47 protein-coding genes and 1 riboswitch (1 of these 48 running past the window's edge) are annotated in these 57671 nt (G+C 50.0%); of the genes, 35 read left to right on the top strand and 12 right to left on the bottom strand.

Features of this window, described 5'->3' with window-relative positions:
- Positions 1-1620 carry the 5' portion of an alpha-L-arabinofuranosidase family protein gene (locus LK536_RS51000; RefSeq protein WP_227795619.1) on the bottom strand. 861 nt of this gene lie to the left of the window's left edge, so 1620 of the gene's 2481 nt are visible here — the first part of the coding sequence; its start codon is at positions 1618-1620; its stop codon lies beyond the left edge, outside the window.
- A 370-nt stretch (positions 1621-1990) separates the two neighbouring features.
- Between LK536_RS51000 and LK536_RS50995 the strand changes: the two genes are divergently transcribed.
- From LK536_RS50995 to LK536_RS50965, 7 genes are all read left to right on the top strand, one after another.
- Complete coding sequence (locus LK536_RS50995; protein WP_227795620.1) at positions 1991-2602, top strand: YesL family protein; 612 nt, start codon at positions 1991-1993, stop codon at positions 2600-2602.
- Complete coding sequence (locus tag LK536_RS50990) at positions 2599-4527, top strand: sigma 54-interacting transcriptional regulator (RefSeq protein ID WP_227795621.1); 1929 nt, start codon at positions 2599-2601, stop codon at positions 4525-4527. The genes LK536_RS50995 and LK536_RS50990 overlap by 4 nt, the downstream gene beginning before the upstream one ends.
- Before the next feature lie 228 nt (positions 4528-4755).
- Entirely contained in the window at positions 4756-6114 is a 1359-nt protein-coding gene (locus LK536_RS50985) for an ABC transporter substrate-binding protein (protein WP_227795622.1), read from the top strand.
- Between the two features lie 137 nt (positions 6115-6251).
- Positions 6252-7166, top strand: a complete 915-nt coding sequence (locus LK536_RS50980) for a carbohydrate ABC transporter permease (protein ID WP_040380456.1) — start codon at positions 6252-6254, stop codon at positions 7164-7166.
- A complete protein-coding gene (locus LK536_RS50975; RefSeq protein ID WP_207302018.1) occupies positions 7163-8005 on the top strand; it encodes a carbohydrate ABC transporter permease in 843 nt (280 codons plus the stop codon). The genes LK536_RS50980 and LK536_RS50975 overlap by 4 nt, the downstream gene beginning before the upstream one ends.
- Before the next feature lie 93 nt (positions 8006-8098).
- Positions 8099-9595 (top strand): alpha-N-arabinofuranosidase, encoded by a 1497-nt coding sequence (locus LK536_RS50970; protein WP_227795623.1) that lies wholly within the window; start codon positions 8099-8101, stop codon positions 9593-9595.
- Positions 9596-9608: 13 nt separating this feature from the next.
- A complete protein-coding gene (locus tag LK536_RS50965; protein WP_227795624.1) occupies positions 9609-9869 on the top strand; it encodes a DUF6171 family protein in 261 nt (86 codons plus the stop codon).
- 201 nt (positions 9870-10070) lie between these two features.
- Here LK536_RS50965 and LK536_RS50960 read toward each other — a convergent pair whose 3' ends face one another.
- From LK536_RS50960 to asnS, 3 genes are all read right to left on the bottom strand, one after another.
- Positions 10071-11933, bottom strand: a complete 1863-nt coding sequence (locus LK536_RS50960; protein WP_227795625.1) for an ATP-binding protein — start codon at positions 11931-11933, stop codon at positions 10071-10073.
- A gap of 3 nt (positions 11934-11936) precedes the next feature.
- Positions 11937-13007 carry a metallophosphoesterase family protein gene (locus LK536_RS50955; RefSeq protein WP_227795626.1) on the bottom strand — a complete coding sequence of 357 codons (1071 nt, stop codon included), beginning with the start codon at positions 13005-13007 and terminating at the stop codon, positions 11937-11939.
- Positions 13008-13106: 99 nt separating this feature from the next.
- Positions 13107-14498 (bottom strand): asparagine--tRNA ligase, encoded by a 1392-nt coding sequence (gene asnS / locus LK536_RS50950; protein ID WP_227795627.1) that lies wholly within the window; start codon positions 14496-14498, stop codon positions 13107-13109.
- A gap of 445 nt (positions 14499-14943) precedes the next feature.
- Between asnS and LK536_RS50945 the strand changes: the two genes are divergently transcribed.
- The 3 genes from LK536_RS50945 to spoVG all read left to right on the top strand — a co-directional run bounded on the left by LK536_RS50945 (position 14944) and on the right by spoVG (position 17702).
- The gene (locus LK536_RS50945) at positions 14944-16218 is read left to right on the top strand and encodes a glucose-1-phosphate adenylyltransferase (protein ID WP_008720663.1); all 1275 of its coding nucleotides are present in this window, start codon (positions 14944-14946) and stop codon (positions 16216-16218) included.
- On the top strand, positions 16215-17336 hold the full coding sequence (glgD, locus tag LK536_RS50940; protein ID WP_008720661.1) for a glucose-1-phosphate adenylyltransferase subunit GlgD: 1122 nt from the start codon (positions 16215-16217) through the stop codon (positions 17334-17336). The genes LK536_RS50945 and glgD overlap by 4 nt, the downstream gene beginning before the upstream one ends.
- 78 nt (positions 17337-17414) lie before the next feature.
- Positions 17415-17702 (top strand): septation regulator SpoVG, encoded by a 288-nt coding sequence (spoVG, locus tag LK536_RS50935; protein WP_002566320.1) that lies wholly within the window; start codon positions 17415-17417, stop codon positions 17700-17702.
- 154 nt (positions 17703-17856) lie between these two features.
- Here the strand turns inward: spoVG and LK536_RS50930 are convergent, their stop codons facing one another.
- From LK536_RS50930 to LK536_RS50910, 5 genes are all read right to left on the bottom strand, one after another.
- A complete protein-coding gene (locus LK536_RS50930) occupies positions 17857-18615 on the bottom strand; it encodes a GntR family transcriptional regulator (protein ID WP_008720646.1) in 759 nt (252 codons plus the stop codon).
- A complete protein-coding gene (locus LK536_RS50925; protein WP_227795628.1) occupies positions 18605-19093 on the bottom strand; it encodes a hypothetical protein in 489 nt (162 codons plus the stop codon). Before LK536_RS50925 ends, LK536_RS50930 begins: the two co-directional genes overlap by 11 nt.
- Before the next feature lie 189 nt (positions 19094-19282).
- Positions 19283-21415 carry a hydantoinase/oxoprolinase family protein gene (locus LK536_RS50920; RefSeq protein ID WP_331472124.1) on the bottom strand — a complete coding sequence of 711 codons (2133 nt, stop codon included), beginning with the start codon at positions 21413-21415 and terminating at the stop codon, positions 19283-19285.
- Between the two features lie 16 nt (positions 21416-21431).
- On the bottom strand, positions 21432-22709 hold the full coding sequence (locus tag LK536_RS50915) for a hypothetical protein (RefSeq protein ID WP_008720641.1): 1278 nt from the start codon (positions 22707-22709) through the stop codon (positions 21432-21434).
- Positions 22710-23124: 415 nt separating this feature from the next.
- Complete coding sequence (locus LK536_RS50910; protein WP_008720639.1) at positions 23125-24534, bottom strand: NAD(P)/FAD-dependent oxidoreductase; 1410 nt, start codon at positions 24532-24534, stop codon at positions 23125-23127.
- 71 nt (positions 24535-24605) lie between these two features.
- Positions 24606-24701, bottom strand: a riboswitch (purine riboswitch).
- Positions 24702-24923: 222 nt separating this feature from the next.
- Here LK536_RS50910 and LK536_RS50905 point away from each other — a divergent pair.
- From LK536_RS50905 to LK536_RS50785, 25 genes are all read left to right on the top strand, one after another.
- Complete coding sequence (locus tag LK536_RS50905) at positions 24924-25901, top strand: nucleoside hydrolase (RefSeq protein ID WP_227795629.1); 978 nt, start codon at positions 24924-24926, stop codon at positions 25899-25901.
- A 41-nt stretch (positions 25902-25942) separates the two neighbouring features.
- Positions 25943-27406 carry an amidohydrolase family protein gene (locus LK536_RS50900; protein ID WP_227795630.1) on the top strand — a complete coding sequence of 488 codons (1464 nt, stop codon included), beginning with the start codon at positions 25943-25945 and terminating at the stop codon, positions 27404-27406.
- 78 nt (positions 27407-27484) lie between these two features.
- Positions 27485-28249, top strand: a complete 765-nt coding sequence (locus LK536_RS50895) for a nucleoside phosphorylase (protein WP_008720635.1) — start codon at positions 27485-27487, stop codon at positions 28247-28249.
- 3 nt (positions 28250-28252) lie between these two features.
- On the top strand, positions 28253-28987 hold the full coding sequence (locus tag LK536_RS50890; RefSeq protein ID WP_050927308.1) for a GntR family transcriptional regulator: 735 nt from the start codon (positions 28253-28255) through the stop codon (positions 28985-28987).
- Positions 28988-29067: 80 nt separating this feature from the next.
- Entirely contained in the window at positions 29068-30258 is a 1191-nt protein-coding gene (locus LK536_RS50885; protein ID WP_040380450.1) for a BMP family lipoprotein, read from the top strand.
- A gap of 129 nt (positions 30259-30387) precedes the next feature.
- Positions 30388-31944 carry an ABC transporter ATP-binding protein gene (locus LK536_RS50880; protein ID WP_227795631.1) on the top strand — a complete coding sequence of 519 codons (1557 nt, stop codon included), beginning with the start codon at positions 30388-30390 and terminating at the stop codon, positions 31942-31944.
- A complete protein-coding gene (locus tag LK536_RS50875) occupies positions 31934-33013 on the top strand; it encodes an ABC transporter permease (RefSeq protein ID WP_227795632.1) in 1080 nt (359 codons plus the stop codon). Before LK536_RS50880 ends, LK536_RS50875 begins: the two co-directional genes overlap by 11 nt.
- Positions 33010-33951 (top strand): ABC transporter permease, encoded by a 942-nt coding sequence (locus LK536_RS50870; protein WP_025485080.1) that lies wholly within the window; start codon positions 33010-33012, stop codon positions 33949-33951. Before LK536_RS50875 ends, LK536_RS50870 begins: the two co-directional genes overlap by 4 nt.
- Positions 33951-34733 (top strand): nucleoside phosphorylase, encoded by a 783-nt coding sequence (locus tag LK536_RS50865; protein WP_050927284.1) that lies wholly within the window; start codon positions 33951-33953, stop codon positions 34731-34733. Before LK536_RS50870 ends, LK536_RS50865 begins: the two co-directional genes overlap by 1 nt.
- A gap of 97 nt (positions 34734-34830) precedes the next feature.
- Positions 34831-35604, top strand: a complete 774-nt coding sequence (locus LK536_RS50860; protein WP_008720628.1) for a nucleoside phosphorylase — start codon at positions 34831-34833, stop codon at positions 35602-35604.
- Between the two features lie 227 nt (positions 35605-35831).
- Positions 35832-38129: a hypothetical protein gene (locus LK536_RS50855; RefSeq protein ID WP_227795633.1), complete on the top strand. Its 2298-nt coding sequence runs from the start codon at positions 35832-35834 to the stop codon at positions 38127-38129.
- A gap of 217 nt (positions 38130-38346) precedes the next feature.
- The gene (locus tag LK536_RS50850; RefSeq protein WP_227795634.1) at positions 38347-39060 is read left to right on the top strand and encodes a biosynthetic peptidoglycan transglycosylase; all 714 of its coding nucleotides are present in this window, start codon (positions 38347-38349) and stop codon (positions 39058-39060) included.
- Between the two features lie 158 nt (positions 39061-39218).
- Positions 39219-40346: a CdaR family transcriptional regulator gene (locus LK536_RS50845; RefSeq protein ID WP_025485084.1), complete on the top strand. Its 1128-nt coding sequence runs from the start codon at positions 39219-39221 to the stop codon at positions 40344-40346.
- Between the two features lie 413 nt (positions 40347-40759).
- On the top strand, positions 40760-42037 hold the full coding sequence (gene larA / locus LK536_RS50840) for a nickel-dependent lactate racemase (protein ID WP_227795635.1): 1278 nt from the start codon (positions 40760-40762) through the stop codon (positions 42035-42037).
- A gap of 46 nt (positions 42038-42083) precedes the next feature.
- Positions 42084-43943: a dienelactone hydrolase family protein gene (locus LK536_RS50835; RefSeq protein WP_227795636.1), complete on the top strand. Its 1860-nt coding sequence runs from the start codon at positions 42084-42086 to the stop codon at positions 43941-43943.
- Between the two features lie 354 nt (positions 43944-44297).
- The gene (pth, locus tag LK536_RS50830) at positions 44298-44867 is read left to right on the top strand and encodes an aminoacyl-tRNA hydrolase (protein ID WP_227795729.1); all 570 of its coding nucleotides are present in this window, start codon (positions 44298-44300) and stop codon (positions 44865-44867) included.
- Between the two features lie 18 nt (positions 44868-44885).
- Positions 44886-48461 (top strand): transcription-repair coupling factor, encoded by a 3576-nt coding sequence (gene mfd / locus LK536_RS50825; protein ID WP_120058587.1) that lies wholly within the window; start codon positions 44886-44888, stop codon positions 48459-48461.
- A gap of 110 nt (positions 48462-48571) precedes the next feature.
- Positions 48572-49789, top strand: coding sequence for an MFS transporter (locus LK536_RS50820; protein WP_227795637.1), 1218 nt, complete (start codon positions 48572-48574; stop codon positions 49787-49789).
- A gap of 371 nt (positions 49790-50160) precedes the next feature.
- Entirely contained in the window at positions 50161-50865 is a 705-nt protein-coding gene (locus tag LK536_RS50815; RefSeq protein ID WP_227795638.1) for a GntR family transcriptional regulator, read from the top strand.
- A gap of 22 nt (positions 50866-50887) precedes the next feature.
- Positions 50888-51319, top strand: a complete 432-nt coding sequence (locus LK536_RS50810) for a PTS sugar transporter subunit IIA (RefSeq protein ID WP_227795639.1) — start codon at positions 50888-50890, stop codon at positions 51317-51319.
- 45 nt (positions 51320-51364) lie between these two features.
- On the top strand, positions 51365-52153 hold the full coding sequence (locus tag LK536_RS50805) for a PTS mannose/fructose/sorbose/N-acetylgalactosamine transporter subunit IIC (protein ID WP_227795640.1): 789 nt from the start codon (positions 51365-51367) through the stop codon (positions 52151-52153).
- Positions 52146-52943: a PTS system mannose/fructose/sorbose family transporter subunit IID gene (locus tag LK536_RS50800; RefSeq protein ID WP_227795641.1), complete on the top strand. Its 798-nt coding sequence runs from the start codon at positions 52146-52148 to the stop codon at positions 52941-52943. The genes LK536_RS50805 and LK536_RS50800 overlap by 8 nt, the downstream gene beginning before the upstream one ends.
- An 11-nt stretch (positions 52944-52954) precedes the next feature.
- The gene (locus LK536_RS50795; RefSeq protein ID WP_227795642.1) at positions 52955-53431 is read left to right on the top strand and encodes a PTS sugar transporter subunit IIB; all 477 of its coding nucleotides are present in this window, start codon (positions 52955-52957) and stop codon (positions 53429-53431) included.
- A gap of 148 nt (positions 53432-53579) precedes the next feature.
- Entirely contained in the window at positions 53580-54692 is a 1113-nt protein-coding gene (locus tag LK536_RS50790) for a glycoside hydrolase family 88 protein (RefSeq protein ID WP_227795643.1), read from the top strand.
- A gap of 16 nt (positions 54693-54708) precedes the next feature.
- Positions 54709-56481 (top strand): glycoside hydrolase family 35 protein, encoded by a 1773-nt coding sequence (locus LK536_RS50785; protein ID WP_227795644.1) that lies wholly within the window; start codon positions 54709-54711, stop codon positions 56479-56481.
- Between the two features lie 30 nt (positions 56482-56511).
- Here LK536_RS50785 and LK536_RS50780 read toward each other — a convergent pair whose 3' ends face one another.
- The 3 genes from LK536_RS50780 to LK536_RS50770 form a co-directional block, all read right to left on the bottom strand.
- A complete protein-coding gene (locus LK536_RS50780) occupies positions 56512-56832 on the bottom strand; it encodes a DUF1622 domain-containing protein (RefSeq protein ID WP_120058585.1) in 321 nt (106 codons plus the stop codon).
- Between the two features lie 36 nt (positions 56833-56868).
- On the bottom strand, positions 56869-57120 hold the full coding sequence (locus tag LK536_RS50775) for a TM1266 family iron-only hydrogenase system putative regulator (RefSeq protein WP_008720612.1): 252 nt from the start codon (positions 57118-57120) through the stop codon (positions 56869-56871).
- A 77-nt stretch (positions 57121-57197) separates the two neighbouring features.
- On the bottom strand, positions 57198-57671 hold a 474-nt coding region (locus LK536_RS50770), incomplete at its 5' end, for a hypothetical protein (protein WP_506092207.1).

Genomic DNA, 57671 nt, shown 5'->3' with positions numbered 1-57671 from the left:
CCCTTCCGGCTCCGGATATCCGGACCTGAAGTCAGCTTCAGTCCTTAACAATGATTTACCATGATTCCTGGCCAGCATGGACAGGGCGTGATAAAAGGGGATGCCAAAGCATGTATGGTTGTTAAATGCAATCAGGTTGGGATACCATGCAGTATAATCCACGTTCTGGAATAAGGGCGCGTAGGCTGTCAGCCGTACAATGTCCTGGTTTTTTTCCGCCTCCATGAGATACATGGTCTCAGCCAGGGCTGATTTGAGATTGCCGATATCCAGTCCGCTGGTTACTGCATACTCCCCGATGAATATCCGGGGTCCTTTCCTGTCATAATTACGGTACTTATTAGAAGCGGTCACGAAAGTGTCGGCGGTGCTGTAGAGGTGTTCATCTACAATCTGGGTGGGAAGCCCCCGGTTTTCCGTATGGGTGTTGGATATCAGCTTTATCTGGGGATATCTCTTATGTATTGCATGATAGAATTTTTCATACCGGGAAAAATATACGTCCTTATCATTTTCATTCCCTATTTCCAGATAGGTCAGTTTAAACGGCTCCGGGTGGCCTGCCTGTGCCCGCAGGCGGCCCCATCTGCTGTCAGCAGGGGCAGTGGCGTAGTCGATGGCGTCAAAGGCTTCCTGAATCCACTGTTCCAGTTCATCCCCCTCAAACAGTTCCGGCTTTCTTCCCTGACAGGTGATGCCGCAGTTGATGACATACATGGGTTCCAGGCCCAGGTCCTCGCAGATCTGCAGATATTCATGGTAGCCCAGGCCGTTGGTTGTACGGTAATGCCACATCAGGTTATGGCTGGGCCGTTCCCAGACAGGCCCTATCATGTGTGGAAACCGGACAGCGGTTTCACGGGTAAATCCCTCCACGATACATCCGCCTGGGAAACGCAGGAATCTGGAACCGGTATTCTGAAGCATTTCCATTAAATCCTTTCTCATTCCGTGGCCTTTATATGTATCCCTGGGCATCAGGGAGGTAAAACCAAGGTTCAGGCTTCCGCCCGAACTGGACTTTAGTGTGAACCGTGCATCCGGATCCGTGTGGTCCGGGCACAGGGTCAAATCGAAACGTTGGTAGTCTGTCCCGGCGATATTCAGGGATTTGCTGGCATAGACATGGTGGTCCTTGGACTCCAGGCTGACTGTCAGGGATACGCTGCCCCGGGCAAACATATAGAACTCATAATACTGGCCCTGAATCAGGGAAAGTCCACGAAAGCCGATATTGGTCACATAACCGCCCGGTTCAAATTCTATGTTTAGGGAAGCCAGTCTGTTTTTGTTTAACGTATCATTGAAATCCAGGTCCATCCTGGCATTCCTGGCATACCAGGCCGGTATGGGCGTTTCATCCACCCCATCCATCCAGCGTTTTAGCCCCTCTCCGTTGTTAAACTGGTCACGCCACCCTTGGGGTGTCACGAATCCATAGGTGCCGTCCAGAGGCTTACAGCGTTCCGGAAGGATGGAATCCTCGAAGGCCCGGTTCCGGAGCATTTCCGGGTAAAGGCCTCCGTCTCCAGCGCGGTTTATATCCTCGAAAAAAAGACCATAGAAATCCGGTGCTGTCTCAAATAGTGCCTGTTCTGTGATTATCCTGATTGAACTCATTACCATTCCTCCCATTATTGTGTTTTTTTACTGTCTGGAAATCAACATCCGGTTACGTATATGAATATAAGCAAAATTAATGCCAGGATATTGCAGTCCTGGTATCAGACGCATTTATACAGAAGGGTTCTTCCATAATCCTGCAATGAGGTGTTACATGGCCTGCTCAGAGTGTTCATGCGCTGCAACGGTCTGAACGCTTTACAGCCATTTTTTATCTCCCCATAGGCGGTTGGGACGATAATTGCGTGTCAGGCCAGGCGCTTTGAAAGAGATTGAACATTGGCATGATATTTGCGAGAATATAGTAGTAAAAAACGATTGCTATATTGCCTGCCAGGCCAGCCGGCATCACATAGGGAGGTCAGATATGAAACAATTTTTCAACGCGGACAACATTATTTTCAGAGGTATAAGTAAGTGGATGGATTACATATATGTAAGCCTTCTGTGGTTTGTATTTTCCATACCGCTCATAACCATGGGAGCTGCTTCCTCGGCCTTGTATCATACATCCGGGCAGTGTCTCAGATATGACAGGGGGTATATATTCAGGTCTTTCTGGAATAGCTTCAGAAACAGCTTCAGGCAGTCTGCGGTGCTGACAGTCATACTGGCGGTATTATTTGGCGCAATCCATCTGGACATGAACCTTATCAGTGGACAGGACGGGATGATAATCCTCCAGGTCCTGTTTGTGGCGGCCAGGCTTCTTATAATCATGGTTGGCGTGTATGTATTCCCGTATATTTCCAGATATAAGTCAGGACTGCCACAGGTGGTTAAAAACTGCGTCTGTCTGAGCGTGTTGAACTTTCCGTGGACCATCCTTCTTACCATTTTATTGACGGCTGCCTTATGCCTGGTGTCCATACTGCCTGGGGCGGTCCTGATCATACCGTCCTGTGCGGGCGTTTTCTTTCATCTGGTACTGGAACGTATTTTTGATGATTATATGGATAATGGAGGGACAGGAGAATGAGGAAAATCACGTATTTTGTTCCATATCCGGAACTGGCGCCTGTTGTCAGGCGTCTTATGGACCAGCCATGCTATAAAGGGGTATTCGCCAATGCATCCATCAAGTACTTTCCGCGTATGTATGATCTGGAGGTAGAGGATGGATGTGACCTGGTAATTGCCAGGGGTTATTCCATACACGTAATCAGGGAACGGTTTAATGGAGCCATTGTGGAAATACCCATAACCGGCAGTGACATCGTCAATGCCATTGCCCAGTGCGGGGAACATACGGATTGTCAGAAAATAGGGCTGATTGGGGATTATTCAAACATGAAGGATATCCAGTCCATGAGCTCTCTTTTTAACATAAATTTTGTGGTTTATGTGATTGACAATCCGGACCAGATTGAAGACATGGTAAAACGTGCCATAGAAGAGGGCTGTGATGCCCTCATAAGCGGCAGCCATGCAAATAAATGTGTGATAAAGAATGGATTCAAGGTTTATTCCGGTATTATAGAAAACAGTGAAGAGGCCATCGGAAGGGCGCTGAACTCAGCTGCCAGTCTTTTAAAAAACATGGAGTATGAAGCCAACCAGATGGAGTTTTTAAGACTGTTGGCTGAAAATGTGACAGACGGCCTTATATTTGTGGATGACAGGGAACGCATCGGGATAGCCAATGCCAATGTGGGGAGGATATTCCCCAACAGAAGACCGGTTGCCGGAAAGGGGTTCCAGGAATCCTTCCCGTTTATGGCCAAAAACTATCTGAAGGCATGCAGGGAGAAACAGCATCTGGACAATGAGATATACAGAACCCGGGACATGAATATCGCGGTTGACTTCACGCCAGTGATGATTGGCGGTGAATATAAGGGCATGATAATCACCATCCACGATATCGGACGGCTGCAGCAGAGGGAGGCCCAGATCCGCTCTAAGCTGAATGAAATGGGACTTTATGCAAAATATCAGTTTTCTGATATCATCCATCAAAGTCCCGTGATGGAGCATGTGATTGAGCGGGCGGAAAAGTTTGCTGCTGTTACCTCCAATGTGCTTATATATGGGGAGACAGGAACCGGTAAAGAGCTGGTAGCGCAAAGTATACATAATGCAAGCAAGCGGAAGAGCGGGCCTTTTGTGGCCATTAACTGCGCGTCATTCCCGGAAAACCTTTTGGAAAGCGAACTGTTCGGATATGAAGAGGGGGCGTTTACCGGTGCGGTTAAGGGAGGGAAGCCCGGCCTGTTTGAACAGGCGCACGGCGGCACCCTGTTTTTGGACGAGGTATCGGAACTGCCTGTCAGCTTCCAGGGTAAGCTCCTGCGTGTGCTGCAGGAGCGGGAAGTGCGTCGTGTGGGAGGTAAGAAGGTGGTTAAGATTGATGTCAGGATCATTGCCGCAACCAATAAGAACCTGAAGCAGATGACCCTTGATGGACTCTTCAGGGAAGACCTTCTGTACCGGCTGGATGTCCTGAACCTGCCCCTTCCCCCGCTCCGGAAGAGAAGGGAGGATATCCGGCTTCTGGCAGAACACTATCTTATGGAATATAAGGAGCAGTTTGAGACATGTGCGGACCATTTTACAGAGGATGCCATGACACTGCTTAGCAGTTATCCTTTCATGGGGAACATACGTGAGCTGCGCAATATTGTGGAACGTATCAGCGTCACTGCCCAGGATACGGCAGTACAGGTTTTGGATGTGGAGGAATCCCTGGGACTGGGGGAATACGACCGGCAGATACAGACAGCCGGACAGGTACGGCGGATCCAGGATCAGGCGGCAGCACCGGCATATATAAGGAACATTCAGAAGGAGGAAATTGAAAGACTCTTAAAGGAATGCGGCTATAATAAGAGCGAGGTTGCAAGGCGCCTGGGATTGAACCGCACAACCCTATGGAGGAAAATGGGGAAGATGGGACTGTTATGATTCTGTGTTCACCCAAGGAAAGCAACGTTCACGGCAACAGTGCAGGCAACACTTGAAAAGGGTGGGAGAACAGATGAAACGGTTCTCTCATTTTTTTGTCTCCTTAAAATTGTTGATTAATCCTGGGCTTTTGGGACATTTGTCATGAAAACAGGCAGGGACCGTGGTATTGGCATATTATTTGCTTTTTAATATGTCGTAACAGACAATCAAAAGGAGGTATTTCTTATGAAAAAATTATTGGCATCGACACTGGCAATGACAATGGCCTTATCGCTGGCAGCATGCGGCGGTGGTTCCTCTGAGAACTCTGGGGGAGGAAATGCAGGAGGGACACAGGCGGCGCAGACAGAGGCTGCGGGAGGCCAGTCAGGCTCCGGGGAGGGAAACGTAATAACAATCTGGACCTCCAATGAGCTGCATAACCAGATGTTTGAATTTGGGGAAAAGGTTTATAACGAAAAACATGCAGACAGCCCTGTGGAGCTGAAGATAGAGGTTTATCCCAATGCGGAGATGGCCAACAAACTGCTGATAGCCCTGCAGTCCGGCGTGGGCGCCCCTGATATAGCGGATATCAATATCAACTATTTTTCTAATTTCCTGAAAGGGGATGTCCAGCTGGTACCACTGAACGACATTGTTGAGAAAGAACTTGCATCCTGTGTCCAGTCCAGGTTTGACCTTTATAAAAAGGACAGCAGTTATTATGGAATCCCCACACACGTGGGGGCGTCCGTGGTCTATTACAACATGGAAATCATTGAAAAAGCAGGATTCACCATTGAAGATGTAGACGCCATAGAAACCTGGGACCAGTACCGGGAAATGGGACTTCAGGTATTTGAAAAGACCGGTATCCCCATGACGGTATATGAAGTATCCAACCAGCGTCCGTTCTGGCCCATGATCGTACAGCAGGGAGGGGATTACCTGAATGCAGACGGAACCGTTGCGATGGACAGCGATTCCAATATCAAGGTCCTTGAGTGGATGAAGGATTTCTGGGATACAGGGGCAGTGGTAGCAGCTCCGGGCGGCTCCACGTCCGTGGAGGAATTCTGGACCTGGATGAATCAGGGCGGATGCGCATCCCTCACCATGCCCTCCTGGTTCATGTCACGGTTTACAAACTATATGCCTGACCTGGAAGGCAAGATTGCAATCCGTCCCATGCCGGTGTTTGAGGAAGGACAGCCAAGGACCGTGGGTATAGGAGGTACCGGTACGGCAATTACTACCCAGTGTAAGAACGTTGAACTGGCAAAAGAAGTATTGTATGAGTCAAAGCTTACATATGAGGCGAATGTAAATATCTGGGAGTGCCTGCAGTTCGACCCGGTGAGGACCGATGTATGGACGGATGACAGGCTGACAGCCCCCATGGCGTATTTCTACAACGAATCATTCTTTAAAATCATGGGCGGATATGTGGATGGATGTCCGTCACCAGTCAATGCGGACCTTTCTGTTGCGGCCCAGGACCTGGTTAACAACTCGGTCATGTATAACGTATTTGTGGATGGGTCACAGACCCCGGCAGAGGCGCTAAAGGCAGCGGCGGAGGAACTCAGGGCACAGCAGTAGGGACATTGGGGATGCCTTAAGGAACGAGGGAACGCAGCACAGAACAATATATCCCTGGGACGTAGTCTATATACGTCCCAGGCATCCCGCACAACCCAGGGGAAATGCCTTCGTTGGCATGAGGAGGTAAGGCATTGATGAATCAGAACAAGGAGATAAGGGGTTTTCGTAAAATTTTATACAGTAAAAAGGCAGCGCCGTATCTGTTCTGCCTTCCATTCATTATTTCATTTTTAATTTTTTTCCTCTATCCGACCGTGAATACGATACTCATGAGTTTCCAGAAGATAGAGGGCTTCAACAATGTGAGATGGATTGGGCTCGGAAACTATAAACGTCTGTTTAATATCCATTTTTATAACGCATTAAAATCTAGCACCATATACATGATATGCATGGTCAGCATCATGCTGATCCTTCCAATTACAATCGCCACCTTTTTAAATTCGAAAATACTGAAGTTTAAGAACTTCTTCCGGTCAGCCATATTTGTCCCGACCCTCACGTCAGTCATTGTGGCAGGCATTGCATTCAGGCTGATGTTCGGGGAAACAGAAGCCGGTCTGTTCAACTCCATTATACTGAAGCTTGGGGGAGAAATCATTGCATGGAAAACCGGATATGTGACCGGAATGATCATGATGGTCACACTGGCGGCATGGCGGGAGCTGGGAATCAACATGGTATACTGCCTGTCCGCACTGCAGAGCATTCCGGAAGAGCTTTATGAAGCTGCTGATATCGACGGCGCCAATGCATTCCAGAAATTTTTATTTGTAACCATCCCTCAGGTCAGGCCCATCATCATCTATATCCTGACACTGACCATACTCAACGGCTACCGGATGTTCACGGAAGGGTATGTTTACTGGAATGAGACAAATCCCGGGGACATCGGCCTTACCATTGTCCGTTACATTTACCAGCAGGCATTTCAAAGGAATGATTTTGGCATGGGCTCTGCCATAGGCGTGGTGCTTCTGGTAATCGTGCTTACGGTCAATATGTTCCAGCTGAATTTCTTTGGCCTGTTTAAAAAGGAGGATGCATGATGAAAGCACGGAGAAGAATGGCGTCCGTATTGGTTTTTGTCCTATTCCTGCTGGTGTCCCTGATCATGCTGTTCCCGGTGTACTACCTTATCATAGGGTCGCTGCAGGACGGACAGGAGATATTCCGGGCAGGCATGAAGTTCTTCCTTAATCCGGGAGACATGAAATGGTCGAATTATCCTAACCTATTTACATACAACAACGGCATCTATACCAGGTGGTTCAGCAACAGCGTTTTTTATGCGGTGGCCTTTACCGTCTGCGCCCTGGCGTTTTCGTCCCTTGTGGGGTATGGACTCGGGGCATATGATTTTAAGGGTAAGAATGCAATCTTTGTATTGGTACTGGCTGTCATGATGATTCCTCTGGAAATCCTCATGCTCCCCCTTTACAAGCTGATTGTAAAGATAAAGCTGATTAACACGGTTGGAGGTATTATTTTTCCTTTCATGGTTGCGCCTGTGGCCATCTTCTTTTTCCGTCAGTTTGTATCAGGAATATCCCGGGAATTCATGGAGTCGGCCAGGATTGACGGATGTACGGAGTTTGGGATTTTCTACCGGATTATGGTACCGCTGATGAAACCGGCTTTTGGGGCAATGACCATACTCCTGGCCATGCAGAACTGGAACAGCTTCGTATGGCCCCTGATCGTTCTGAGGGACAGTGATAAATTTACATTGACCATAGGCATTGCATCCTTGATTAACCCGTACAGTGCGAATTATGATGTCATGATAGCAGGCTCTGTTGTTGCGATACTGCCCATCTTGATTCTTTTCTTATTGAACCAGAGATTCTTCATCGCAGGACTTACAAGCGGCGGTGTTAAAGGATGATAAAAGTAAATTACAAAACCTATTTAGGAGGACGGCAGTATGGCAAACCAGATTATTGTCAATGCAAAGGCTGAGAAGTAGACAATCAGCAGAATGATTTACGGACATTTCGCAGAACATTTGGGAAGATGCATATATGATGGTTTTTATGTTGGAAAAGATTCCAAAATCCCCAATATAAACGGTATGCGCACCGATATCATCGAAGCGCTTAAAAGGATTAAGATACCCTGCCTGCGCTGGCCGGGGGGATGCTTTGCGGACGAATACCACTGGCGCGACGGCATCGGGCCGCAGGAGTCAAGGCCTTCCATGGTCAACACCCATTGGGGCGGCGTGGTGGAGAACAACCACTTCGGCACCCATGAATTCTTTGAACTGTGTGAAATGCTGGAAACGGAACCTTATATATGCGGCAATGTGGGAAGCGGGACCATTCAGGAAATGTCGGAATGGATTGAATATATGACCTTTGATGGCCAGTCACCCATGGCCGATCTGAGGAAACAGAATGGCAGGGAAAAACCATGGAGATTAAAATACTTTGGAATCGGCAATGAAAACTGGGGATGCGGCGGCCGTATGCGGGCCGAATATTATGCAGACGAGGTAACCCGTTACAATCTGTATGCCCGGGATTACGGGGACAATAAGCTCTACCGCATCGGCGCAGGTCCCAGGGGAGCGAATTATAAATGGACAGAGGTAATGATGAAGGATGCATCCATGTTCCTGGATGCAATTGCCCTTCACTACTACACAAGGGTGGGCGACCAGGTAATCATTGAACACCTTCCTGACGGAAATGAACGCTACCTCAGGGATAATTCAAAATCCCGCAAGTCAGCCACTGATTTTGATGAGGGCCAGTGGTTCGGCATCATGAAGGCAGCCCTTTTTACGGATGAACTTGTATCCAGGCATATTGCCATTATGGATCAGTATGACCCTGATAAGAAGGTGGCGCTGATTGTAGATGAATGGGGAACCTGGTTTGACAATGAGCCTGGGACCAATCCGGGGTTCCTGTACCAGCAGAATACACTGAGGGACGCGGTTTCAGCGGGAACAAGCCTGAATATATTCAATAACCATGCGGACCGCATCCACATGACCAACATTGCCCAGACCGTCAATGTGCTTCAGGCCATGGTCCTCACGGAAGGGGAAAAAATGATACTTACCCCTACCTATCATATATATGACATGTACAAGGTACATCAGGATGCAAAGCTGCTTGATTTTGCAATACTTTCAGATGACTACGAATGTGACTATGAATGCGGGACGGAAAAACTCAAGCAGATTAACGCCTCCATATCCAAAGACGCAAAGGGCAATATCAATGCCACCCTGGTCAATGTAAATCCAAACCAGATGGCGGAGGTTACATTCCACATAGGAGACTTTGGCATGATTTCCCAGGTGTGCGGAACCGTCCTTACATCAGACGCCATGAACACCATGAACACATTTGAACACCCAAACCAGATCCATCCCAGGGAATTCACGGATTTTGTGATTGAAGGGAATACAATCTACATCAAAATGCCCTCCAAGTCCGTTATCCTGCTTACAATAAAACGATAGGAGGGATAATAAAATGGCGGCTTCCGGGGGACCCTGCATCCCATGCCAAAGAACGGGTCTGTCAGACAGGGAATATGAGGTGGTTCTTAAAAACTATCTGGAAAACATGGATGAGGACATGAAGACCCCGGAACCAGCGTATAGGGAAAGGATGTCCTCCTGCAGCCGGTGTGAATTTTTAAGAAATGGGATATGCAGGCTCTGCGGCTGCTTTGCAGCCCTGCGCGCGGCAAAGACGCATAACCGCTGTGCCGACACCCCATCCAGATGGTAGTCTGATGGTAATCCATTGGACAACAGACAGATAACAGATGCGTGCAAAGCAATGAGCGCGCAGCAAATACGCATATAACAGATAAACAGACAAAAACAAACAGGAAGCATGGCCCCATCCCAACTCAATGGTTGGAAGCGCCATGCTTCCTGTCCGCATTTTAATTCGCGGCAGTTCAGGAAAGCCTTAAAACACTTCCCTCTAAATCGTCACCAGATGATACTGTATCTGGTTCGCCGTCAATAACTGTGCCTCCCTCTGATGGCACGTGAATATGATGATCTGGCTGTCATAAGCCTTCACCAGCCATTTAAGCGCTGTCTTCAGCCGCTCGTCATCATACAGCACAAAGCTGTCGTCAAAGATAAGGGGCATGGAGTCGCGGCCGTTCTGGATCAGTTTGGCCGCCGCCAGGCGGACCGCCAGATAAATCTGGTCCATGGTGCCGCTGCTGACCTGTTCGATGGGCACCAGCTTGCCGGGGGTGTTCATGAATACGTCCATGTTTTCGTTGATGCTCATGCTGGTGTAGATGCCTCCCGTAATGCCTGAAATCAGGTCTGAGGCTGTCTTGTTCAGATACAGGCCAAAGGAGTCCCGGATGGTGGTGGAAAGGGCGGTCATTGTGTCCTGGGCCAGGTCGATGGCGTTCAGCTCATCCTGGGCACGTTCATTTTCAGCCAGTATCTGCTTTAACCCCTCAGCCCTGGTCCGGCAGTCAGCCAGGTGCTCCAGCTTCTGTTCCAGCTCCCACTGGATGCGCTGCTGCTGTTCGATTTCCCCGGAGAATACTTCCTCGTTGGCCTGCAGGCTGCTGATTTCTTCCGACAGCTGGCTTAAGGTCTGCTCCGACTGCTCCACGGCCTTGCTCAGGCGGAGGAACTCAGCCATCTTGGCCTCCAGGGCGTTCATGGCATCCGGCGATATGGATGAATCCCCCAGGTGGCGTGCGAATATCTCCTGAAGCAGCCTTGTATTGGTCTCCAGCTCCTTTTTGAAGCGCCGGTTCTTGTTCAGCTGCAGGATGGCAGTCACAAGGGCAGCCGCCGCAATCCCGCCTGTAATCCCAGCCGCCGCAGCCATGTGGATTGGCAGCCTGACGGCATCATGGATTATCTGAGGCGCGCCAAGACATAGGCCGGCAAAACCGCCGCAGGCCAGGGTCACCATGAATAACAGGACTGCCCAGACCGTCCTGGATTTCCTGTTGCAGGCCGCCCTGGTCACCTCATATTCACTGTAAAGCTTCTTGGTGTCGTCCATATAGACCTGGACAGAATCCCGGTCCGTGAACTGACTGCCAAGAAGAATCTGGCGTCCCTTGGCTGTCTTTTCCAGCAGCCCTTCCTTTTCCTTCTGAAGGTTGTCCAGCTGCTGCCGGATTTCCATTTTCCTGGTGCGGCAGGCAATCAGCTGGTTGGCATATTCGGGCGCGGATATCTCCTGTTCAATCTTGCGGATTTCCCCTAACAGGGCTGCATAGCTCCTTGCTGCTTCCGGTACCATCTGGTTTTCCAGCTCGCGGCGCTGGGCCTTTAAGTAGGCGGTTGCCTTGGTTATGTTAAGGGCAATGCTCCCCGAGGTGTTCAGGTTGGCAATGTAATTCCTCAGTTCGGAAACCATCCCTCCGTCCGTGGCGCATTTGAGCTGGCCAATGCTGATGGTGTTGTCGTAAGCGGTTTCGGAAAGGCCGCAGCGCAGCTGGTCTAAAAGCGCCTTGGTGGGTTCCAGTTCCCTGCCAAGGGTTTCATTGACAATGGTCAGTTCCCTGCCCCGCTTGTGGAACCTGCGCTGGATGCGGTAAACCTGTCCTTCGCTTTCCAGGCGGAGCCATCCTTCATAGGTGCCGCTTCCCTGCCATGGTTCGTATCTGCTGTAGGTATCGTTCCTGGCGGCCCGTCCCCTTTGACGTTCCAGGCCGAACAGCATGCCCTTTATAAATGTGTGCAGCGTGGATTTGCCGGCTTCATTCTTTCCATAGACCACATTCATCCCGTCCTGAAAGGAGATGTCCTGGTCGTGAAGCTTGCCGAAGCCGTCAATGTGCAGACTCAGTATCTTCATGGTTCAGCTCCTTTCATCCGTGGTCCGAAGCAGTGCGTTGACCCCGTAATACAACGCCTTCTTTTCCACAGGACTCATGTCTTCTTTTTGGAGGGCCTGGATAAAAAATCCTATCATGTCGCTGGAATGCTCTGCAAACAGGGCTGAAAAGTCATACTGGGGCTCAGAATCATCCAGGATCTCGGCTATCCTGAAGCGTGAGGAAAGCTGTTCCAGGTCGAACTCAATGTCAGGATCCCTCATGCCCTTTAACCGGAACCGGTAGATATTCTGTTCGCCCCGGTTCTCAATCTCCCTGGCAATCCGGTCGGACAGTTCCCCATTGGTGGTGTCCTTGGATACATTCACCGCCAGGGGGATGTACTGAAGGCTTGCCGCCGGGATGAACTGCAGGCTTACAAGCTTTCTTGTGAGGGAATGCACCTCTCCCGCATAGTATCCATGGGCGCCTGTTTCCGTCAAATCCAGCGGCTCGGGGGAACCGCAGTAAGCCATCTTTCCCTCGCCCACGATGTGCGGCTTGTGGATATGTCCAAGGGCTATGTAGGAAAATGGGGACAGCTCCAGGCTGTTAAAGTTGATGGGCAGATGGGACGCATCGCCGCCATGGGCCATGAGGATCTGGATCCTGCTGTTTAAGGGGACCTGGATGTCATCCAGAAGCGGCTCCTTAATCTCGGTGCGGTGGTAGCTGAAGCCGTGCACTTCCGTGTTGATATCCTCAAAGTAAACAGAAGTCAGGCTCTCATCCATCAGGAATGTCACATTAGGACTCCATGTAAAACTCAAAAGGGCGGAATTATCCCGTATACGGTCGTGGTTGCCTGCTATGATGATGACCTTTGTGGAGGGAATGGAAGAAAAAAGGTAATTGACCTCCTTCAGGTCCTTCATTAACGGCTGCCTGTGGAACAGGTCCCCGCTGATGAATAAGCAGTCCGCATCCATCTCTTTTGTATGTTCAATGATTATCCGGAAGGTATCTTTGATGGCCTGGGCACGTTCCTTGCCCCATGGCTTGCTGGCATCGGGACACATACCCCAGTGGATATCCCCGGTGTGGATGAATTTCATGTCTGCCTCCTGTTGGTTTGTGGTTGGCGCGCCCCCGCCCGGGGCATTGATGGAAAATGTCCCGGGCGGGCAGTACGGCAATGCTGTACCGGATATTCTTTACAGCTCGCAGTTATTAACGGTTCTTGGGAATGGCACAACGTCGCGGATGTTGCCCATGCCGGTCAGATACATGACGCAACGTTCAAAGCCAAGACCGAAGCCGGCGTGGCGGGTTGAGCCGTATTTCCTTAAATCCAGGTAGAAATCGTAGTCTTCCTTGCGAAGGCCAAGCTCGTCCATCCTTGCCACCAGCTTATCCAGGTTGTCTTCCCTCTGGCTGCCTCCGATGATTTCACCGATGCCCGGTACAAGACAGTCAACCGCTGCAACTGTCTTGTTGTCCGGGTTCATCTTCATATAGAAGGCCTTGATTTCCTTTGGATAGTCGGTTACGAATACAGGCTTTTTGAAGACCTTCTCAGTCAGATAGCGTTCATGCTCTGTCTGAAGGTCGCAGCCCCAGGATACCTTGTAGTCGAACTCGTCGTTGTGCTTCTCAAGCAGTTCCACTGCATCCGTGTAAGTAATGTGTCCAAATTCCGAATTGAGGACATTGTTAAGGCGCTCCAGAAGGCCCTTGTCCACAAACTGGTTGAAGAAGTTCATTTCCTCAGGCGCATGCTCCAGGACAAACCGGATGATATATTTGAGCATGCCTTCGGCCAGGCGCATGTCGTCGTCCAGGTCCGCAAATGCCATCTCAGGTTCAATCATCCAGAACTCTGCTGCATGGCGTGCCGTGTTGGAATTCTCGGCGCGGAAGGTAGGGCCAAAGGTATATACGTTGCGGAATGCCATTGCATAGGTCTCGGCGTTGAGCTGTCCGCTTACGGTCAGATTGGTTGCCTTGTTAAAGAAGTCCTGGCTGAAATCCACCTTGCCGTCCTCGGTCTTTGGGATGTTGTTCAGGTCCAGGGTGGTTACCTGGAACATTTCCCCGGCGCCCTCACAGTCGCTGCCTGTAATCAGCGGCGTGTGTACATATACGAAATCCCTTTCCTGGAAATACTGGTGGATGGCATATGCAATCAGGGAGCGCACACGGAAAACGGCCTGGAACGTATTGGTCCTTGGACGGAGATGCGAGATGGTGCGCAGGTATTCAAAGGAATGGCGCTTTTTCTGAAGGGGGTAGTCGGAGGCGGATGCTCCTTCCACGGTTACTTCAGTGGCCTGGATTTCAAATGGCTGCTTGGCCTGGGGCGTGGCCACCAGGGTTCCCTTCACGATGATGGCGGTGCCCACGTTCATCCTGGATATCTCTGCAAAATTAGAAAGGCTGTCGTGATACACAACCTGAAGTGTCTCAAAATAACTTCCGTCGCTTACTACAATAAAGCCAAAGGCCTTGGAATCGCGCAGACTGCGGACCCACCCTCCAATGCTTACTTCCTTGTCCAGATAATTCTCCGGATGCTTATAAAGTTCTCTTACGGTAATCAGATCCATGACTGATAATCTCCTTTTCTTTTCTCTCTTTTCATACAGTATCCCCAATTCCCCAGGAAATGGACGGTAACTACATATACGTGATTATAAGATATTTCCCGTAATGTTTCAAGATTATTCTGTCTTCCTATTTATAATGCGTGCTAATCGGACATGACGGTGGCAGAAATTAACAGTTATAAGGCAGGATTTATCTGGTATGATGTTCATACAGACATTTGACCGGAATCAGACAAAATACACAGGGTGGGGGTGGGATATTTAGTGGTAAAATCCATTATGAGGCACTAGATATGGGGAAAATCGGTGCTAAATGGATATTTTAGGAAGAAAATGTCGGAAAAATGCACAAAAACGGTGAAATAAATTTAAAAATTTATGTACTATTTACGAAGTTTGTGTTATAATTAAAATTACAAAAATTTTAACAGCAAGAGGTGATAACGTGATTAAAAAAGAAATGATAGCTATGCTTTTAGCAGGCGGACAGGGAAGCCGCCTTGGCGTACTGACACAGAAAGTAGCCAAGCCGGCCGTATCTTTTGGGGGGAAGTACCGAATCATTGATTTTCCACTGAGTAACTGTATCAATTCCGGGGTAGATACCGTCGGAGTCCTGACACAGTACCAGCCATTGCGTTTAAATTCCCACATAGGGATCGGTATCCCGTGGGATTTGGACCGGAACGTGGGCGGAGTAAGCATTTTACCACCCTATGAGCGAAGCAAAGGCAGTGACTGGTATACCGGTACTGCTAATGCAATCTATCAGAACCTGGAGTATATGGAGTCATATAATCCGGAATATGTCCTGATTTTGTCCGGCGACCATATCTATAAGATGGATTATGAGGTAATGCTGGATTATCACAAAGCCAATAACGCAGATATCACCATTGCTGCCATGCCGGTACCCATTGAGGAAGCAAGCCGTTTCGGTATCCTGATTACGGACGAGTCCAACCGTATCATGGAATTTGAGGAGAAGCCCCCGGTGCCAAGAAGCAACCTTGCATCCATGGGCATCTACATCTTCAGCTGGCCGGTGCTCAAGGAAGCCCTGATTAAGATGAAGGACGAGCCTGGATGTGACTTCGGCAAGCACATCATCCCATACTGCCATGCAAAGGGAGACAGGGAATTTGCTTACGAGTACAATGGATACTGGAAGGACGTGGGCACGCTTGGTTCCTATTGGGAAGCCAATATGGAACTGATTGACATCATTCCTGAGTTTAACCTGTATGAAGAATACTGGAAGATTTACACCAAGAGTGATGTGATCCCGCCTCAGTACATATCCAGTGAAGCCAACATCGAGAGAAGCATCATCGGTGAGGGAACGGAAATCTGCGGGGAGGTTGTAAACTCTGTTATCGGCGCGGGCGTCACCATTGCAAAGGGAGCCGTGGTCCGGGATTCCATTATCATGCAGGGCTGTGTAATCGGAGCAGGAAGCGTTGTGAACAAGGCAATTGTTGCGGAGAATGTGAAGATTGGCTCCGGCGTGGAGATTGGCGTGGGCGAGTACGCGCCAAGTACATACGACCCCAAGGTTTATCAGTTTGATATTGTGACCATCGGTGAGAATTCCATTGTGCCTGACGGGGTTAAGATTGGAAAGAATACTGCCATAGCAGGCGATACAACCGTAAGTGACTATCCTGACGGATTACTGGCAAGCGGAAATTACATTATAAAGGCAGGTGGCGTAAAATGAGAGCAATCGGTATTGTATTAGCTGGTGGTAACAGCAAGAGGATGCGGGAACTTTCTAATAAAAGGGCAGTGGCTGCTATGCCGGTTGCAGGAAGCTACCGCAGTATTGATTTTGCATTGAGCAACATGACGAATTCCCACATCCAGAATGTGGCGGTATTTACACAGTATAATTCCAGGTCCCTGAACCTGCATTTAAGTTCCTCCAAGTGGTGGGATTTCGGACGTAAGCAGGGCGGATTATTCGTATTCACGCCATCCATCACACCGGAGAACGGGGACTGGTACCGTGGGACGGCAGACGCCCTTTACCAGAACCTGACCTTCTTAAAGAACAGCCATGAGCCATATGTGGTGATTGCGGCCGGCGACGGCGTGTATAAGCTGGACTACAACAAGGTACTGGAATACCATATTGAGAAAAAGGCTGACATCACGGTTGTGTGCAAGGATATGGAAGACGGCACGGATGTGACCAGGTTCGGATGCGTGAAGCTGAATGACGACGGACGCATCACGGACTTTGAGGAAAAGCCCATGGCAAGCGATGCAACCACCATTTCCTGTGGTATCTATGTCATCCGCAGAAGGCAGCTGATAGAGCTTTTGGAGCGCTGTGCAGCAGAGGACAGGTATGACCTGGTTAACGATATCCTTGTGCGTTATAAGAACCTGAAGAGGATTTATGCATATAAGCTGAACGGTTACTGGAATAACATTGCGTCCGTGGATTCCTACTACAAGACCAATATGGATTTCCTGAAGCCCGAGGTAAGGGACTATTTCTTTAAGCAGTACCCTGACGTATACACTAAGATTGATGATTTGCCGCCGGCCAAGTATAACCCTGGAGCCATTGTAAGGAACAGCCTGATTTCAAGCGGCTGTATCTTAAACGGCACGGTTGAGAATTCCATTCTCTTTAAAAAGGCATATGTGGGCAATAACTGTGTGATTAAGAATTCCATTATCCTGAACGATGTTTATATTGGGGATAACACTGTGATTGAGAACTGCATCGTTGAGAGCAGGGATACAATCCGGGCCAACACCACACATATCGGCACACCGGAGAACATCAAAATCGTCGTGGAGAAGAACGAGAGGTATACATTATAAGACGTATCTGACCGCGGGAATGCGCACGGGGAGCGCGCCTGCGGATGATGCGGGATAAGACGGAAGGGGTATAAGAACATGCAGGTTACGGACGTGAGAGTGAGACGGGTAGAAAAGGAAGGGAAGATGAAAGCAATTGTTTCCATCACCCTGGACAATGAATTCGTCATTCATGACATCAAGGTTATCGAGGGGGAGAAGGGTTTATTCATAGCGATGCCAAGCCGCAAGGCCGCGGACGGGGAATACCGTGATATCGCCCATCCCATTAACTCCAATACAAGGGATATGATTCAGACCATTATTCTGAATAAGTATGAGACTACCCTGTTGGAGAATGAGGCGGCTGAGGAGGGAATGGCATAGTATACTGGTAGATTTATGATTAGGAGCCGTTTCCAGATAACAAATTGTTAGCTGGGAAACGGCTCCTGTTTTATATGTATGTTTATGCCAGACGTTCGGAACCTCCTGTCACCACAGGGGATTCCGAACGTTTTGGATTCTAAGGTTGAAACTTTTACAATCCTCTGGAACGGATGGATAACAGGAAGTCCGATGTCAGGTCTGCAGGACTCTTGCGCATACCTTCGGATTCCTTGTCAGACTGTGTAAACAGGTCCGGGAAACGTTTCAGGAGCCAGCGTTCCTGAGCCTTGTAACGGTCCGTATGCAGGGAGGACCAGAACATCAGCTTGTCTAAGTTTCTGGTGGATACTGCCCTTACCATGGATTCATGTTCCTCGATGGAGTTTTTCATAAAATTTTCGTCCGCCATCAAGGCCAACAGGCGTATCCTTTTATAATTGCTGCATTCCCGTTCAATAACGGACAGACAGTAGTCCCTGAATATCTCAGAGAAGAACAGGGAATGGAATTCTTCATCTGAGTCAAAAAAACGGCGGATATCCTTAGTGCGGTACTGCTCCTTTTGTTCCAGGATACAGTTTTCCATGCGGAGGATGACGGAGGGGGAGAACATACCGATAAAATCCCTGAGGACATTCTCCTCAATGGAGCGGTGGACAAAACGTTCGTTATCTATCCGGTCAAGGTCCAGCTTTGATACAATGCTTCCCCGGTGGGGGAGGACGGTAATCAGCTCTTCCTGTTCCAACTGAAGAAGGGCCTCCCGTCCAGGGGAACGCCCCACATCATAGAGCCGGCAGATGTCCTTTATATTAAAGAACATACCAGGCTTTAAGCGTAATTTTACAATATCATCTCTTAGAATCGAATAAATATTCGTATCTTCTCTTGCAACTGGTTCAGTGTCCATATCTCACTTCCAAATCCTGATTTGCCGCGGCCATAAGATATCTGGTATAGGTGTATGGCGAAAATGCCACATCGGACATCAACTTTGAAAAATGGATGGCGCCAATCTCGCTGGCAGCTTCCACCTTTCTGCAATATGGAAGCATACCCAGGATTCGACCCGGTACACGGACGTTCCTGGTGTAGATGTCCGGTGTACATTCCTCAATCACATGGTACAGCTCGTGCCAGCAGACAATCTCCCGTAGCTTTTGCCTACGGGAGATATCTTCGGGCATATGGACTTCCATATAATGCTCTACCATGGATATGAGAGTCATCTGGATCCAGACTGTTTTACTGTCCGGTTCCATTAAGCCCATGTATAAGAATGAAGACATAGGTTCGCGGTCATCATTCTTAAGGACAAAGCCCATCCTGCCAAGAAGGTTCTCAGGGGACTGATTTCCAAAGCATCTTCTGATGTGGTCTTTCTGCAAAGCGGCTTCTTGCATACTTTGTTTAATTATAATTGATTTCTGCATAGAAGTCAAAGGTCTGGCCGCAGAATCTTTGGACAGCAACAGGCCGTACCAGTATTCGTCGGGGTAATTGTACATGGTCCTTCTCCTTGCTACAAAAGGCGCCCGTGTTCCGGGCGCTTGTTTGGATTCATATCTGTGGGATATTCAGCCCAGCGCATTTTTTGCCAGCACAAGAATAATCTCATCGGAAGGGGACCTGTCGGACAGTTCTGCTTCAATGAGCCCAGCAACCTGTTTGTACTCCGGAATTCCAGAATAGTCAATGACTCTTGAACCACAGACGACATACACATCCGGATTGATGCGGACCTCGGAGGAAAAGTTGGAGGAGGCATCCCAGATTTTCTTGAGATCTTCGCCGGATTTTTCCATAGTGGTAATCAGGCAGTTTCCATCGGAGCGCTGGATTTTTACAAAGCCTTTCTTATCAATTACACGGAGCTGGTTTTTATTACCCCTCCTGCAGGTGACCACGAAGATTTGACCGTTGGTCGCTTCCAGGTTCACCTTGTCCTCTGCCACACCCATGGATGCCGCTGCTATGCTGACGGCTTCCTTTTCATCGCAGTTTTTCATCAGGTCGGTGGTTTTTACCTCGGTAGAACCCATGGCGATTGCCGTTACTTTCTGGGCCTGCTCATCAATTTCCACGTAGACTTCTATGCTGTCCTCCACTGCGCCGGAGTTCATGGCCATTTCCTTGGCCTCCTTTTTAAGCTGCGCTATGTCCTGGGCAGAGGGATTGGGGAGGGTACGCTCAACCATTTCCCTGACCATGGCAAGGGCTACTCCGATGGAGGAGATGACTTCTGCATTTTCAGGAATCTGGTATTTGAATCCCATATCATTGGCCGTAAAGGTGAGCAGGGTCCCGGCACCGCCTCCGGCGCCCACCAGTACAATCTGATCACGCTCTATCTTATATTTGGTAATCAGGTCTTCGATTACGGGCTTGATTTTATCGGTGGATTTCTGGAGAATGGCTCTGGCCGTGTCTTCCACGGACATTCCCACTTCATCTGCCAGAAGTTTGATGGCCATCCTGGCAGAAACCTCATTGCCGCGGGCATAGTCCCCTTCGGACAGTATGCCAAGGACATTGGCAGCACATGTGTTGGTGATGGTTACGGATTCCCCATTATTTAGGCGGATGGCCACATAATCATCCGGGTCGTTTTCCCGCGGCTGCATGTGATAGAGAGTGGAACCTTCCAGCAATGAAGAATCGGTAAAGCAGGCGTAGCCCATGTTGGCAATATGGGCGGACCTGGGGCCCACGTCCGTGATGCCATTCTTTCCGGCCCTTACCATGGAACCTCCGGCTACACCCAGCACACGTACATCCAGTGAGTTGACATAAGTCCGGTGTCCGCCTATAATCGCATAGTCAACAGCAGGACGTCCGTTCTTGATTACGCCGATATTGGTGGAGGTACCGCCTACCTCAAAGTAGATTCCGTTGGATGCCCTAAGATACATCAAGGCTCCGATTACCGATGCGGCAGGGCCTGAAAGCATGGTGAGCACGGGTCTTTTTTTCATTTCATTGACTTCCATGACACCACCGTCACCGCGCATGATCATAAGAGGCACATTGACACCGGTGGAACGCACCGAGGATTCGGTACTGTTGGCTGTTTCCATCATTTTTGGAAGAATGCTGGCATTCAGTGCGGCAGTCCTGGTCCTGGTGGTCAGGCCGTAAAGTTTGGTGATGTCAGAGGCCATGGAGGAGGGGAGACCCATCTTATCGGCTGTCTCGGACACCAGTTTTTCTTCGGACATGTTATCCACACCAAATGCCTTGGAAGCTACAATGACCCGATCCCCCTGGTTGTACATGTCCTGAATCAGTGTTTTGACGGAACGCTCATTCATGTCCTTCGCTTTTATGAAGTGTGAGTCAATATGGATGAACTTGCCTGTTCCCAAATCGATGTCCGGAATCTTTGTCTGGCGTTTGGTGAGAAAGCTTTCCAGACCGCCTTTTCCGATACCGATTACTCCTACTTTGGCAACATCGCCTTCCAATAGGGCATTGGTGGCTTGGGTGGTGCTGTGGGCGATAAAAATCACTTCATCCGGCTGTATATTATTTTCCTCCAGGCATTTCTGAAAGGAATCCACCACTCCTTTGGCTACGCCTTCTTTGGCAAAGTGGGTCGTCATGACCGACCCTTTTCCCACAATCTGGTTGGTGCTGTTGTCAATAGCAACAGCTTTGGTGTGAGTGCCGCCCACATCGATTCCGATTCTGATTGCTCTTTTTTCCATCATTCAGTGACTTCCCTTCTTAAATAATGCTGTACGTAAAATAACCGACTATCTGTATTGCAATCAAGGCAATCCAGCCCCATGGCAGATTTGTCTTTATGTATGTTTTTGGCTCCAGTTTGGAGTAGCTGAGAGCCCACATGGTCCAGGACTGTGTGGGGCAGGCCGATGCCACGATGGAAACAGGTGGGACCAGGAACAGCATGAACAGGTATGGTTCTGTGAAAATGCCCATGGCCTGCAGTATGGATGCAAGGGCAATTCCTGAGCCCCAGATCATCAGAGGACCTCTGAACAGGGCCAGGGGAGCCAGGATGCAGAACAGTACAAGCAGTACAAGGGGAGACTGGGGAATCAGCCCTCCAAGTAGATTTTGCAGAATGGGTGCAACTTCTTTGGCCGCTGCCTGGAAAATATTAACCCCATACAGCATTCCAATCAGAAGACCAGAGTCAGCAACACCATCATACAATGTTTTCTGAACCTTTTCTACGGCAACGGAATAACTTGTAAGGTTGCGCGTGAAAAGAAGTCCCAGGAGAATGCCCAGCAGGAAGGCCGGTACAGGCTGCCATTTGAAAAAGGATACCATGATAATGGGAACAAAGGGTACCAGGATGCAGTAAAAAGGAAGTTCTTGGGCATCTACGGATACGGGAGCAGCAAATGCCCTGGTCTTATTCTGACGCATGAAATTGAACACAATAAAGGCAATCATGACAATAATGCTGATGATTGTTGCGATTATCGCAAAGTGGATGTACTTGTTATCGTACTGTATGTTGGGGAATACGGCAAAAAACTGGCTGACATATGCGATGTTCAGATACATGCCGGATGCAACTGCCAGCATGTAAGCGCCTACAGCAGCTTTTTTGTCAATTCCCACAGAAAACATGATTGGCAGAACAATCATACCAATGGCCATAACAGAACCAACACCGAAGGCGCTGCAGAAAATCAAGGCACATACGATGTTTAACAGCAGGGCTGTGACCAGTGGCTTGTCACCGGCAAATTCAACGGTTTTCTTGATTATATAGCCTGCAATCCCGGTATCTACCAGAACCCGTCCGAACCAGGCACCAAACACAATAATCGCTATGGTTTTTCCGTAGCTTTCAACTGATTGTTCAAAAACAACATTTACCACTGTTTCCAGGGGCACCAGCCCGATGATACACCATAAGACTGCGGTTGTGATAAAACCGATTAATAGATTTCCACCCTTAAAGCAATATACAATTAATCCGATAAACGTGATTAAAAGTAAGATGCCGGCAACCATATCTGCCATAACTTTTCCTCCTATTTTACCAATATGCACTTGTTTTGTAGTAACTGGCCATGTGTTGAAGTGATATACCACTTGTTTTATATTACAACTGATATACCAATATGTCCATTCATGTTTTGCACTAATATAAAGTTTGTTTTTGTGCAATTAGCAAATAAAATGTAAAGAAAACGTTAATAACATACTAAAATATATACATATATCATAAAGGGATGGAGTAAATAAAAGCAAATAGAATAGGTGATTTGGTTATTTAAATGGAATATCATTAAAATATATATGGAAAGTGGTATATTACTATAGAGCTATTAGATGATAAAAGACAGGCGACACATGGGATGGCGGCGTAAAAATGAGGGACGTATAAAAACAGGGCCACACCGTTAGGTAAGGCCCTGTTAAAATTAGGAGATATTTAAGCTTCCATTTGCTTCAATATACTTCTTGCCACGCTGATCCCATTAGCAGAAGCCTGCTGCAGCCCCCTGGTAACGGATGCCCCGTCGCCGATGGCGCGCAGTCCTTTCACGCTGGTCTCAAAATCAGTGTTCACAACTACTTTGTTGGAATAGAACTTAACCTCCACGCCGTAGAGCAGTGTCTCATCGCTGGCAATGCCTGGGGTGACTTTATCAAGGGCCAGAAGCATTTCCTTAATATCGGTCATGATGCGGTGAGGGAATACCAGGGACAGGTCGCCGGGGACTGCGTCCTTTAAGGTTGGTATCAGGTTGTTACGGCAGAGGCGCTCTTCGGTTGTGCGGCGTCCTCTCTGGAAGTCACCAAAGGTCTGTACCATGATACGGCCGCCGCAGAGCATGTTGGAGAGCTGGGCAATGTGCTTGCCGTATTCAATCGGCTCGTTAAACGGCTTGGTGAAGTTCTTGCTCACCAGCAGGGCGAAATTGGTGTTGTTGGTCTTGTATTCCTTGGACTTGTAGGCATGTCCGTTGACAACGGCCAGGCCGTTCTCGTAGTACTCCGTGGCAACCTCTCCGGATGGGTTGGTGCAGAAGGTGCGGACCTTGTCATCAAAGGTGGGGGTGTAGTATACCAGCTTGGCTTCATACAGGTTCTCATTGAGGAACTTCATGACCTCGTCCCTTACCTCAACGCGGACACCGATGTCCACGGTCCCTACCTGGGTTTCAATGCCATGGTCACCGCAGATGTGGGAGAACCAGTCGGAGCCTTCGCGTCCGATGGCAGCTACAATCTCAGGCGCGTGATAAGTCTCATCCTTATCCGTGATGACGCCTTTCACCGTGTCGCCCTCGATGATGATATCCTTTACCATGGTGTTGAATTCCATGACGACGCCCTGGGCCAGAAGGTGTTCCTGGAGACGGGTGTAAATCTTGTAACCCTCCTCTGTTCCCAGATGGCGGATGGGGCATTCGATGAGCTTTAAGTTGGCATTGATGGCCTTGCGGCGGATTTCTTCTATTTCTTTCTGTTTATCTATGCCGTACACATTGGTATCGGCTCCGAATTTCAGGTAAATGTTGTCGGATTCATTTAACAGTTCCACGGTCTTGTCATAGCCCAGGATTTCGGGAAGGTTGCCGCCCACGTCCGGAGACAGGGACAGTTTTCCATCTGAAAATGCGCCTGCGCCTGCGAATCCTGTTGTGATGGAACATGGTTTACATCCTACACAGACTTTGGTGGTGCGCTTGGGGCATACGCGTTTCTCGATGGGGCGTCCTTTTTCCACCATCAGAATCTTCATATCAGGTTTTTTCTGGATGAGTTCGTATGCGCAGAAGATGCCGGAAGGACCTGCGCCAATGATGATTACGTCGAAGTTGTTGGTTGGATTCATAATAATAACTCCTTTCGCTTGCATTTTAAGCGTTTCTGTGTGGTGCATGGTTTTTTACATAAAAAAAGCCAGTATACAAAATAGAAGCATGTAGTCAACTATTCCGGTAGCTGGTAGATACGTTCATCCGATTATGAACTTATACAGGCATCGCAACGCTATTAGTTTAACATAAAATCCCGGGTTATGCAAGGACAGAATGCCAAAAATTTTTGGTCGAAATATAAAAGACCTAAAAAATAATTAGGCAATATTAAAAAAATATATGCTGGATTGACTAAAAAACTATACATTTAGCATAAAAAACTAGTGATACCATGTTGACAACTTGGCTGCCATGTTGTAAACTGGACATACAAGATGAAGCGAATGAAAAGGAGTATGGATTTATGAAACGGATTATTATTGACGCGGATACGGGAGTGGATGATTCCCTGGCCATATTATACGCACTCAGGTCCCCGAATTTCCACGTGGAAGGGATTACCACATGTTTCGGTAATAACAATGCGGAACAGTCTGCGGACAACTCCTTGCGATTAATAAAACTTTCAGGCTGCGGCTATGAGGTGCCGGTGGCCGTGGGAGCCAATGAATCCCTGGAGGGGGTGTTTGAGTCGGCGCCCGCATTCATCCATGGGGATAATGGGATTGGCAACGTGGAACTGCCGGAGAGCAGCCAGAAACCTCTTGAGGAGTCTGCCAGTGATTTCATTATAAGGAAGGCAGAGGAACTTAAGGGGGAACTGATTATCATAACCACAGGCAGGATGACCAACCTGGCCCTGGCCCTCAGGAAGGACCCAAAGCTTCCCGGGAAGGTGAAGAAGGTGGTGTCCATGGGCGGCACCCTCAATGCACCCGGCAATATAACTCCTTATGCGGAAGCCAACATCTACGGAGATGCCATGGCGGCGGATATTGTGTTTAAGGCAGGATTTAACCTGATGCTGGCCGGCCTGGATGTGACCATGAAGACATTCATCACGGACAGGGATGTGGAGAACCTGTGTACATACTGCCTGGAAGAGTGCAGGCCCATTGCAGGGTATATAAAGGATGTGCTTAAGTTCTATTTTGAATTCCACCGGGTATCCATGGGCATGGCCGATGCATGTGTGGTCCATGACCCGCTGGCCGTACTGATAGCGGAGGACCCGTCCCTGGGCATGTTTAAGATGGTCAGGGCAGGGGTGGAATATGAGAATGAGGCATTTAAAGGAATGATTAAGACTGACAACGGGTTTGTCCCGGACCTTGACCGGGAGGAAATCGCCGTGTGCGTGGAAGTGGATTCCGTAAAAGCTGTGCGCAGGCTGTTCTCCGTGTTCCAGGACATGACGCCGGGGCGGTATAATAAGTCATAGTAATATCGGGGTTTTTCCGGATTTAGAAAGAAGGCTGGGCTATGAAGGACGCATTTGCAATTAAAAACTGCACCATACTCACAGTTGACGGGCAGGACCGGGTGTACGAAGCCGGAGCCATGATTGTGGCGGACGGCAGGATTCGGTGGATTGGGCCTGAGGAGGAACTGGAAGGACAGGGGTGGCTGGAAGGTAAGGCGGGCCAGGCAGGACAGGAGCCATTGGAAGGAAATGCGGGCCAAGAAAGACAGGAGCGTTTGGATGATAAGGCAGGACAGGAGCCAGGCCCGGACAGCTGGACAGTCATTGCAAAAGACCGGATAATCGACCTGAAGGGCCATCTGGTATTGCCGGGACTTGTGAATACCCACACCCATTCCCACTCCTCCGTGTTCAGGAACCTGGGGGATGACATGGAACTGATGGACTGGCTCAACCATGCCATGTGGCCTGCGGAAAAGCATTTGAATCCGCAGATTGCATATAATGCTGCCAGAATGACATGTCTGGAGTTCATCCGGTCAGGAATCACCACGTATGCGGACCAGTTTTATTTTGCAGAGGATGTGGCAAGGGCCGCGTCGGAGAGCGGGCTTAACTGTTATCTGGCTGCGTCTGTCTTTGACTGGTCAACCGCGGAGGGCGGGGATTCCTTTGAAAAGGCGGCGGATTTTGTGAAACACTGGCACGGCCGTGCAGGAGGGACCAGGGTTACGCCGTGTATCGGCCCGCATGCCCCATATAGCGTGTCCGGGGATCTGTTTAAGAAGGTGGTGGACTTGGCGGATTCATATGACCTGCTGATCCATACCCACATATCCGAGACAGAGGATGAGAATGCCCAGATCATGGAGCGGTACGGCCTGTCTCCTGTGAAGTGGCTGGAGAGCCTGGGGGTTTTTGGACAGAAGGTCCTGGCGGCCCACTGCATCCACCTGTCGGAGGAGGATATGGATGTATTTCGGACATACAATGTACATGTGTCGTATAATCCGGTCAGTAACCTGAAGCTGGTATCGGGCATCATGCCCATGAAGGCCATGAAGGAGCGGGGCATACAGATATCCATCGGTACGGACGGGGCGCAGAGCAACAACAGCCTGGACCTTTTGCGGGATTTAAGGACCGGAAGCCTGATCCAGAAGATGCTGCTTCACAATGCGGAATTCCTTCCGGCCCGCGAGGCAGTCAGGATGGCTACCATAGAGGGCGCCAGGGCGCTGGGATGCGAAGGGGACAGGGGAAGCCTGGAGATTGGTAAGAAGGCGGATTTTATTGTGATGGATACGACAAGCCCGCGCCTTGTGCCTCTTATAAGGAACCGGGCGGACAAGCTGTACGCGGCGCTGGTGTACAGCGCCCTGGGTGCGGATGTATGCGGTATGTGCGTGGGCGGCAGATGGGTCATGAGGGAGCGCAGGGTCATTTCCATGGACGCAGAGGATGTGACGGCCCAGGCCCAGGAGTCGGGCAGATATCTGGGGGAACGGGCCGGACTTATATAGGGAACGGACGCGGCGGCGCAGGATATCCGTAGCAGACCCATAAGCCAGATAAATAAAAAGGGATAAAGGAGAAATGTTATGGGAAAGAAAATGATGCACATTGCGTTGGAAGCCGGGGATGTGGGAAGGTATGTGTTCCTTCCGGGAAGCCCGGAGCGTACGGAAAAGATAGCAGCATATTTTGACAATCCAAGGGAGATTGCCTATAACAGGGAATACAGGACATTCGTAGGGGAACTGGATGGTACCATGGTGGCTGTGACCAGCACCGGGATTGGTGGACCTTCTGCTGCCATTGCGGTTGAGGAACTGCACCAGTGCGGCGCGGACACCATGATGCGCGTGGGCACCTGTGCGTCCGTATCTCCCAAGGTGTCCCTGGGGGATGTGGTAATCCCCAACGGGGCAGTGAAGATGGAGGGGGTGAGCCAGCACTATCTGCCGGTGGAATTTCCTTCCGTGCCGGATTTCCAGATGCTTAAATGCATCGAGCAGGCAGCCATTAACCTGGATTATCCATATAATGTGGGAGTGACCATCACCAAGGCGTCCTTTTACACACAGACCGAGCCGGAAACCAAGCCGGTGGGGCCGGAGCTTCAGTATAAGTGGTCCGCATATGAAAAAGGCGGGGCCACCTCCACCAGCATGGAATGCGCCCCACTCTTTGCGGTGGGCGCGTCCTTGGGAATCAGGACGGCCTGTGTGATGGCCAGCGCCACCAATTGCAGGAACTACAGCGATAACGGCAGGAAATCGGAAATCGATATTGAGGACAGGGCAATCAGGACCGCAATTGAAGCAATGAGGCTTATGATCAGGAAAGACAAGGAGATGGCATAATTGATGGATTATAAGGAAATGCCCCAGCTGGGGGATTTGAACATACCTTATTATGTGCAGATTTACGATATTATTTACCAGCTTATCCAGGATGAGAAGCTGAAGGAGGGGGATTCCCTTCCGGGAGAGAACATCCTGGCAGAGTACTGGAACGTAAGCCGCAGTACGGTGCGTATGGCGGTGCGCAAGCTGGAAGAGGACGGTTATATCTATAAGATGCAGGGGAAAAAGACCACGGTAACGGGACAGCTGGCCAGGAATAAGGATGGGCTCCAGCACATTACCAACCCATGCCTCAGCAGCTGCGTGGACGCCATCACCAAGGTGGAGGCAGTCATCAGCGTCCAGAACGGAGGAAGGCTGATCGGCGACCTGCTGGGCTATAACGGCAGGGGGTTCACCGCAGTGGCCGTGGATATGAAGTATTTTGTAGGCGATGCTTACGTGGCGTCTTCGGTGGCAATCATCCCTGTGCTGCTCCTGGAAAAAGAGGAGATAGCCATTGATGATGAAGAGGGACTGAAGGAATTTGCCCTTGCCTCCTTATATAAGCAGGCGGAGCGTTCCAGGCTTTCCATGAGCGCCGTGGAGTGGTCCAGCGAGGTGGTGGACCAGCCCCAGTGCCCCATTGTCATTGTAATGGATGAGGTGCTGTTTAAGGGCGAGGAGCCTTTATGCTATCACAAGTACAGGATGGACAGCAACTGGTACCGTTTTACACTGGACCGCAGGCTGTGATAAGTGAAACCTTCTGCTGAATAAGCAGTTTGTTAATATAATTGTTAATATTACATGTACGACTACAGGAGGAAATGGAAATGAAGAAAAGAATCGTAAGTACCGTACTGGCGGCCGCCATGGCAGCATCCATGCTCGCAGGCTGCGGCTCTTCGGCAAAAGAGACAACAGCGGCGCCGGCAGGCAAGGAAACCCAGGCAGGGGATACCACGGCACAGGCGCAGGAGGAAAATGCAGATGACCCAGGCGCTTCTGACAAGCCCCTGAAAGTGGTTTATCTGTGCAACGGCAACCTGGGCGACAAGGGTTTCAATGACTCCGCCGCCAGCGGCATGCAGCTTTTGGCGGATAAGATGGGGGCCGAGGTCAAGACCATCGAGATGGGCAGGGACGAAACCAGCTACGAGGGCAATTACCTGGATGTGTCTGAGCAGGACTGGGACATGATTGTATCCGGGACCTGGTCTGTTAAGGAACTGGCCCAGGATATTGCAGCTGAGTTCCCTGATAAGAATTACCTGATTTTTGACGTGTCGGTTGACAGGGACGTGGTGACAGAAGGCAATATGATGGGCGTTAACTACTACTCCAACCAGGCGGCATTCCTTTCCGGCGTACTGGCAGCCAAGATGCTGGATTCCGGTGATGCCAAGATTGATCCTTCCAAGAAAATCTTAGGCTTCGTAGGTTCCATGGATACGTCCAATATCAATGATTTCCTGGTAGGGTATCTGGAAGGCATCCAGTATGTGGACCCTGAGATTAAGGTTGTGACTTCTTACGTGGGTTCCTTTGAGGATGTTTCCAAGTGCATGGAAATGACTACCCAGCTGTATAACCAGGGCGCGCAGGTGGTTTATGCACCGGCTTCCCAGTCCATCCTTGGCGCCGTGACGGCAGCGCAGAAGTCAGACAAGTACCTGATTGCCTGCGACCAGGACATTTATGCTGAATTAAAGGATTCCGATCCGGAACTGGCCGCAAATGTGATTTCCTCCAGCCTTAAGAATGTGGGCGAGTCCATCTATACCTCTGTCAAGGGATGGAGCGAGGGAACCATGAGCCTGGATCAGGATTATATCCTGGGACTGGACAGCGGGGCTGTGGGCCTGGCTAAGAATGAAAACTATACAAAACTTGTTCCCGAGGACATCCAGAAGTTCATTGATGAGACAGAACAGAAGGTTATAAGCGGTGATATCACGGTTGGAACCGCTTTTGATATGACAACAGAAGACGTAGCAGCTCTTCGTGATGGCATGAAACCTTGATGTAGGGAAGTGTGGTTCAGGAGGCTGCTGTATCAGATACAGGGCCTCCTTTTTTGAACGTAAAATCCGGTGTGGATCTTGAAAAAACGCGGTGCAGGCAGGGCGCACCGGAAGGATGAGGTGTTGATTATGGCAGAAGAAGCATTGAGAATGTCCCATATTGTGAAAATCTACCCCAACGGGGTCATGGCCAACAAGGATGTGACATTGTCCGTGAACCTTGGGGAGATACACGCCCTTTCCGGCGAGAACGGGGCGGGCAAGTCAACTTTGATGAAAATCCTGTTTGGCGAGGAACAGCCCACATCAGGTGAGATTTATGTAAATGGGAAGCAGGTACATATGTCATCCCCGCAGATGGCAATAAAAATGGGAATCGGAATGGTGCACCAGCATTTCATGCTGGTATCCTCCCTGACCGTTGCGGAGAACATCATCCTGGGCATGGAGCCGAGAAAGGGCGTCATGGTAGACCTGGCTTTTGCAAGAAAGCAGGTGGAGGAGATGGGCAGGAAATACAACCTTTACGTGGACCCGGACAAGCGGGTGGAGGACCTGACCGTGGGCCAGAAGCAGAAGGTGGAAATACTTAAGGCGCTGTTCCGCGGGGCGAAAATCCTGATTCTGGACGAGCCGACGGCCGTGCTGACTCCCCAGGAGACCCAGGAGCTGTTTGATGAGCTGCTCCACCTGAGGGACAACGGGTACACCATTATCTTCATTTCCCATAAGCTTCAGGAAATCAAGCAGATATGCAGCCGGATTACCATCATCCGCCGGGGGACCACCATGGGGGTGCATGAGGTGGACCAGGTTTCGGAGCAGGATATCTCACGGCTTATGGTGGGCAGGGACGTCATCCTGAATGTGGAGAAGGAACCAGCCAGCCCAAAGGAGGCATTGGTTAAGGTAAGGGACCTGGTAGTGGTGGACGAGAACGGAAAGCATGCAGTGGACCATGTATCGTTCTCATTGAGAAAGGGAGAGATACTGGGGATTGCCGGGGTGGAAGGCAACGGGCAGACCGAACTGGTGCGGGCCATTACCGGTATGGGCGCTTACAGCCATGGAACCATTAAGATAAGCGGACAGGATATCAGGGGATATTCGGTTGAGAAGATAAGGAACCTGAAGCTGGCCCACATTCCCGCGGACAGGATGACCATGGGCATGGCGCCCCATCTTTCCATTACTGAGAATATGATTGCAGATAAGCTGGGCTGGAAACGTTTCTTTAAAAACGGAGTGCGGGACAAGAGGGCGGTCAGGGAATACGGGGACGAGATGGTAAAACAGTACCTGATATTCTGCAAGTCCCAGGACGTGGCCATCAACAGCCTGTCAGGCGGCAATATCCAGAAGGCGGTCCTGGCAAGGGAACTGTCCGGGTCCCCACAGGTCATCATTGCGGACCAGCCCACCAGGGGAGTGGATGTGGGAGCCACGGAATTCATCCGCAGACGCCTGGTTGAGATGAGGGATGAGGGGAACGGGGTCATCCTCGTCACATCGGATTTAAACGAAGTACTGGGTCTGTCCGACAGCCTGATTGTGATGTATGAGGGACGGATCGTGGCTTATATCAGCGATACCTCACAGATGACGGAAGCGCAGCTGGGCACCTATATGCTGGGAATCCAGGTACAGTCAGAGGAAGAGATAAAGGAGGCGCGGCATGAACAGTAATAAACGAATCAACCTGCTGGTGGACCTTGTGAAGCTGGCCCTGGTAATCCTTATAGCCTGTGTGCTGGTGTCCGTCATTGTGTTTATTGTAAGCGATGACCCGTGGACAGCCATCAGCAGTTTTTTCCTGGGACCATTTACCTCCCTGCGCAGGGTGGGCAATATCATAGAGGCGGCTTCGCCGTTAATGTTCACGGCGCTGGCAGTCATCATCATCTTTGGCTCGGGCCAGTTTTCCATGATTGCAGAAGGTTCCTTCTTTATCGGAATAACAGGCGCCATGGTGGTGGCGATTGCCTGTAAGCTTCCGGGCGGCATCCACCCGGCTGCGGCCATCCTGTTCGGAGGATTCTGCGGGGCAATGGTCGCACTGGTTCCGGCCCTGCTGAAAATGAAATGGAATGTAAGCGAGCTGGTTACATCCATCATGTTCAATTACGTGGTGCAGTTTTTTGCGATTTACATGGTAAGCTATCATTTCCGTGAGGTCAGCAGCTCCAGCCTGGCTTCCCTGGAATTTGAAAAGACATCCCGGCTGCCAGTCATACTGGACGGAACCAGGATCCACGCGGGTATTGTGCTGGGAATCGTGCTTTGTATCCTGGTATGGTTTTTCCTGTACCGCACATCCCTTGGGACCAGGCTCAGGATTACCGGGGACAATCCGCTGTTTGCCAGGTATGCGGGCCTTAAGGTGACCGGACTCATGGTTGCGGCCCAGGTCCTTGCAGGGGCAATTGCAGGCATGGGCGGCGGCGCGGAGCTTCTTGGCATGTATAACCGGTTTAAGTGGACCACAACCCCCGGATATGGGTGGACAGGTATCGTGGTTGCGCTGCTGGCCAGAAGCAATCCGCTGTTGGTCCCTTTGGCTGCTGCATTTATCGGATACCTGAATGTGGGCGCTGATATCATGGCGCGCAGCAGTGACGTGGGCCGTGAGGTGGTGGACATCATCCAGGGCGTCATGATGTTCCTGATTGCGGCGGACGCACTGTTAAAAGGCTGGAGGCAGCATCTGATTGTCAAGGCCGCGAAAGCAGAGGAAAAGGAGGTATTGCAGGCATGAATTTACTTAGCTTAATCGTCAGTACGGACTTTGTGTACATGTGGATACGTGTGGCAACCCCTATTATCTTTGCTTCCCTGGGCGCTGTGATCTGTACGAAGGCAGGGGTTGTGAACCTGGGGCTGGAGGGAATCATGCTCATATCAGCCCTGGCAGGCGTTCTCGGCAGCGCCTTTGGCGGGAACCTTGTATGGGGCGTCCTGGCCGGTCTGCTGGCAGCTGTTGCGGTGAGCGCCGTGTTTGCCTATTTCCATCTTGTGTTAAAAGCCAACAATGTGCTTTGCGGCACGGCTGTTAACACCATGGCCACGGGCCTTACGGTATTCGTGCTTCAGCTGGCAACCGGGGAAAAGGGCAACTCCTCATCCTTAAAAAGCTTTTCATTTCCCAACGTGGACATTCCTGTCATCAAGGATATTCCTGTTATCGGGACCATCCTGTCGGGCCACAATGCGCTGACGTACTTTGCGCTGATCATGGTGGCAGCAATCTGGTTCTTCCTGTATAAGACGCCCACAGGGCTGCGCATGAGGGCTGTGGGTGAGAACCCGGACGCCGCATCCAGCGTGGGGCAGAACGTGGTGAAGATACAGTTCCTGGCCATTGTGCTGTGCGGAATCATGACAGGACTTGGGGGGATGTACCTTTCCATGGGTTATCTCAATATGTTTGTAAGGGACATGACAGCCGGGCGCGGATTCATTTCCCTGGCAGCCTGCTCCATGGGACAGGCCACGCCGGCGGGGGCGCTGCTGTCATCCATGATATTTGCATTTTTTGACGGGCTTTCCAATATCCTTCAGGTACTTAAGATCCCGTCTGAGTTCATACAGATGCTGCCGTATCTGGCAACCATTGCAGGCCTCACGGTTTACTCCATCCAGAAGTCAGCCGCGGCCAGCCGTAAGATGAAGAAAATAAAGGAGGTACAGGGCTGATGGCACTGGACAAAGAAAGTAAGACAGCAGGAAAGAAGCAGTATCACATTCATTTAAAACCAGGTGATATAGGTAAATATGTGCTTTTGCCAGGGGACCCGGCGCGTTCTGACCGTGTGGCCCAGTATCTGGAGGACGCGCAGTTTGTGGCAAACAACAGGGAACACCGTACATTCACAGGATTTTATAAAGGGGTTAAGATTTCCGTTACCTCCACCGGCATGGGCTGTCCTTCCGCTGCCATTGCGGCGGAGGAGCTGATGAACATCGGGGCGGAGTGCCTTATACGCATCGGAAGCAGCGCTGCCCTGCAGGATGATATTAAAATCGGCGACCTGATGATTTCCACGGGATCCATGAAGAATGAGGGGACCAGCCGTTTCTATGTGCCGGACTGCTTCCCGGCAGTGCCTGATTTCGACCTGACCAGGACCATCATTGATACGGCCAGGGAAATGCAGCCTGATTTATATGGAAAGGTATATTACGGAATCAATGCATCGGACGATGCATTTTACGGGGAAACCCAGGAATGGATTGATAAGCTTTCCGCACTGGGATGCCTGAACGTGGAGATGGAAAGCTCCGCGCTTTACACGGTCTGCCATAAAAGGAAGAAGAGGGCGGCCATGATCAGCGCTGTTTCCGGCAATCTGGTTACAGGGGAAGTGATTTATGAGACAGCCAATGAAGGGCTGGCCAGGGGCTGGGATGAGGAAATCAAGATTGTGCTTGAGGCAATCTACCGGTTTGAGAAGGAAATGGAATCCAGAGAACAATAAGTACCGGTTTGAGAAGGAAATGGAATCCAGAGAACAATAAGTATCGGTTTGAGAAGAGAATGGAATCCTGAGAACAGTAAGAAGGAAGGTATGAAATATGGGAGAACAGAAAACCATGCACACGGATGTGACATCTGACCAGATTGGGAAATACGTATTCCTGCCCGGAAGCGTGGAACGGGCGGCCCTGATAGCGGAGCATTTTGACAACCCGGTAAAGGTGGCCCATAAAAGGGAATTCTTAACTTATACAGGAACCCTGGAGGGCGTTCCAGTGACCGTGACCAGCACTGGAATCGGCGGACCCTCCGCATGCATTGCCATTGAGGAACTGCATTCCTGCGGCGCACATACCATGATGCGCATCGGTTCCGCCGCATCCACCTCCCCCAAGGTCAGGATTGGCGACGTGGTAATACCAAACGGCGCGGTGCGCATGGAGGGTACAGGCAATCATTATCTGCCGTTTGAGTTTCCGGCCGTGCCTGATTTTGAGATGTTAAAGGCATTGGAGGCAGCGGCCGTTGATTTGGGGCACCCGTATAACGTGGGGGTGACCATCACAAAGGATTCCTACTACACCGAAGCTGAGCCTGAGACAAAGCCGGTGTATGAGGAACTTAAATACAAATGGGAGTCTTATATAAAGGGAGGCGCCACCAACACCAGCATGGAATGCGCTGTGCTTTTCCTTGTGGGCGCGTCCCTGGGTATAAGGACGGCCAGTGTCATGATCAGCGCCACTAACTTTGGCGAGTATTCCAATGATGCGGAGGATTATCCATCCGGCTGGGAACAGAGGGCCATTGAGGTGGGCATTGAGGGGATGAGGAGGATGATACGGAAGGATAAGGCGGAGGGGCGGATATAAGCGTAGGCCTTATCATGGAAAAATGGAATAAATGATTGATATTATGCCACCAGAGCCGAAAGGGATACTGGTGGTTTTTTGTTTGTTGAATTAGATGTGGAATGAATTTAATAAAAAACTCCATAATTCTGTTGACAAAAAATAGAAGAAATGGTAAAACATAAATAGAATAAATGTATGGAATCATTCCAAAAAAATAACAAAAGAAAATTAGGAGGGGAGAAAAAATGGAATATAAGGTAAGGCTTATTCTTGATGGAGAGTACCATAAACTGCTGGTATCCCGGGCGGGCAGCCAGATAAAAATCGTTGTGGGGCGGACGGATGAGATGTCGGTTGTAGGCGCGAGAAAATGTGTAGATGAGGTTAAGGAGCTTTTGGAAGAAAAATGCAGTCTGTGTCTGCTTAAAAGGATGCACTACCTGATTTCGGTAAAGAACCAGCTGGGGGAGAAAAGGGATATTTTAAGGTTTTCCTTAAAATCACTGGAAATAGCCATCAGGATACTATATCCGGATGAGTACAGGCAATGGAAGGATGAAATTGAAGAGAAGGGGGAAAAGGGGGATGACAGACAGTATGAAAAGAAGCGGATTACGATATTGAATACAGGATGTACTTCTTCGGGAAAGACGATATTTGATTTGAAATGTATCCTGGATGATGCTGCCAGCAAGAATTTCATACCTGCGTTGACCAGTATTAAGGAAAGTACGAACTTTATGATCCGTTACCATATCAACGACCCGGAGTTCCGTCCGGAAGAAGAGATGGATTTCCGAATCTGCGTGAAGCTGAAGACAAAGCAGGTGCTTAAAAAGAATATCGAGATGCAGATATTGGAAGCCGTGGTGGAAATGTATGAAGACATTGCGGAAATGACAAAGGATGACAATGCCGGTATGGAGGAAATCAGGGAGCATTCCAGGGGGATTGCGGTTGAGCGGCTTAAGTCCAACAGGGCCAAGACCTTTGTCATAGGATATATTGTGGATATGGAAGGGAAAGGCAAGAACATTGAGAACATCCTGATAAAAGGAATCCAGGAGGTTTATGGACAGAGCACATCCTACAGTAAGGTGGGGTATGAAGAAGCTTATGGCGGAATCATTACGGATATCCGCAGTAAACATCTGAAGCTGAGCAATGATGATATTTCCGAACTGGTATTCAGGGAGGATGATAGACCCAGTGAATATATGGAGATTTACAATTACATAGAGAGGGAACTGGACCGTGTTGCGGTCATGTTTGAAGAGGAACATGGAAGACATATAGGGATGGGGGATAATCTGCAGATTGAAGGAAAAAGCAGGGAACCTGGTACAAAGGATTTGGTGGACCATGTTTTTGGGAATAAACGCAGGCAGATGAACAAGGATTTCTTTTCGATAGAGCCGCTGGTGGAAAGGGCAGAATTATATTTTGTTTCTGACAAAATGAAAGACTGTGGATGTGTTGTTCTGATAGATGGCCTGGGAATAAACCAGGGGCAGCTGCCATCAGGAAATGAAAAGGAAGTCATATATAACAGGGTCCATGTTTCAGTCCAGGACGCAAATCCGGATATCATATTATACCATACGCTGTTGAATGGGAAAGATGACCATATGGTGGATATTGTCAGGATGCTTAGCGATGAAGGCTTCCGCCGGAAGACATATGTTGTATTCGGACGGCTGGATACGGTTGCAGATGACTATTTTGAGCAGGATGGTATTGGACTGGATGAGGTGACATCAGAAGAGTTCGGCATTTTCATGAAACACATAGAGGAACAATATGCGGAGAGGGATGTGCTTTCCCTGCGGGGTATTATTGGGGAACATTATTTTCTCTGCGACAAGATGGGGACCTTTGATAAGAAGATGGATATTCCTGAGGCAAAGGGATACGATTCTAACTCCGTCATAAAAGAAATCATAAGGCAGAATGCAGGGGATATAAGCAGCCAGGCGGCTAATTCCGATATGGAACAATTTTTTATGATTATGGATAAGCATTTTGTGTTTGGCAGCACATATATAAAATATATGTCGGAGTTGGACCGGATGGTTCCTATGGAGTATGGGAAGATGAGATGGAATACACTGGAAAAGGCTTTGGATGAACTGTATGCTTCCCGGTGGGGATTCGACTGCCTGATTCCGAGCATGACATTGAGGCGCTGCCTGGCCGGGATAATGAACAGAGAAGACATCAAAAAACAGATGCAGGATACATTTGCGGATAGATACGACAGCATTTTAAGGGACTTCCTTCAGGAGTGGACGGAAACAGCACAGACGATTATGGTGATTGAACATAAGGCATTTTTTCACAGGCTGCTGTTGATGCGCTATATCTCAAGTATGCGGACAACCTATGGTGTTTCCATGACAACAGACAGGAAAATAAACCTTAGGAATTTATATGAACGATGTTTTGGAAGTAAGGATATGGATGGGATGGAGACGCTGCGGCTTATGGCACAGATTGCCTGGAAGAGTAAGCGCAGCCTTAATACGGAGGCTGGAATGGAATAAATAAGATGGCTGTATAAGTGCATACGCCACATTATTTAAGAATTTCTAACGCTTCCTTTAGAAAAAATTCCACAAATAGTCAGGGAATAGTCACGTAGTGTTAAGGCTTTTTCAAAGATTAAATCCAAGGTCTGTGATATGATAGATACATAAAGTGATAGATTGTCAGCATATCCATAGAAAAGGATAAATCAGATTGGGAAAGCGGGTGAAGTGAATGAAGGTGCGTAAAGGATTGAAATATCTGGCAGCCATGGTTATGGCAGCACTTATCTGTCTCTGTGCCATGGTCATCATGGACGGTTACCACATGTATCAGGATGCGGTGGCTGAGGTAAGCCTGGAAGAGAAAGTGGCTTCCATCCGCAGCAAGGAAAATTATACCACCTTTGATGAGCTGCCCGAAATCTATGTGGATGCGGTGCTGTCCGTGGAGGACCACAGGTTTTACAATCATCCGGGTATTGATATGATTGCCATCGGAAGGGCTGTTTTCAATGATATACGGGCAGGCGCATTTGTGGAAGGCGGCAGCACGGTGACACAGCAGCTGGCCAAGAACATGTACTTTACCCAGGAAAAAGAACTGCAGCGCAAGGTGGCGGAAGTGTTTGTGGCCTTTGACCTGGAACGGAATTACAGCAAGAACGAGATACTGGAACTTTACGTGAATACGATTTATTATGGAAATGGATATTACTGCGTGAAGGATGCCTCGGAAGGGTACTTTGGGAAAGCGCCAAATGACATGACGGATTATGAAAGTACGCTGCTGGCCGGAATCCCCAATGCACCGTCTAAATATGCCCCCACCGTAAGCCCCGAGCTGGCGCAGAAACGCCAGGAGCAGGTGTTGGCGCGTTTGGTGAAATGCGGATATTTTACAGAGGAACGGGCCCTTGAGACGCTGGCGGCAGGGAATGTGCTGTAGGCTCACTGATGATGCAGGTTTAGTGCCGTTTGGTACGGATTCTGGTATAATTCCTGATACAAATACGCCGATAGATGGCACCCGCTATCTATCGGCGTATTTACGTCAGGCGGTACTAGATGATATAATAGGGATATTCAGGTACGGGAGGGGAATACATGCAGATATCGTCCAGTTTAGGAATGAGCATTGTCACAGAGGTGAAGAAAATCATCCATGAAGATTTGACGTTCATGGATAAAAGCTGTCACATCATTGCCTGCACGGATGAAAAACGGATAGGTGATTTCCATGAGGCCAGCAGGAAGATGTTGGATGAGGGGCTTAAGGAACTGACGGTTCCGGATGACGATACCTATCAAGGAACCCGGTCCGGGATTAACCTGACGCTGGAGCTTGAAGGCCAGGTCGTAGGCGTGGTGGGAATCACTGGAAATGAAGAAGAGGTCAGCCGTTACGGACAGGTTGTAAAGAAAATGACGGAAATCCTGTTGCTGGAAAGTTATTTGAAAGAAGAAAAAATCCGGGAACGCAGCGCCAGGAACCGCTTTCTGCAGGAATGGCTGATGACGGATGAGCTGAGGATGAATCCGGCCCTGGTGGATGAGGGAATCTCCCAGGGCATCGATGTGATGGTGCCCAGACGGGCCGCGGTGCTTGGGCATACCGGGAATCCCATCATGAGCCAGGAGGATGTGGAACGGATTGAACACAGGATCCGCCGCATCCTGAAAGAGGACATGCGCAATGTAAGCGGCAGCAGCGGCGGGAGCTTCATCGTGCTGATGAGTGAGCGCAGCGACGAGATGGCAGCAAAGCTGATTGCCCAGATACAGGCGGACATTGAAAAGGAATGCGGCTACCGGCTGATTGCAGGCGTGGACAGCCGTACCATCAGCGGCGGACAGCTGAAAGCCGGATATTTCCGGGCCATTAAGGCCCTGAACGGGGCCGCGGTGCAGGGGGACAGCGGAGTTGCCTTTTATGACAGCATATTGCTGGAGATATTCATCAACGATATCGGACAGGCCACCAAGGAAGAGTTCATACAGCGGGTATTTAAGGGATGTTCGGAGAAGCGGATGAAGGAAGCTGTCCGCATTTTAAGGGTGCTGTATGAATGCGACGGTTCCATAAACCAGGCCGCTGAACAGCTGTATCTCCATAAGAATACATTGCAATATAAACTGAACCGATTAAAGGAGAAAACGGGATATGATCCGCGTAAATTGAGCGCGGCACCTTATTATTACCTGGCGATTGCGTTTTATGAAAGTATGGAGTGAGATGGGATGAAATGACAGGGATTAATATGAAATGACAGGGATTAATATGAAATGATAGGGATTAACATGAAATGATGAGGATTAACATGAAGTGACAGGGGTTAACATGAAATGACAAGAATTAATTTTGAGTGATATGAATTAGTATAGACTAATTGTGAGAGGATTACTGCGGCAGGCGGTAGTCCTTTTTTGATAAGGCATAGCATTGGCAGACGGGGGAAGACAATGGATAAAAATGCATAAAAATAAAATGAAAATATGTGTAAATAAATACAAAACATACAATTTGATATATTACACATACCATATTATTTTGATTAAATATGGTTTTTGTAACATATCACCGGGAATGATTTTATGTTATAGTTAATTCATGAAAAACAGGCGCAAAAGTCAATGAGGAGGGGGATATGAAGATAGAGATACCCTATGGGAGGGCTGTGTTATCAGCGGATATACCGGATGAAAGAGTGGGCGCGGTGCTTAATAACCGGCTGCATGATTATGAGCCTCCGGCTGCTGCGGATGTGTTGGTGGAACAGGCTCTGGCATCACCAATCGGCAGTCCGCCTTTATGCGAGCTTGCAAAAGGAAAAAAGAATGTGGTCATACTGGCAAGCGACCACACCCGTCCGGTTCCCAGTAAGGCAATCATGCCGGCCATGCTGCGGGAAATAAGGCGGTTCAACCCTCAGGTAAAGATTACAATCCTCATCGCCACAGGATGTCACAGGGAATCCACCAGGGAGGAACTGGTCCATAAGTTCGGCCAGGAGATTTGTGAACAGGAGACAATCGCCATCCATGACTGTCTGAAGGATTCCATGGTGGATTATGGCGTACTTCCATCCGGCGCGCCTTTAAGCGTGAACCGGATTGGTGCCCAGGCAGATTTGCTGGTTGCGGAAGGCTTTATTGAACCGCATTTTTTTGCTGGATTTTCAGGGGGACGCAAAAGCGTGCTTCCAGGAATCTGCGCAGCCAGTACGGTTTATGCCAACCACAGTTCCCATATGATTGACAGCCCAGGTGCCCACAGCGGCTGTCTGCAAGGGAACCGGATCCACGAGGATATGGTGGAGGGGGCGCGCCGTGTGGGTCTCAGCTTCATTGTGAATGTGGTGTGTAACGGCAGTAAGGAGACTGTAGCTGCATTCGCAGGGGATTTTGAACAGGCGCACCTTGCAGGGGTAAGCTTTCTCAATGGATTGTGCAGGATGCAGGTGGAGGAAGAAGCGGGGATTGTCATCACAGGCAATGGCGGTTTCCCCTTGGACCAGAACATCTATCAGGCGGTAAAGGGGATATCCACGGCAGATATCATCTGCCGCAGGGGCGGGGTCATTATCATGGCGGCAGCCAGTGTGGACGGCCATGGGGGAGATGAATTTTACCATACGTTTACATCTGGGAAAAATGCAGATGAAATCCTGCAGGATATCCTTAATGTGCCCCAGGATGAAACGCGGCCCGACCAGTGGCAGTCCCAGATCCTTGCAAGGGCAATGGTAAGGCATCCGGTCATCCTCATAAGCACACAGCCCCATGAACTGGTGCAGAGGATGGGAATCATACCTGCCGATGACATTTCCCAGGCCATTGGGATGGCGGATGAACTGTTGGGACGGAAAGAGAAAATTGTGGTCATACCGGACGGGGTAGGGTGTATACCTGCCTTGAAGGGATGATGGTAAACGAAACTAATAAGGATAAGTGTTCAAGGAGGGACAGATAATGGGGAAATGGATGAAAAACAGCTCAAAACGGCTGCTGGCAATCTCTGTTTTGCTGATGTTGGTCAGTATGGTAATGGCAGGGACACTGCAGAGTGATTTTGGGAAGGTGACTGTCAAGAAAATCAAAGTAGAAACAGACGCAGGCTTAACCATGGGCGGACTGCTATACGTACCGGATTCAGCTACTGTGGAGAATCCGGCGCCGGCTGCCGTTGTGGTACACGGATGGTGGAAGACAAAGGAGAGCCAGTCCTCCACGGCCATGGAACTGGCCCGCCGGGGTATCGTGGCCCTTGCCATTGATATGTACGGACATGGGGATTCCTCCAATGTGAAATTTAATTTTGTGGATTCCTATAATGGACTGGAACTGCTGGCTGGCCTGCCATATGTGGATGCTGACCGACTGGGCATTACAGGCCATTCCATGGGAGGCAAATGCTGTACCGCGGTAACGGAATGGGCGGACCAGGGCGGTTCCGTGGATGTGGCAGCCATGGTCATCGCAGGTACGGATCCCACGTATCAGGATAAGGACGGTGCATGGATTAATGCCTATGGTAACCGGGATGTCTGCATGATTGCGGCCAGATATGATGACTTTGAGTATCATGGTTCGACCATTCATGGGCCTTGGTATAATGCGCCCAGGGACTATGCATCAACAGACCGGGCCAAATCCTTTGTGAATTTTGGGGAGGATCCGGCAAACATTCAGGATGAGGTCCAGGTTGGCAAGGTCTATGAAAAGGAAATTGACGGCAGGATTGCCAAACGCCTGCTTTATACACCGACACAGATCCACTCCTGGTTCGTGCTGTCACCGGTTTCCACCGGCATGACCGTATCCTTCCTCCAGGATTCCCTGGGAGCGCCTAATCCTCTTGGGGCCTCCAACCAGCTTGGATTCATCAAGGAGCTGTTTACCGCAGTGGGACTGGTTGGGATGTTCATGTTCATGGTATCCCTTGTGTATGTATTGGTTGAAACGCCTGCATTTGCCTGCCTTAAGGCATCGAAGAGGGTAGAGCCGCTTCCGGCCCCGAAGGGCAAAGGGCTTGCATGGTTCTGGGGGGCAATCCTTGTTACGGCAATCGTATCCTATGCCACGCTGTTCCCCATTGCAACCTGGATCAATACAGCGCCGCCGGACCCGTTACTGCCAATCATCCAGGCCAAGTCCCTTGGAATCTGGGGTGTAATCAGCGGCGCCGTATCTTTACTGATCATGTTCCTGAATTACCGGTTCTATGGAAAGAATAACGGGATTGATTTAAGGGAACGGGGAATCATCCTTCCGAAGGGCACATTTGCAAAGACGGTCCTGCTGGGGATAATCGCTCCTCTTGCAGCTTATGGATTTGTATTCCTGGCAGATTATTTCTTTACCACGGACTTCCGCTTCTGGACCTTTGCGGCCAGGGCCTTTGAATCGGATAAGGCAATTTACAGCCTGGTTTCCCTGCCGCTGTTTTTGATGTACTATATCCCTAACTCCCTTGCGACCAACTGCTTCCGTTATAACAGGATTGGGGGCAAGGAGTGGATTAATACCCTGATTGTATCCGTTGGAAATGCCCTTGGCTGTATCGGGCTCCTGGCAGTACAGTACATGACCTTTGTGGCCACCGGATATTCCAGATGGCATGATAACGGTTCGGTGAAATCTGCAATCGGATGGTCCTATGCAGTGGTTGCAATCTTAATCATTGCCCCCATTGTGGCGCGGAAGATATACAAAAAGACCAATAATCCTTATCTGGCAGGAATCATCAACGGCATCATAGTAGCCATAATCAGCTGTACCAGTACTTCTACCATACTTTATACGGTGGGGACATCTTATATCCCCCATTGATGCCGGGGCTTGCGTCCATTGTGCGGGTTGTATTTTTCCGTTGTGCTTTTTAACAGTAATACCTTTCAGTAATATTAGCCGGTAATACAGGTAAAACCGATATGCACGGTTCATTATGAGTCTTTACAATTGATATAGAATCTGTTAGAATGAGGAAACAGTCAGAAGCGTTAGATACCCCTATAGGTGCGTATCTAACGCTTTAAGGCGTGTCATCAAGACGCGCCGCCGGCTCTGACATAAGATGGATTAAACAGGACAGAGGGACGTAAAATGAGCGGAATATGGGACAGAATAAAGGGTATACTGGGATGGAAAAAGAGGGAACCGGATGAGAAGGAGGACGACAGGGTCATGTATATCGTAGCAGGTTTGGGCAATCCCACAAGGGAATATGAGAAGACAAGGCATAATGTGGGATTTGAGGTCATCGATGTGCTGGCCGACATGCTGGGGACCACGGTTGAGGAAAAGAAGTTTAAGGGCTGCTACGGAAGGGGAATCATCGGCGGTGAGAAGGTGCTGCTGCTAAAACCCCAGACCTTCATGAACCTAAGCGGCGAAAGCATCAGGGCTGCGGCTGATTTCTATAAAGTGGATCCTGAACATATCATTATCATATATGATGATATCAGCCTGGATGTGGGGCAGCTGCGTATCCGTAAAAAGGGAAGCGCAGGCGGCCACAACGGTATTAAGAACATCATTGCCCACCTGGGCACCCAGGAATTTCCTCGCATCAAGGTGGGGGTAGGCGATAAGCCTAAGAAAATGGACCTGGCCGACTATGTGCTGAGCCGTTTTTCCAAAGAAGACCGGGCAGCCATGGATGATGCGTTTAAGGAGGCGGCAAAGGCTGTGGAAGTGATGATAACAGACGGAATGGATACAGCCATGAATCAGTTTAACGGCCATAAGGCCTGATGAGAGGTGCAGGGTAAGATGGAAAACCCATTATTGGAATTACAGGAATATGACAATCTGATCCAGGCCCTGAATAAGGGGAAGGGTCCTCTTCAGGTAACGGGTACGCTGGATTCCCAGAAGGTGCATCTGATGTACGAGCTGGGGGAAGGGACGGCATTTCCGTGGAAGCTGGTGGTGACCTATGATGACACCCGGGCCAAGGAAATATACGATGATTTCCGTAACTTTACAAAGCAGGTATGGCTGTATCCGGCCAAGGACCTGCTGTTCTACAGCGCGGACATCCATGGAAACCTTATGACGAGGCAGAGGATTGCCGTGCTCAGGCACCTGATGGAGGATCAAGGCGGGGTTGTGGTCACCACCATGGACGGTCTGATGGACCATCTCCTTCCCCTGCAGTATCTGAAGGAGCAGGCCATTACCGTTGAAAGCGGACAGGTGATTGACCTCAATGTGTGGAGGCAGAGACTGACCGCCATGGGTTATGAGAGGATGGCCCAGGTGGACGGCATGGGGCAGTTTTCCATCCGCGGCGGAATCATCGACATTTTCCCGCTGACAGAGGAAGTGCCGCTGCGCATCGAACTGTGGGATGATGAGGTGGATTCCATCCGTACCTTTGACCTGGAGAGCCAGCGGTCCGTGGAGCAGCTGGACGCTGTCACCATCTATCCGGCGGCCGAGGTTGTGCTGGATAAAAAGCAGCTGGAGGCAGGGACGGACCGGTTGAGGAAGGAAGCTAAGACCTATGAGAAGGCCCTGCGGGAACAGCACAAAACGGAGGAAGCCCATAGGATCCATTCCATCATAGAGGAACTGGCGGACGGGCTTCGGGAGGGCTGGAAGCTTGGGGGGCTGGACGCGTATATCCGGTATTTCTGTCCGGACACGGTGTCCTTTTTGGAGTATTTCCCTAAGGGGGAAAGCGTGGTGTACCTGGATGAACCGGCCAGGTTAAGGGAAAAGGGCGAAACCGTGGAACTGGAGTTCAGGGAAAGCATGGTGCACCGCCTGGAAAAGGGATATCTCCTGCCGGGGCAGACTGAGCTGCTCTATCCGGTGGAAGAGGTCATGGCCAGGGTCCAGAGGCCCCTGACCGTGATGCTTACCGGCCTGGACCAGAAGCTGCCGGGAATGAAGGTGAACCATAAGTTCAGCATTGATGTGAAGAATGTGAACTCCTACCAGAACAGCTTCGAGATCCTGATTAAGGACCTGACCAGATGGAAAAAGGAAGGGTACAGGGTCATCCTTTTGTCGGCGTCCAGGACAAGGGCCAGCAGGCTGGCCAGCGACCTGCGGGAGTACGGTCTGCGGGCCTACTGCCCGGATGGGGCGGAGCCTGAGATGGAAACCGGGGATGGAAGGGAGGCAAAGGACGCCCACCCAAAGGTAAAGCCCGGGGAAATCATGGTTACCTACGGCAGCCTTCACAGGGGGTTTGAATACCCGCTCCTTAAATTTGTCTATATCACCGAGGGTGATATGTTCGGCGTGGAAAAGAAGAAAAAGCGCCGGAAGAAAACAAATTACCAGGGCAAGGCAATCCAGAGCTTTTCCGAGCTGTCCGTGGGCGATTATGTGGTCCATGAGGAGCATGGACTTGGTATTTACAAGGGAATTGAGAAGGTTGAGCGGGATAAGGTCATCAAGGACTATATCAAGATTGAGTATGGGGACGGCGGTAACCTGTACCTGCCCGCCACCCGTCTGGAAAGCATCCAGAAATACGCCGGCGCGGATGCCAAGAAGCCAAAGCTTAACAAGCTGGGAGGCACGGAGTGGGGCAAGACCAAGACCAGGGTTAAGGGCGCGGTCCAGGAGATTGCCAAGGACCTGGTTAAGCTTTATGCTGCCAGGCAGGAGAAGGCCGGGTTCCAGTACGGCCATGACACGGTGTGGCAAAGGGAGTTTGAGGAACTGTTCCCTTATGATGAGACGGATGACCAGATGGATGCCATTGATGCGGTGAAGACGGATATGGAAAGCAGACGGATCATGGACCGGCTGATCTGCGGCGACGTGGGCTACGGCAAGACCGAGGTGGCGCTTCGGGCAGCCTTTAAGGCGGTCCAGGACAGCAAGCAGGTGGTTTACCTGGTGCCCACCACAATCCTGGCACAGCAGCATTATAATACGTTTGTCCAGAGGATGAAGGATTTCCCGGTGCGGGTCGACATGCTGTCCAGGTTCTGCACCCCGGCCAGGCAGAAGCGGACCCTGGAGGACCTGCGCAAGGGCATGGTGGATATTGTCATCGGCACCCACAGGGTCCTGTCCAAGGATATGCAGTTTAAGGACCTGGGGCTTCTGATCATAGATGAGGAGCAGCGGTTCGGGGTTGCCCACAAGGAGAAGATTAAGCAGTTAAAGGAAAATGTGGATGTGCTTACATTGACCGCAACCCCCATACCAAGGACCCTTCACATGAGCCTGGCAGGTATCCGGGACATGAGTGTGCTGGAGGAGCCTCCGGTGGACCGCACCCCAATCCAGACCTATGTAATGGAATATAACGAGGAAATGGTCCGGGAAGCCATTAACCGCGAATTGGCCAGAAACGGCCAGGTGTATTATGTATACAACCGGGTGACGGATATTGACGAGGTGGCGAACCGTATCCAGGCCCTGGTGCCTGAGGCCGTGGTTACATTTGCCCATGGACAGATGAGGGAACATGAACTGGAGCGGATCATGGCTGACTTCATCAATGGGGAGATTGATGTGCTTGTATCCACCACCATCATTGAAACAGGCCTGGATATCCCCAATGCCAACACCATGATCATCCATGATGCGGACCGGATGGGACTGTCCCAGCTATACCAGCTGCGGGGCCGTGTGGGCCGTTCTAACAGGACCTCCTATGCCTTCCTTATGTACAGGCGTGATAAACTGTTAAAGGAAGAGGCGGAGAAGCGCCTGCAGGCCATCCGTGAGTTTACGGAGCTTGGCTCCGGCATCAAGATTGCCATGCGCGATCTGGAGATCCGCGGCGCGGGCAATGTCCTGGGCGCGGAGCAGCACGGACACATGGAAGCCGTGGGATACGACCTGTACTGCAAGATGCTGAACGAAGCAGTGCTTGCGCTCAAGGGAGAAAAGCCGGATGAGGATTCCTACGAAACCGTGGTGGAGTGCGACATCGATGCATATATTCCTGGTTCTTATATTAAGAATGAGTATCAGAAGCTGGATATCTATAAGAGGATTTCCGCCATTGAAACAGAGGATGAGTATATGGATATGCAGGATGAGCTGATGGACCGCTTTGGCGATATACCGCGCAGTGTGGATAACCTGCTGATGATTGCGGGCCTGCGTGCACTGGCACACCAGGCATATGTGACAGAGGTGGTCATTAACCGCCAGGAAATCAGGCTTTCCATGTACCAGAAGGCCAGGCTTCAGATTGAGAAGATCCCTGAACTGGTTAAGGCCTACAAGGGGGATCTGAAACTGGTGCCGGGGGAGGTCCCCGCGTTCCACTATATTGACAGAAGGAATAAGAACCAGGACAGCCTTGCCATGGTGGAGAAGGCCAAGGAAATCCTGAAAGGGCTGGGGGAACTGAGGGAGGCACATTAGTGCTCCCTCCAGTCAGAAACCGTACTTCCAGCGCTGGCAGGTGGCGGGTACTGAGTCCATTGGGATTTGCGCCGTGCCGTTTTAAGCAGGAAGAGAGAGGGAAAATGCGTATGACTGGTTGGAAACGGAACTTTTTTACAATATGGGCAGGGCAGGCATTTTCCCAATTCTCAAGCTCCGTCCTTCAATTTGCAATTGTATGGTATCTGACTGACCAGACGGGTTCCGCCCTGGTACTGTCGGCCGCCATGATGATGGGATTCCTGCCCCAGGGGGTTCTGGGACCATTCATTGGCGTGTTTATTGACCGCTATGACAGAAAACGGATTATGATTATTTCAGACCTGCTTATATCCGCAGCCAGTTTTGCCATGGTGATAGCGGGATGGATGGGGAAGCTGTCAACAGGGCTGATACTTGTAGTACTTTTGTGCCGCTCCATCGGCTCGGCGTTCCATACGCCCTGCCTGCAGGCGGTTACCCCTCAGATTGTGCCTGGGGACCAGCTGGTAAGATGCACCGGGTATTCCCAGGCCCTGGAGTCTGTGTCGCAGATATTAAGTCCGGTGCTGGCAGCTGTTTTATACAGCTCCTGGAGCCTTGGCGGAATTATCTTCCTGGATGTGGCTGGGGCATTGATAGCAGTGTTCACCCTGGGGATTAGCGTGATACCGGAACTATCCCAGGGCATGAACCAGGGAAAGGTGCAGGTCCTGCGGGAGGCAAAGGAAGGGTTTTTAATCCTCTGCACCAACAAGGGGATGCTGGGGCTGGTGCTCATCAGCACCCTGTATACACTGGCCCTGATGCCTACCAGCGCGTTGTTTCCACTGATGAGCATGTCCTATTTTAACGGGACCAGCACCCATGCCAGCATTGTTGAGGTAGTGTTTTCCGTGGGGCTTTTAGTTGGATCCCTGGTATTGTCCAGATGGGGCGGCACAAAGAACAGGATTTATACCATCATCGGTTCATTCCTGCTGATGAGCTTCAGCTTATTTGTTTCAGGGATACTTCCAAGAGGCGGATTTGCCATTTTCGTTGTGTGCTCCTGGCTGATGGGGGTGTCCGGCCCCTTTTACTGGGGAATATACACGCCGCTGCTCCAAAGCAACTTTGAGGCAAAGTATCTGGGCCGGGTCCTGTCATTATCCAGCAGTATACGGTTAATCAGCGGTCCGGTTGGATTGTCCCTGTCGGGATTGTTCGCGGAACGATATGGAGTTGAGAAATGGTTCCTCATTGCGGGTGCCCTGGTTTTGCTGGCCGCGTTCCTGTGCCTGGCAGTTCCGGCGGTGCGCAGATGTGATGGCGGCGGGAGCCGGTGACAGGTGTGGAAACCGCCGTATGAAATAATTTTATATGCAGAAAAAAGCCGTGGTTAATCTACCAGCCCATGCCTGGTATGACCATGGCTTTTTTATTTTTTAAAAATAGTTGAAATTACCTCTTGCCAAACTAAAAAATATATGATACTATTCGGTTAACAGCTTAATATATTAACCTAATAAGAGAGACATAACCAGAATGATAAAAAGGGGATGAGGCTTTCCGCAGAAGCGGCCGTGGAATATCCGTATATCTTTGTAAAGAAGCAGGAGGACAATGAGGTTTCTGGTTGAAGGGAAAGGAAATAATTGATATGATAACAACAGATTATTATATTAACCAATTAACAGCCAGTGAAAGAGAGGTTCATATGTCCATACCAAAATACCAGCAGATTAAACAAAGCTTACTTTATGAAATCAACAATGGGAAGTTCCAGCCAGGCGATAAGTTTTACAGCGAAGCGGAGTTGAAGAAAAAGTATAATGTCAGCGGGATTACCGCTATCAAGGCATTGCAGTGCCTGACCAACGAGGGGTATCTGGTCAGATACCAGGGAAGGGGAACCTATGTGTCCAAGGCCAGGCGCGGCAAGATTGTCAAGTTTTCCGATATTGAGAAATACAGGGATGCGGCGGAACGCACGGAAGTACTTGATATCAGGGTGATGAAGGACCCAAGGATTGCGGCGCAGCTGAACCTTGGGGAGAATGAGGAGTTTTATCACATTAAGCGCATGCGGCTGGTTGAGGATAAGCCGATTATTGTACAGAACAGCTATGTAATCAAGGAATTTATCAAGGAAGAGGATGCAGGGGATAAGAAGAAGTTCTCATCCATTTACGGGAAAATCAGGGAGGACTTTGGAATCGACCTGTACCAGGCGGACTCGAAGGAGATAACGGAAATTGCTTTTCCGGCTCCTGAGGAGGAAGCAAAGCTCCTGGGTCTGACAGATAAGGAACCCAGCGCCTTTACCAGAAGATATACATACCTGTTTGACGGAAGGACCATTGAGTATATTGAGGGATATAAGCGGTGGGATTATTTCAGCATTGAGATTGAACCGATTTAGGCCGCACAGATGGAGGAAATGTATGGAGTTATTATTAGTTTCCCACAGGGGAATCGCATCAGGTATGAAATCAGCAGTAGCCATGGTCATGGGGGCCGTGGCAGAACAGATAACAGTCATGGAACTGACAGAGGAGGAAGGGATTGACACGTTTTCAGTGCGCCTGGAGGAGTATCTTGTAACATGGCTGTCCGATGGCAGGAAAGGGCTTATCTTTGCGGACCTGAGGGGAGGGACGCCCTATAACCAGTCGGAGAGCCTGCTTTCTAAGCATGGGCTGAAGGCGCAGGCAAAGGTAATCAGCGGCATGAACCTGCCCATGGTGGTGGACGCGGTGCTGCGTGACATGGATGTATGCAGCACAGAGGAGCTTACAGGCCTGGTACAGGCTGCAAGGGAAGGAATCGTGTGTCTTGACCTGGAGGCCCAGGCAGCCGGTTCAGAAGATGAATAGCACACAACAGGCGCCCATTCACAGGAAACAAGGAGGATTAGGAAAATGAATATTCAGTGGTGGCAGATTCTGCTCATTACCTTATATGCAGGATTTGCATTTTATGATGGCAATAATACAACCTTTGGAACCGTAAAGCCCACCATGGCAGGATTTTTTGCAGGACTGGTGCTGGGGGATGTCACTACAGGACTGGTGGTAGGCGGAACGCTTAACCTGCTGGTGTTGGGAATCGGTAACTTTGGCGGGGCGTCCATCCCGGATTATATGACAGGCGCGCTGTTAGGGACTGCATTTGCCATACAGAGCGGGCAGGGCGCTGAGTTTGGCGTGACGCTGGCAATCCCCATCGGTCTGTTAATGATACAGCTGGACATACTGGCAAGGTTTTCCAATACATATTTCCAGCACAGGGCGGAGCGTCTGGTGGAAAGCGGCAATATTGACGCGGCGGCAAGGATGAACATCCTGGGACTGATTCCACAGTCCATATCCCGTATGCTTCCCGTGTTCCTGGCATTGGTATTCGGTTCTGATTTTGTCAACCTGGTGGTGAACCATCTTCCCATGTGGCTGATGAACGGATTAAAGACAGCGGGCGGGATCCTTCCATCCCTTGGTATTGCAATCCTGCTGCGCTATCTGCCTGTAAGCCGGAACATTTCCTATCTGATACTTGGATTTTTCCTTGCGGCTTACCTGAAGGTACCGGTCCTGGGCGTTGCCCTTGTGGGCCTGGCGTGTGCAATCCTCAGCTTCCAGTCTGAGAAGGATGAGAGGCCTGTGACGGCGCAGGCCACAGTAAATGCAGGAGGTGACATGGGTGATGAATAAGGCGCAGGGCAATCTTACAAAAGAGGGAAAAAGCGTATTCTGGAGATGGTATTTCCTGGGAGGCGCAGGATGGAACTATGAGAAGATGCAGGGGCTTGGATACTTTTACAGCATGCTTCCCATGATAAAGAAGCAGGACAATGAAGAGGACCGGAAGAACCTGGCCAAGACAGAGCTCCAGTTCTTTAATACCAATAATACCATGGCCCCCATTATCATGGGTGTGGACTGTGCGCTCCAGGATGAGACAGGGGCAGATGCCGCGGATACCATTGCCGCCCTTAAGACAGGTATGATGGGCCCGCTGGCCGGCATCGGAGATACCCTGTTCCACGTGATACCATCCACCATCATCGGTTCCATCGCATCCTATATGGCATTGGAGGGAAGCCCCCTTGCACTGGTACTCTGGGTGTTCTTTGGCCTGCTGCGCCTGTTCTGCATGAAGAATTTCTACTCCATGGGATACAGGGAGGGAGCCAAAATCGTAAGCGAGATTGGAAACCGCTTAAAGAAAATCACAAAAGCCGCCAATATCCTGGGGATCACGGTTATCGGCGCATTGATCCCCTCTGTGGTCAACGCCAGGTTCGCATATGAATTTTCCCGGGGGGAAGTAAGCATTTCCATACAGGAACTGGCTGACAAAATCATGCCGTCCCTGGCCCCTACCCTGGTTGTGTTCTTTGCGTACTGGATGCTTGGACGTAAGAAAATGAATTCCACAAGGGTAACGTTACTGCTGGTGCTGGTAGGTATACTGGCATATAATTTCAAAGTATTTGTATAGGAGGAACTGCAATGAAAGGATTTGTACATATCCGTATTGATGACCGTTTAATCCACGGACAGGTGGCCACACGCTGGTCCACCGGGTTAAAGGTAAACCGTATTATGGTGATTGATGACGCGGTGGCTGCCAATGACAACGAGAAGGCAATCCTGCGCATGGCAGCGCCTGCAGGTGTCAACACATCCATACTGCCTCTTGAAAAGGCGGTGGCCAATATTAAGAACGGCAATTATGACGGGCAGAGGGTCATGCTGATTGTCAAGTCCCCTGTGACGCTTGTGAAGATGATGGAGATGGGAGTGGAACTTTTACCGGTAAATATCGGCAACATGTCCAACCGCCCGGGAACCACCCAGTACAAGAAGTCAGTCAGCATGAACGCGGAAGAAAAGGCAGCGGTGGATGCCCTGTTGGTAGCCGGTGTTAAGGTGACGGCCCAGATGGTGCCGGATGATCCTTCTGTTGGGATTGAGACATTTTTTTAGATGAAATCATGGATAGTAACATACAGCGGTAAAAAAGAGCGGTTGACACGCTCTTTTTTATCAGGGCTGTTCCGGAAAAACGGGAAGGCAATGGGGATGAACAGCCTTTAACGGGAGTTCAATGGAAACAGGAGGAAAGGGAGAGGCTATGTCTGTGGATTCAAATATATGGGTGGAAAAGGAACTGGACCGTATCTGTGATGTGTTAAAAAGGAATATGATCCGATACGGTACGGATTTTCCATCGGCCTGCGCCACAAACAGCAGGTATAGGATTAAAAAGAACGATGACTGGACCAATGGGTTCTGGACCGGGATGCTGTGGATGGCATATCTGCATACAGGAGACAGCTGCTATAAGGACCTGGCAATGGAGAATGTAAAGAGTTTCGGCCAGCGGTTAAAGGAACATTATGTACTGGACCATCATGATATCGGTTTTCTGTACAGCCCGTCCGTGGCAGCCGCCTGGAAGGTGACCGGATGCCAGGATCTTAAGGATATGATTGTGGAAGCGGCTGACGTGCTGGCAGGGCGTTTCCAGCCAAAGGGCGGGTTCATCCAGGCATGGGGAAAGATGGGCGAGGAGAAGGAGTACCGTCTGATTATCGATTCCCTGCTGAATCTTCCCCTGCTCTATACTGCTGCGCAGATTACCGGAAATGACCGCTACCGGGAAATCGCGGGGGTTCATTACAGGAATGTCGTACGCTGCATTGTCAGGGAGGACGGTTCCACCTACCATACCTTTTACTTTGATAAGGCCACCGGGGAACCCGCATACGGGGCAACCCATCAGGGCTTTTGCGATAAGTCATGCTGGGCCAGGGGACAGGCCTGGGCCATCTATGGAATACCCCTTCACGCAAGGGTATCGGGAACAGCTTTGACAGAGGCAGAGATGGAAACCTACGCCAGGATTGTGGGATATTTTGAGGGACATCTTCCGGCAGACGGGATGCCTTACTGGGACCTGATATTCACTGATAAGGACAACCAGCCCAGGGACAGCTCCGCCCTGGCCATTGCGGCCTGCGGCATGTTGGAAACAGGTAATGCGCAGCGGGCAGGGGAAATGCTTAAAACCTGCCGGGATATGGCCTCTTCTGAGGCTGAGCCTGAGAGCGAGGGAATCCTCCTCCATGGCGTGTATGCTTACGGCGAGGGCAAGGGAGTGGATGAGCCCAACCTGTGGGGGGACTTCTTCTACATGGAAGGCCTGCTCCGGCTTCTGAGAAGGGACTGGGTCCCGTTTTTATGACATGGGAGAGATAAGGATGAGTACATTTGAAGTAAAAGAGGAGTTTTACCTGGATGGAAAACCGGTAAAACTGCTGTCCGGGGCAGTACACTATTTCCGTCTGGTCAGGGAATACTGGGAGGACTGTCTGTTTAACCTGAAGGCAATGGGGTTCAACACGGTCGAAACCTATATTCCATGGAATATACACGAGCCGGAGGAAGGGGTATTTGACTTTAACGGCAACAAGGATGTGGAAAGCTTTGTGAAACTGGCGGGGGACATGGGGCTTCATGTAATCCTGAGGCCCAGCCCGTTTATCTGTGCGGAATGGGAATTCGGAGGGCTTCCCCCATGGCTCCTGCGTTACGGAGACATGAAGGTAAGGACGGACACACCGCTGTTCCTGAGCAAGGTGGAGTCCTATTATAAAGAGCTTTTCAGGCGAATTGCACCCCTCCAGATAACCCATGGAGGCCCGGTCATCATGATGCAGGTGGAGAATGAATATGGTTCTTTTGGAAATGATAAGAACTACCTGAGACAGATTAAACGTCTGATGGAGGAAAATGGTGCCCAGGTGCCGCTGTTTACATCGGATGGTTCGTGGGACGCCGCGCTGGAGGCAGGAAGCCTGATAGAGGACGGAGTGCTGGCAACCGCCAACTTTGGCTCCAGGTCAGGGGAGAACCTGGATGTGCTGGAGGCATTTTTCAAAAGGAATGGCCGTACCTGGCCCCTGATGTGTATGGAATTCTGGGATGGATGGTTCAACCGGTGGAAGGAGAAGATCATCCTCAGGGATGCCGGGGATCTGGCCATGGAGGTAAAGGAACTGTTAAAGCGGGCCAGCATCAACCTTTACATGTTCCAGGGAGGCACGAATTTTGGGTTTTACAATGGATGCTCCGCCAGGGGGTATACGGACCTTCCCCAGATTACATCCTATAATTACGATGCCATCCTGACTGAATGGGGGGAGCCTACCGCCAAGTTCTACCAGGTGCGGCAGGTGGTAAGGGAACTGTTCCCACAGGTATCCACCATGGAACCAAGGGACCGGAAACGGATTGCCTATGGCCAGGCCACACCTACGGGCCAGGTTTCCCTGTTCTCCTGCGTGGACAGTCTGGCCACATGCCAGAAAAGCGCTGTCCCCATGTCCATGGAGGAAGCGGGAAGCGGCTATGGCTACATGCTTTACCGGACCCATGTAAAGGGATATAATAAAAAAATGAAGGTCAAGGCTGTCCAGGCCTCTGACCGGGTCCAGTATTATCTGAACGGGGTTTTTGAGGGGACCCAGTACCAGAACAATTCCGGTGAAGAGCTGGAACTGTACTTTACGGATGAAAATGAGCTTACCCTTCTGGTGGAGAATATGGGGAGGGTTAATTACGGATATAAGCTTCAGGCGCCTACCCAGAAAAAGGGAATCAGGACAGGCGTCATGGTTGATATCCATTTTGAGAGTGGATGGGAACAGTATGCCCTGGATTTAAAGAACATTGGGAATCTGGATTTTTCCGGTGAATGGTTCAGGGATACACCTTCCTTTTACCGGTATGAATTTCAGGCCGGGGAATGTGCGGATACATTCCTGAACTGCCGGGAACTGGGAAAGGGCGTGGCGTTCATCAATGGGTTTAACCTGGGGCGCTATTGGTCGGAGGGACCGGTCCAGTACCTGTACATACCCGGGCCTCTTTTGAAAAAAGGCAGGAATGAAATCATTATTTTCGAGACAGAGGGTAAGACTGCAGGCACGTTATCACTGGAGGACCGTCCTTATTATGCGGCCTTTGAATGATTGGCGGTTCTGTGCAGAAAGGCCGGGGAATCACTCCCCGGTCTTTTCCTCCTCCTTAATTTCCCAGTGAATCAGGAAGGTTAGGGCGGCCCGCAGGGCAATGATGCCTGCCACGATTCCGATTTCCTTCCATTCACGCACCACCACGGTCCGGAGAATCTCACTGCCCATCTTGAATTCCAGGCCCATGGCCAGGCCTTTGGCCAGGTATATCTTGGTGTCGGGCGCCCTGCGCACGAATCTGAGGAAACCGGTCAGGCCGGAGTAGATAATGATGCCTACGCCGATGAATTCAAAAATAAGGATTGCGGCATTTGCCACCAAGGACAGGAGTTCTTCTAAGTATTCCATAGGATAACCTCGTTCTTCTGCGTTGTTGGACTGTATTTATGAAGTGACGGGAACCTGGATGGATTTAACCTTTACACCATCCACTTTGCCAAGGTCACCGGCAAAGGAACTGATCTGGTTCTGGGTCCCATGCATGACCACGCTTATGACGGAAACTCCGTACTCCCGGCAGGGAACTCCTAGGCGTGCGATAATCAGGCCTGACTGGAGATGGAATTTTTCATTTACAGTTGCAACGGAATCTGGATTGCTGATAATGCAGCTGATGACAGCAAGACGGTCTTCCATAAAGTATGTCCTCCTTGTATGTGTTTTAGACCTTGGGCGGAACCGGCGGAGCCGGAAATGGTTTCCGCCCGAGGGAGTTATTTCCAGTATGTATTCATATATATTTCTGCATTGGTTTCTGTTAACTGGAACTTTTCAACTAGTTTTTCAAGGCATTGTCCGCGGGACAGATGTAGTTCCTTACAGGTCTCTATCAGAGCCTGTATGCCCTTTTGCATGCCTTTTTCGATTCCTTTTTCAATGCCCTTTTGCATGCCTTTTTCAATGCCTTTCTCAATGCCTTTCTCAATCCCCTTCTCCTCCCGTTCCGCCAGTTCATCTGCAAACAATTCCTTTAATGCCTCGCACATTTTCCTGCCCTCCTCATATTGTTTCTGATTGGCCCTGACTATGACGTCCATCACCGCCTGATAGAGCGGGTCGTTCTTCTTGCCCTTATATTCCCTGGCCAGCGGCTCTATGTCCAGCTTGAGATCCAGCCCCTTCCGGAGCCTGCCAAGCCAGGTGTATTCTTCTTTTGACAACTGTTCTGTTACCAGCAGCTGCACAGG

Origin of the sequence: Clostridium pacaense (genome assembly GCF_020709765.2) — a bacterium.
GTDB classification, from domain to species: domain Bacteria; phylum Bacillota; class Clostridia; order Lachnospirales; family Lachnospiraceae; genus Enterocloster; species Enterocloster hominis.
Note: the sequence above shows the minus strand (reverse complement) of the source record. Positions and strands in the feature narration are given on the sequence as shown.

What these genes read in the sequence shown, in the direction of transcription:
- LK536_RS50995 (WP_227795620.1), top strand. Translation starts at nt 1,991, where the DNA reads ATGAAACAATTTTTCAACGCGGACAACATTATTTTCAGAGGTATAAGT.
- LK536_RS50990 (WP_227795621.1), top strand. Translation starts at nt 2,599, where the DNA reads ATGAGGAAAATCACGTATTTTGTTCCATATCCGGAACTGGCGCCTGTT.
- LK536_RS50985 (WP_227795622.1), top strand. Translation starts at nt 4,756, where the DNA reads ATGAAAAAATTATTGGCATCGACACTGGCAATGACAATGGCCTTATCG.
- LK536_RS50980 (WP_040380456.1), top strand. Translation starts at nt 6,252, where the DNA reads ATGAATCAGAACAAGGAGATAAGGGGTTTTCGTAAAATTTTATACAGT.
- LK536_RS50975 (WP_207302018.1), top strand. Translation starts at nt 7,163, where the DNA reads ATGATGAAAGCACGGAGAAGAATGGCGTCCGTATTGGTTTTTGTCCTA.
- LK536_RS50970 (WP_227795623.1), top strand. Translation starts at nt 8,099, where the DNA reads ATGATTTACGGACATTTCGCAGAACATTTGGGAAGATGCATATATGAT.
- LK536_RS50965 (WP_227795624.1), top strand. Translation starts at nt 9,609, where the DNA reads ATGGCGGCTTCCGGGGGACCCTGCATCCCATGCCAAAGAACGGGTCTG.
- LK536_RS50960 (WP_227795625.1), bottom strand. Translation starts at nt 11,933, where the DNA reads ATGAAGATACTGAGTCTGCACATTGACGGCTTCGGCAAGCTTCACGAC.
- LK536_RS50955 (WP_227795626.1), bottom strand. Translation starts at nt 13,007, where the DNA reads ATGAAATTCATCCACACCGGGGATATCCACTGGGGTATGTGTCCCGAT.
- asnS (WP_227795627.1), bottom strand. Translation starts at nt 14,498, where the DNA reads ATGGATCTGATTACCGTAAGAGAACTTTATAAGCATCCGGAGAATTAT.
- glgD (WP_008720661.1), top strand. Translation starts at nt 16,215, where the DNA reads ATGAGAGCAATCGGTATTGTATTAGCTGGTGGTAACAGCAAGAGGATG.
- spoVG (WP_002566320.1), top strand. Translation starts at nt 17,415, where the DNA reads ATGCAGGTTACGGACGTGAGAGTGAGACGGGTAGAAAAGGAAGGGAAG.
- LK536_RS50930 (WP_008720646.1), bottom strand. Translation starts at nt 18,615, where the DNA reads ATGGACACTGAACCAGTTGCAAGAGAAGATACGAATATTTATTCGATT.
- LK536_RS50920 (WP_331472124.1), bottom strand. Translation starts at nt 21,415, where the DNA reads ATGATGGAAAAAAGAGCAATCAGAATCGGAATCGATGTGGGCGGCACT.
- LK536_RS50915 (WP_008720641.1), bottom strand. Translation starts at nt 22,709, where the DNA reads ATGGCAGATATGGTTGCCGGCATCTTACTTTTAATCACGTTTATCGGA.
- LK536_RS50910 (WP_008720639.1), bottom strand. Translation starts at nt 24,534, where the DNA reads ATGAATCCAACCAACAACTTCGACGTAATCATCATTGGCGCAGGTCCT.
- LK536_RS50905 (WP_227795629.1), top strand. Translation starts at nt 24,924, where the DNA reads ATGAAACGGATTATTATTGACGCGGATACGGGAGTGGATGATTCCCTG.
- LK536_RS50900 (WP_227795630.1), top strand. Translation starts at nt 25,943, where the DNA reads ATGAAGGACGCATTTGCAATTAAAAACTGCACCATACTCACAGTTGAC.
- LK536_RS50895 (WP_008720635.1), top strand. Translation starts at nt 27,485, where the DNA reads ATGGGAAAGAAAATGATGCACATTGCGTTGGAAGCCGGGGATGTGGGA.
- LK536_RS50890 (WP_050927308.1), top strand. Translation starts at nt 28,253, where the DNA reads ATGGATTATAAGGAAATGCCCCAGCTGGGGGATTTGAACATACCTTAT.
- LK536_RS50885 (WP_040380450.1), top strand. Translation starts at nt 29,068, where the DNA reads ATGAAGAAAAGAATCGTAAGTACCGTACTGGCGGCCGCCATGGCAGCA.
- LK536_RS50880 (WP_227795631.1), top strand. Translation starts at nt 30,388, where the DNA reads ATGGCAGAAGAAGCATTGAGAATGTCCCATATTGTGAAAATCTACCCC.
- LK536_RS50875 (WP_227795632.1), top strand. Translation starts at nt 31,934, where the DNA reads ATGAACAGTAATAAACGAATCAACCTGCTGGTGGACCTTGTGAAGCTG.
- LK536_RS50870 (WP_025485080.1), top strand. Translation starts at nt 33,010, where the DNA reads ATGAATTTACTTAGCTTAATCGTCAGTACGGACTTTGTGTACATGTGG.
- LK536_RS50865 (WP_050927284.1), top strand. Translation starts at nt 33,951, where the DNA reads ATGGCACTGGACAAAGAAAGTAAGACAGCAGGAAAGAAGCAGTATCAC.
- LK536_RS50860 (WP_008720628.1), top strand. Translation starts at nt 34,831, where the DNA reads ATGGGAGAACAGAAAACCATGCACACGGATGTGACATCTGACCAGATT.
- LK536_RS50855 (WP_227795633.1), top strand. Translation starts at nt 35,832, where the DNA reads ATGGAATATAAGGTAAGGCTTATTCTTGATGGAGAGTACCATAAACTG.
- LK536_RS50850 (WP_227795634.1), top strand. Translation starts at nt 38,347, where the DNA reads ATGAAGGTGCGTAAAGGATTGAAATATCTGGCAGCCATGGTTATGGCA.
- LK536_RS50845 (WP_025485084.1), top strand. Translation starts at nt 39,219, where the DNA reads ATGCAGATATCGTCCAGTTTAGGAATGAGCATTGTCACAGAGGTGAAG.
- larA (WP_227795635.1), top strand. Translation starts at nt 40,760, where the DNA reads ATGAAGATAGAGATACCCTATGGGAGGGCTGTGTTATCAGCGGATATA.
- LK536_RS50835 (WP_227795636.1), top strand. Translation starts at nt 42,084, where the DNA reads ATGGGGAAATGGATGAAAAACAGCTCAAAACGGCTGCTGGCAATCTCT.
- pth (WP_227795729.1), top strand. Translation starts at nt 44,298, where the DNA reads ATGTATATCGTAGCAGGTTTGGGCAATCCCACAAGGGAATATGAGAAG.
- mfd (WP_120058587.1), top strand. Translation starts at nt 44,886, where the DNA reads ATGGAAAACCCATTATTGGAATTACAGGAATATGACAATCTGATCCAG.
- LK536_RS50820 (WP_227795637.1), top strand. Translation starts at nt 48,572, where the DNA reads ATGACTGGTTGGAAACGGAACTTTTTTACAATATGGGCAGGGCAGGCA.
- LK536_RS50815 (WP_227795638.1), top strand. Translation starts at nt 50,161, where the DNA reads ATGTCCATACCAAAATACCAGCAGATTAAACAAAGCTTACTTTATGAA.
- LK536_RS50810 (WP_227795639.1), top strand. Translation starts at nt 50,888, where the DNA reads ATGGAGTTATTATTAGTTTCCCACAGGGGAATCGCATCAGGTATGAAA.
- LK536_RS50805 (WP_227795640.1), top strand. Translation starts at nt 51,365, where the DNA reads ATGAATATTCAGTGGTGGCAGATTCTGCTCATTACCTTATATGCAGGA.
- LK536_RS50800 (WP_227795641.1), top strand. Translation starts at nt 52,146, where the DNA reads ATGAATAAGGCGCAGGGCAATCTTACAAAAGAGGGAAAAAGCGTATTC.
- LK536_RS50795 (WP_227795642.1), top strand. Translation starts at nt 52,955, where the DNA reads ATGAAAGGATTTGTACATATCCGTATTGATGACCGTTTAATCCACGGA.
- LK536_RS50790 (WP_227795643.1), top strand. Translation starts at nt 53,580, where the DNA reads ATGTCTGTGGATTCAAATATATGGGTGGAAAAGGAACTGGACCGTATC.
- LK536_RS50785 (WP_227795644.1), top strand. Translation starts at nt 54,709, where the DNA reads ATGAGTACATTTGAAGTAAAAGAGGAGTTTTACCTGGATGGAAAACCG.
- LK536_RS50780 (WP_120058585.1), bottom strand. Translation starts at nt 56,832, where the DNA reads ATGGAATACTTAGAAGAACTCCTGTCCTTGGTGGCAAATGCCGCAATC.
- LK536_RS50775 (WP_008720612.1), bottom strand. Translation starts at nt 57,120, where the DNA reads ATGGAAGACCGTCTTGCTGTCATCAGCTGCATTATCAGCAATCCAGAT.